The sequence below is a fragment of the Bifidobacterium sp. UTBIF-68 genome (assembly GCF_006408855.1).
In the GTDB taxonomy this organism is placed as follows: Bacteria; Actinomycetota; Actinomycetes; order Actinomycetales; family Bifidobacteriaceae; genus Bifidobacterium; species Bifidobacterium reuteri.
The window spans coordinates 1-57,671 of record NZ_JFAN01000026.1 but is presented as its reverse complement, the minus strand read 5'-3'; the positions used below and the strand labels follow the sequence as shown (position 1 = coordinate 57,671).

General features: G+C 62.7%; 39 protein-coding genes and 3 pseudogenes (1 of these 42 running past the window's edge). 22 read left to right on the top strand and 20 right to left on the bottom strand.

Annotated elements, in window-relative coordinates:
- Together BW14_RS08050 and BW14_RS08045 are read left to right on the top strand one after the other, a co-directional pair.
- On the top strand, positions 1–601 hold the 3' portion of the coding sequence (locus BW14_RS08050; protein WP_140490063.1) for a glutamyl-Q tRNA(Asp) synthetase. The gene continues 515 nt to the left of window position 1, outside the view; only the last 601 of its 1,116 coding nucleotides appear in the window; its start codon lies beyond the left edge, outside the window; the stop codon is at positions 599–601.
- A gap of 124 nt (positions 602–725) precedes the next feature.
- On the top strand, positions 726–1,835 hold the full coding sequence (locus tag BW14_RS08045) for a glycerophosphodiester phosphodiesterase family protein (protein WP_140490061.1): 1,110 nt from the start codon (positions 726–728) through the stop codon (positions 1,833–1,835).
- 234 nt (positions 1,836–2,069) lie between these two features.
- On the opposite strand, the gene rlmH is transcribed toward BW14_RS08045, so the two are convergent.
- Together rlmH and upp are read right to left on the bottom strand one after the other, a co-directional pair.
- Positions 2,070–2,549: a 23S rRNA (pseudouridine(1915)-N(3))-methyltransferase RlmH gene (rlmH, locus tag BW14_RS08040; protein WP_140490059.1), complete on the bottom strand. Its 480-nt coding sequence runs from the start codon at positions 2,547–2,549 to the stop codon at positions 2,070–2,072.
- Between the two features lie 215 nt (positions 2,550–2,764).
- Positions 2,765–3,406, bottom strand: coding sequence for a uracil phosphoribosyltransferase (upp, locus tag BW14_RS08035; protein WP_140462962.1), 642 nt, complete (start codon positions 3,404–3,406; stop codon positions 2,765–2,767).
- A gap of 313 nt (positions 3,407–3,719) precedes the next feature.
- Between upp and BW14_RS08030 the strand changes: the two genes are divergently transcribed.
- The gene (locus tag BW14_RS08030; protein ID WP_140490057.1) at positions 3,720–5,453 is read left to right on the top strand and encodes a phosphatase PAP2 family protein; all 1,734 of its coding nucleotides are present in this window, start codon (positions 3,720–3,722) and stop codon (positions 5,451–5,453) included.
- Positions 5,454–5,816: 363 nt separating this feature from the next.
- Here the strand turns inward: BW14_RS08030 and BW14_RS08025 are convergent, their stop codons facing one another.
- The 6 genes from BW14_RS08025 to BW14_RS08000 all read right to left on the bottom strand — a co-directional run bounded on the left by BW14_RS08025 (position 5,817) and on the right by BW14_RS08000 (position 16,007).
- Entirely contained in the window at positions 5,817–7,370 is a 1,554-nt protein-coding gene (locus tag BW14_RS08025) for a hypothetical protein (protein WP_140490055.1), read from the bottom strand.
- A 333-nt stretch (positions 7,371–7,703) separates the two neighbouring features.
- The gene (locus BW14_RS08020) at positions 7,704–8,642 is read right to left on the bottom strand and encodes an FAD:protein FMN transferase (RefSeq protein WP_140490053.1); all 939 of its coding nucleotides are present in this window, start codon (positions 8,640–8,642) and stop codon (positions 7,704–7,706) included.
- 56 nt (positions 8,643–8,698) lie between these two features.
- The gene (locus BW14_RS08015) at positions 8,699–9,283 is read right to left on the bottom strand and encodes an FMN-binding protein (protein ID WP_140490051.1); all 585 of its coding nucleotides are present in this window, start codon (positions 9,281–9,283) and stop codon (positions 8,699–8,701) included.
- A 2,322-nt stretch (positions 9,284–11,605) separates the two neighbouring features.
- On the bottom strand, positions 11,606–12,421 hold the full coding sequence (locus BW14_RS08010) for a hypothetical protein (protein ID WP_140490049.1): 816 nt from the start codon (positions 12,419–12,421) through the stop codon (positions 11,606–11,608).
- Positions 12,411–13,574 (bottom strand): NUDIX hydrolase, encoded by a 1,164-nt coding sequence (locus BW14_RS08005; RefSeq protein ID WP_140490047.1) that lies wholly within the window; start codon positions 13,572–13,574, stop codon positions 12,411–12,413. The genes BW14_RS08010 and BW14_RS08005 overlap by 11 nt, the downstream gene beginning before the upstream one ends.
- Before the next feature lie 195 nt (positions 13,575–13,769).
- Positions 13,770–16,007 (bottom strand): RNA degradosome polyphosphate kinase, encoded by a 2,238-nt coding sequence (locus BW14_RS08000; RefSeq protein ID WP_140490045.1) that lies wholly within the window; start codon positions 16,005–16,007, stop codon positions 13,770–13,772.
- Between the two features lie 785 nt (positions 16,008–16,792).
- Here BW14_RS08000 and BW14_RS07995 point away from each other — a divergent pair.
- Positions 16,793–18,106 carry a metallophosphoesterase gene (locus BW14_RS07995; RefSeq protein ID WP_140490043.1) on the top strand — a complete coding sequence of 438 codons (1,314 nt, stop codon included), beginning with the start codon at positions 16,793–16,795 and terminating at the stop codon, positions 18,104–18,106.
- Positions 18,107–18,110: 4 nt separating this feature from the next.
- On the opposite strand, the gene BW14_RS07990 is transcribed toward BW14_RS07995, so the two are convergent.
- Positions 18,111–18,929 carry an IclR family transcriptional regulator gene (locus tag BW14_RS07990; RefSeq protein ID WP_181162341.1) on the bottom strand — a complete coding sequence of 273 codons (819 nt, stop codon included), beginning with the start codon at positions 18,927–18,929 and terminating at the stop codon, positions 18,111–18,113.
- Positions 18,930–19,345: 416 nt separating this feature from the next.
- Here BW14_RS07990 and leuC point away from each other — a divergent pair, with 416 nt between their 5' ends.
- The 3 genes from leuC to BW14_RS07975 all read left to right on the top strand — a co-directional run bounded on the left by leuC (position 19,346) and on the right by BW14_RS07975 (position 22,442).
- Positions 19,346–20,749, top strand: coding sequence for a 3-isopropylmalate dehydratase large subunit (gene leuC / locus BW14_RS07985; protein WP_140490039.1), 1,404 nt, complete (start codon positions 19,346–19,348; stop codon positions 20,747–20,749).
- An 84-nt stretch (positions 20,750–20,833) separates the two neighbouring features.
- Positions 20,834–21,526 (top strand): 3-isopropylmalate dehydratase small subunit, encoded by a 693-nt coding sequence (leuD, locus tag BW14_RS07980; RefSeq protein WP_140490037.1) that lies wholly within the window; start codon positions 20,834–20,836, stop codon positions 21,524–21,526.
- 679 nt (positions 21,527–22,205) lie between these two features.
- The gene (locus tag BW14_RS07975; RefSeq protein ID WP_181162340.1) at positions 22,206–22,442 is read left to right on the top strand and encodes an LPXTG cell wall anchor domain-containing protein; all 237 of its coding nucleotides are present in this window, start codon (positions 22,206–22,208) and stop codon (positions 22,440–22,442) included.
- Positions 22,443–22,478: 36 nt separating this feature from the next.
- Here the strand turns inward: BW14_RS07975 and BW14_RS07970 are convergent, their stop codons facing one another.
- Entirely contained in the window at positions 22,479–24,422 is a 1,944-nt protein-coding gene (locus BW14_RS07970; RefSeq protein ID WP_140490033.1) for a PH domain-containing protein, read from the bottom strand.
- A pseudogene (locus BW14_RS12550) lies at positions 24,422–24,690 on the bottom strand (PH domain-containing protein). The gene BW14_RS07970 and the pseudogene BW14_RS12550 overlap by 1 nt, the downstream one beginning before the upstream one ends.
- A 1,054-nt stretch (positions 24,691–25,744) precedes the next feature.
- On the opposite strand from BW14_RS12550, the gene BW14_RS07960 reads away from it, so the two are divergent.
- Both BW14_RS07960 and BW14_RS07955 read left to right on the top strand, forming a co-directional pair.
- Entirely contained in the window at positions 25,745–26,872 is a 1,128-nt protein-coding gene (locus tag BW14_RS07960; RefSeq protein WP_181162339.1) for a CPBP family intramembrane glutamic endopeptidase, read from the top strand.
- 28 nt (positions 26,873–26,900) lie between these two features.
- On the top strand, positions 26,901–28,010 hold the full coding sequence (locus tag BW14_RS07955) for a diguanylate cyclase (protein ID WP_140490029.1): 1,110 nt from the start codon (positions 26,901–26,903) through the stop codon (positions 28,008–28,010).
- Positions 28,011–28,150: 140 nt separating this feature from the next.
- Here BW14_RS07955 and BW14_RS07950 read toward each other — a convergent pair whose 3' ends face one another.
- Positions 28,151–29,500 carry an FAD/NAD(P)-binding oxidoreductase gene (locus BW14_RS07950; RefSeq protein ID WP_140490027.1) on the bottom strand — a complete coding sequence of 450 codons (1,350 nt, stop codon included), beginning with the start codon at positions 29,498–29,500 and terminating at the stop codon, positions 28,151–28,153.
- A gap of 317 nt (positions 29,501–29,817) precedes the next feature.
- Here BW14_RS07950 and murA point away from each other — a divergent pair, with 317 nt between their 5' ends.
- A complete protein-coding gene (murA, locus tag BW14_RS07945; RefSeq protein ID WP_140490026.1) occupies positions 29,818–31,143 on the top strand; it encodes a UDP-N-acetylglucosamine 1-carboxyvinyltransferase in 1,326 nt (441 codons plus the stop codon).
- 73 nt (positions 31,144–31,216) lie between these two features.
- On the opposite strand, the gene BW14_RS07940 is transcribed toward murA, so the two are convergent.
- Both BW14_RS07940 and BW14_RS07935 read right to left on the bottom strand, forming a co-directional pair.
- Positions 31,217–32,500 (bottom strand): MFS transporter, encoded by a 1,284-nt coding sequence (locus BW14_RS07940; protein ID WP_140490024.1) that lies wholly within the window; start codon positions 32,498–32,500, stop codon positions 31,217–31,219.
- Positions 32,501–32,707: 207 nt separating this feature from the next.
- The gene (locus tag BW14_RS07935) at positions 32,708–33,355 is read right to left on the bottom strand and encodes a TetR/AcrR family transcriptional regulator (RefSeq protein ID WP_140490022.1); all 648 of its coding nucleotides are present in this window, start codon (positions 33,353–33,355) and stop codon (positions 32,708–32,710) included.
- A 128-nt stretch (positions 33,356–33,483) separates the two neighbouring features.
- On the opposite strand from BW14_RS07935, the gene argS reads away from it, so the two are divergent.
- The 6 genes from argS to BW14_RS07905 all read left to right on the top strand — a co-directional run bounded on the left by argS (position 33,484) and on the right by BW14_RS07905 (position 40,884).
- Positions 33,484–35,337: an arginine--tRNA ligase gene (argS, locus tag BW14_RS07930; protein ID WP_140490020.1), complete on the top strand. Its 1,854-nt coding sequence runs from the start codon at positions 33,484–33,486 to the stop codon at positions 35,335–35,337.
- Positions 35,338–35,568: 231 nt separating this feature from the next.
- Positions 35,569–35,865 (top strand): type II toxin-antitoxin system RelB/DinJ family antitoxin, encoded by a 297-nt coding sequence (locus tag BW14_RS07925; protein ID WP_044089893.1) that lies wholly within the window; start codon positions 35,569–35,571, stop codon positions 35,863–35,865.
- A 2-nt stretch (positions 35,866–35,867) separates the two neighbouring features.
- On the top strand, positions 35,868–36,158 hold the full coding sequence (locus BW14_RS07920; protein ID WP_044089894.1) for a type II toxin-antitoxin system YafQ family toxin: 291 nt from the start codon (positions 35,868–35,870) through the stop codon (positions 36,156–36,158).
- A gap of 310 nt (positions 36,159–36,468) precedes the next feature.
- Entirely contained in the window at positions 36,469–38,109 is a 1,641-nt protein-coding gene (locus BW14_RS07915; protein WP_044089895.1) for a diaminopimelate decarboxylase, read from the top strand.
- Between the two features lie 108 nt (positions 38,110–38,217).
- Complete coding sequence (locus tag BW14_RS07910; protein ID WP_044089896.1) at positions 38,218–39,534, top strand: homoserine dehydrogenase; 1,317 nt, start codon at positions 38,218–38,220, stop codon at positions 39,532–39,534.
- A gap of 252 nt (positions 39,535–39,786) precedes the next feature.
- Positions 39,787–40,884, top strand: coding sequence for a homoserine kinase (locus BW14_RS07905; protein WP_044089898.1), 1,098 nt, complete (start codon positions 39,787–39,789; stop codon positions 40,882–40,884).
- Between the two features lie 590 nt (positions 40,885–41,474).
- On the opposite strand, the gene BW14_RS07900 is transcribed toward BW14_RS07905, so the two are convergent.
- The 5 genes from BW14_RS07900 to BW14_RS07880 all read right to left on the bottom strand — a co-directional run bounded on the left by BW14_RS07900 (position 41,475) and on the right by BW14_RS07880 (position 47,740).
- Positions 41,475–43,154, bottom strand: coding sequence for a hypothetical protein (locus BW14_RS07900; protein WP_140490018.1), 1,680 nt, complete (start codon positions 43,152–43,154; stop codon positions 41,475–41,477).
- Positions 43,155–43,247: 93 nt separating this feature from the next.
- A complete protein-coding gene (locus tag BW14_RS07895) occupies positions 43,248–44,567 on the bottom strand; it encodes an ABC transporter permease (RefSeq protein ID WP_140490016.1) in 1,320 nt (439 codons plus the stop codon).
- Position 44,568: 1 nt separating this feature from the next.
- Positions 44,569–45,489, bottom strand: coding sequence for an ABC transporter ATP-binding protein (locus BW14_RS07890; protein WP_140490014.1), 921 nt, complete (start codon positions 45,487–45,489; stop codon positions 44,569–44,571).
- A 249-nt stretch (positions 45,490–45,738) separates the two neighbouring features.
- Positions 45,739–46,971, bottom strand: a complete 1,233-nt coding sequence (locus BW14_RS07885; RefSeq protein WP_140490012.1) for a hypothetical protein — start codon at positions 46,969–46,971, stop codon at positions 45,739–45,741.
- Complete coding sequence (locus BW14_RS07880) at positions 46,955–47,740, bottom strand: RNA polymerase sigma factor (RefSeq protein ID WP_140490010.1); 786 nt, start codon at positions 47,738–47,740, stop codon at positions 46,955–46,957. Before BW14_RS07880 ends, BW14_RS07885 begins: the two co-directional genes overlap by 17 nt.
- A 162-nt stretch (positions 47,741–47,902) precedes the next feature.
- Between BW14_RS07880 and BW14_RS12545 the strand changes: the two are divergent.
- Both BW14_RS12545 and BW14_RS07875 read left to right on the top strand, forming a co-directional pair.
- Positions 47,903–48,200, top strand: a pseudogene (locus BW14_RS12545) (Maf family protein); the annotation flags it as partial.
- A 113-nt stretch (positions 48,201–48,313) separates the two neighbouring features.
- Positions 48,314–49,426, top strand: a pseudogene (locus BW14_RS07875) (Maf family protein); the annotation flags it as partial.
- Between the two features lie 323 nt (positions 49,427–49,749).
- On the opposite strand, the gene BW14_RS07870 reads toward BW14_RS07875, so the two are convergent.
- Positions 49,750–50,694: an AEC family transporter gene (locus BW14_RS07870; protein ID WP_140490007.1), complete on the bottom strand. Its 945-nt coding sequence runs from the start codon at positions 50,692–50,694 to the stop codon at positions 49,750–49,752.
- Positions 50,695–50,878: 184 nt separating this feature from the next.
- Here BW14_RS07870 and dapE point away from each other — a divergent pair, with 184 nt between their 5' ends.
- The 4 genes from dapE to rpmA all read left to right on the top strand — a co-directional run bounded on the left by dapE (position 50,879) and on the right by rpmA (position 56,261).
- Entirely contained in the window at positions 50,879–52,087 is a 1,209-nt protein-coding gene (dapE, locus tag BW14_RS07865; protein WP_140490005.1) for a succinyl-diaminopimelate desuccinylase, read from the top strand.
- A 279-nt stretch (positions 52,088–52,366) separates the two neighbouring features.
- Entirely contained in the window at positions 52,367–55,366 is a 3,000-nt protein-coding gene (locus tag BW14_RS07860) for an Rne/Rng family ribonuclease (RefSeq protein ID WP_044089905.1), read from the top strand.
- Between the two features lie 312 nt (positions 55,367–55,678).
- The gene (rplU, locus tag BW14_RS07855) at positions 55,679–55,987 is read left to right on the top strand and encodes a 50S ribosomal protein L21 (protein ID WP_044089906.1); all 309 of its coding nucleotides are present in this window, start codon (positions 55,679–55,681) and stop codon (positions 55,985–55,987) included.
- Between the two features lie 22 nt (positions 55,988–56,009).
- Positions 56,010–56,261: a 50S ribosomal protein L27 gene (gene rpmA, locus BW14_RS07850; protein WP_044089908.1), complete on the top strand. Its 252-nt coding sequence runs from the start codon at positions 56,010–56,012 to the stop codon at positions 56,259–56,261.
- Positions 56,262–57,671 lie beyond the last annotated feature (1,410 nt).

Here is a 57,671-nt window from a genome sequence, read left to right as displayed (position 1 = left end):
GGACGGGGGCGATGCCAGCGCCGTCCATGAAACCGTCCATGAAGGAATCCGTGGTGGAGCGGCGTCGTTCGATGACCGCATATACGGACCGCAACACTACGATCTGGCCCGCGAGGTCGGAGATTCGGTGATTCGCCGGGCGGATGGGCTGTTCGGCTACCAGCTTGTCGTGGTCGTGGACGACTTGGACATGGGTGTCGATGACATCGTGCGCGGGCGCGACCTGCTGCGCTCCACGGCATTGCAGATGTGGATCCGCAGATGCCTGCTCGCCGGCGGATTCCAGCCGGAATGCAGGTTTCTTGCCAATCCCGCGTACGCGCACTTGCCGCTGATTGACAACGCGGCCGGCCGTCGTCTCGCCAAACGCGAGCGTTCGCTCGACATGGGTGCCCTGCGCGCGCGTGGCGTCGCGCCCGAACAGATCATCGGCTACTGCGCTTGGTTGCTGCGCGTCCGCCCGACCCCCGAACCCTGCACGGCTGCCGAGCTGATCCCCGAATTCAGCTGGTCGCCATTGCGCGCCAATCATCCCGACCTCGCCCTCGACCCGAGCGACCCCCTCACCCCGTCATGGCTCGCCGACGCACTATCGGCGTAACCAGTCGTTCGTGCGCCTTTCGCAAGACGTTCATGGGAGACTGTTCATGGGACACTGGCCTATGCCGGCGTCCGTTGGGCGGTAATCTGATAGCACTGCAACGGAAGGATACGGAAGGATTCCAATGTCTGCAAAATTGCTGAGAAATGTGGTACTGGCCGGCGCTGCGGCCGCCGGTGCCGCCGCATGGGCCGTGGCCCCTCGTTCATTCAACGACAAGCGCCGCAACTTCGTGCCGTCCATTCCTGAGGTCTGGTATGCGCACCGCGGCCTGCATGACGCCGGCTCGGGCCTCGTGAACCCCGCCGATACGCCCGAGTACTCCGGCGACGACCCGGTCAGCGCCCAAGCGGACACCACCAACACGGCGATGTCCGAAAACGCCGATTACGTGGCGCTCGCCCGCCGCATGGCCATGAAGGCAGGCTACGGCAGTCCGGAGGTCACCGGCCCCATCGCCCCCGAGAACTCGTTGGCCGCGTTCGCCGCCGCCTGCGAAGCCGGCTACGGCATAGAACTCGACCTCCAGCTCACGCTCGACGGGCAGGTGGTCGTGGTGCATGACGCCGACTTGCTGCGTGTGGCCGGCGATCCGCGTCGCGTCGAGGACCTCACCTACGACGAGCTCACCCGTATTCCGCTGTTCCCCGGCACCAAGCCCGGCGATCTCAAGGCCAAGCCGCTGCCCGGTGCTGATGCGAATCCGCCGCTCGTGGTCACGCCATCCGCCGCGCCGGAAGGCTACTATCAGCACGTGCCGCTGTTCTCCGACGTGCTCAAGGTGGTGGCCGGCCGCGCCCCGCTGATTGTGGAATACAAGTTCAGCGACAACAGCGCCTGGGATGCGCGCACCGAGGAATTGATGGAGAAGGGCCACGCGTTGCTTGCGGACTACCGCGGGCCGTATGTCATCGAGTCCTTCCATCCGGGTGCGGTGAACTGGTACAAGCAGCATCACCCCGAGGTGTGCCGCGGTCAGTTGAGCTGGCCGGCGAAGCTGCAGAAGGACGGCCCGCTGGAATGGGGTGCCGGACTGCTGGCGTTCGATTGGCTGTCGCGTCCTGATTTCGTGGCCTATGACTGGACCGGTGGCGCATCGCCGCAGGTGCGACTTGCCCGTGCGATGGGTGCCACGGCTGTGTCCTGGACCGTGCGTAGCAGCGACGAGCTGGCCCAGTGCGACCAGTACTTCGACCGCCACATCTTCGAGGCGTTCGTCCCCGACGCACGGTAGCGCCGTGCCGCGGTGTAGGCGGGATATGCCCATCGTGTAGGGAACTGCCCACCATGTAGGGAACTGCCCACCATGTAGGGATTTCCCCACCATGTAGGGATGCGGAATGGCGGAATTCCGCGGAATCGTAAAAACTACTCCCTACACGGTGGAATAATCCCTACACCGTGGGTATCTTCCTGGGCCGGGCGGGCGGCTTGGGCGGGCGCCCGGCCCAGAAAGATGCTTGGCCGGCTACTTGTGGTACGGCTCGCCCGCGTTGATCTTGTACGCCCGATAGATCTGCTCGAGCAGGATCACACGCATGAGCTGATGCGGGAACGTCATCTTCGAGAAGCTGAGTTTGAAGTTCGCGCGGCGTAGTATCGCGTCATCAAGGCCGATTGATCCGCCGATTACGAGCTGGATATGACTGACGCCGTGCAGTCCCCAATCCTCGATCCTCGCCGCGAACTCCTCGCTGGAGAGCTGTTTGCCGTCGATGGCCAGCGCGATGAGAAACGCGCCGTCACGAAGATGCTTGGCGATGCGTTCGCCTTCCTTGGCTTTGATCTGCCGTTCGACGCCTTCCGAGGCATGTTCCGGCGTCTTCTCGTCCGCGACTTCGATGATGCTGAGTTTGCAGTACCGCGAGAGTCGTTTGGAATACTCGTCGATGGCGTCGCGCAGATACTGTTCTTTCACGCGGCCCGGCGCAATGATGTCGATTTGCATACTACTCACGTAACAACAATGGATAATGCTCGTCCATCTCACCAAACGTGCATTGAATGACCGTGATGACCGTGAGCGTACGTTCGATGAGAAAAGGGGTGCTCACACCTCGGCAAACGTACGCTAAGAGGCTCGATATACGTTCGACGAGATATTGGCGGGATTGACGGGATGTGTCGTCCGACACATCCCGCTGAGCTGTCGGCCGACGCAGGTCAGTCGATCACGCCGTACAGGCGATCGCCGGCGTCGCCCAGACCCGGCACGATGTAGCACTTCTCGTTGAGCCTCTCGTCGACCGCGCACACCACGACCTTGAAGTCGATGGACGGGTCGATGTGCTCCTCGACGTACTTGATGCCTTCGGGGGCGGCGATGATGTTGATGGCGGTCACGTCCTTGGCGCCGCGCTCCGCCAGATAATGCGTGGCGGCGACCAGCGTGCCGCCGGTGGCCAGCATCGGGTCGATGAGGAAGCACTGACGGCCGGACAGGTCTTCCGGCAGACGGTTCGCATAGGTGATCTGCTGGGTGGGATGGTCCTCGTCTCGCTTCATGCCCAGGAATCCGACCTCGGCGGTGGGCAGCAGACGGGTCATGCCGTCGAGCATGCCGAGACCTGCGCGCAGCACCGGCACGATGATCGGGCGCGGTTCGGCCAGCTTCTTGCCGGTCATCGGGGCGACCGGCGTCTCGATCGGCACGGATACGACGCTCAGGTCGCGGGTGGCTTCGTAGGCCTCCAGCATGACCAGCTCGGAGACGAGCTCGCGGAAGGTGGAGGAGGGGGTGTTCTTGTCTCGCAGCACGGTGAGCTTGTGCTCGACCAGCGGATGATTCAAAACATGCAATTCCATAGCTCCCAGACTACCCGTTGCCGCCGGGGAAACGGAAATTCGCGGCGTGCAGGTCGGGGAGGCGGAGTAAGGAAAGCTCAGTGAGCTGCTGAGAGGCATGACCGCTCCTATGGCTACATTGCTGACTTTTGTTGTTCAATTACCGGTCATCCGGCATTCGCGGTTCACGTCCATTCGGGACATGTCGCCTTCCTAGCCTTGTGCATAAGAGCATTCGCATCGTCGCCAGCCAATGCCGAGGACGAATGCTTGCGTCTGTTGATGCGGCGAATAAGAGCATCAGAGCAGACTGACATTGATTGAGGGAGGGACAATGTCCGTATTCACCCAGTACAAGCGCGCGATCGCCGGTCTTGCCGCCGTCGCCACGCTCGCCGCGAGCTTCGCGGCCGCAGTACCGGCGATGGCTGACGACCAGCCGGCCACCTACCCGTCCGACAGCACCAAGGCCGATCCTCAGGTGCTGCTCAAGGAGTTCAACAACTACTGGACTCCGGTGGACAACCCGAACAATGACGAAACCACCGTGTTCCGTGGCGATGTCACCGATGCCGGCGCCTCCATCCTCAAGCAGAATGATGATCTGACCGTGGCCATCAACAACAAGGCCGCAGATGATGACGCCGCAGGCACGAAGGTCGACGACCATTACAGCCAGCTGCAGAAGGCGCTCATCGACGGCGATCAGAACAACCGCGAGACCTATTGGGACGCCTTCGGCCCGATCATGGGCGAATGGTTCTGGGATGGCATGGTCGTCGATCCGACCACCAAGACCCGCGCCCTGCAGAAGACCTACGACCTGCTCAACGGCATGGTCGGCTACATTCCCGTGACCGGCGCCAAGTACAGCTTCAACTATCCGCGCCCCTCGCTGAACAGGACCACCGGCGGTGACCTGTTCGACCGCAGCGCGAACGGCAAGAACGACATGAAGGGATTGGCCGCCGAGCTGCCGCTCAAGCGCGCCGCCGACTGGGACAACCCGTGGCAGGATTCCTACCGCAACCTGCCTCACGGTGCCGGCTACTCCGGTCTCGCTGGTTCGCTGGATGACAGCGGCAAGTACAAGAACAACCCTTCGCAGTCCTTCCCCTCCGGCCACACGATGGCGTTCTACACCTCTGGTCTGGTGCTCGCCGCGATGATGCCGGAATTCGCACCGCAGATTGCGGCCCGTGCCGCCGAGGGCGGCAACAACCGCATCGTGCTCGGCGTCCACTACCCGCTGGACATCATCGGTGGCCGCATCGTCGGCGAGGCTTCTGCCGCCGGTCGTCTGAACGACGACGTGTACTTCGAACAGGTCGTCAAGCCCGCCCAGCAGGAGCTGCGCGACTACCTGACCAAGCGCGGACAGGAAGCCGGATACGGCAACACCTTGGATGAGATCATCGCCAAGACGAACGCCACCACGACCAACGGCTACAAGAACCTCAACACGGACGCCGTGGCCACCGAGCCGGTCACCGACGTCAAGTCCGCTGTCGACGTGTATACCCAGCGCCTCACCTACGGTTTCGCTCCAGTCTCCGCCACTGACCAGCCAGCACGCGTGCCCGCCGGTGCCGAGGGCCTGCTGCGCACCGTGTTCCCGACCCTGACCGCCGACCAGCGCCGTGAGGTGCTCGCCCGCACCGAAATCCAGTCCGGCTACCCGCTCGACTCCACCTCCGACGGTTGGCAGCGTCTGAACCTCGCCGCGGCCTTCAGCTCCAAGGTCACCCTCGACGCCAACGGCAACGTGGTGAACGTCGAGCCCGGCCAGAAGGCCGAGGTCGTCAAGCAGGAAGTGCCGGACAACGGCAACAACAACGGTAACAATAACAACGGTTCCAACAACCAGAACAACAACGGCGGCAACCAGAACAACAACGGTTCCGTCAACAAGCCCCAGAACGGCAAGGACAACGGCAAGAACAACGCTTCCGGCAAGAACGGCAAGCTGACCGACACCGGCGCTGACGTCAGCGTCTTCGCCGGCATCACCGTGCTGCTCCTCGCCGCCGGTGCCGCGCTCGCCATCGCCCGCCGCGTGCGTCGTTGATCTTGGCCGATGAGTCCCAGTGGTCACCAGTTGATTCCCGGCGAATAGTCCTCTGCAGGTAAATTGGTGCCTCGTACGAACCGCTGCAGGTAATTTGTGTCTCTGTATGGCCTCGATATGGCCGTACGCAGACACAAATCACCTGCAGTAGTCGCATATATACCTGTTTTACCTGCAGAAACGAGTCCTATATAGGCACAAATCACCTGCAAACTTCCACGCGATACACTCCGCGACCGCCTGCAGGTTCGTAATAAGCACTGTTTTACCTGCAGTCCTGTTCCAGACTTCTGCCGAGGAGCAGGACTGCAGGTATTTTGTGTATTCCAGCGCTGTCGTTTATGTCTATGTCTGCTGCCCGACTCACATCGCAAACGGCTCGTAGTAGATATCGTCGGCGGCCACCCCGTGCTTGAACAGGATTGCGCGCACGGCTTCCATCATCGGCTGCGGACCGGCGATCAGATACACGGCGCCTGGGCGAATCATCGGCGCGATTGTGGCCTCATCGGCGCGTCCGGCCTGCAGCCGCACGCGCGTGGCCGGCGTCGTGCGGCCGAACTGTTCCAGCTGGTCGCGATAGATGAAGTCGCGCTCCGACCGAACGGTGTAGAGGAAGTCGACCTGCCGTTCGCCGTCCGCGTACGCGGTGAGGACGCCAAGCAGCGGTGTGATGCCGATGCCGCCGCCAATTAGCGCCAATGGCGTGCGCTGCTGCGTGCCGGTGCCGCCAGCCGTGCGCCCCTGCTGCACGGCGGCTTGGTCAGCCTTGGTGGTGGCGCGACGGTCGTGCTCGTCGATGAATTCGGCATAGCGTCCATACGGCGGCACGATGCGCACCGCGTCGCCAGGGCGCAAGGCGGCGATGCCGGTGGTGAAGTCGCCGTCCGCGCGAATCGCGAACGCCATGGTCGGCGCATCCGGATGCGGCATCGTAATGGTGGTGCCATCAGCCGACGTGGTGCGTACCTCGGTGTTCGAGGCGGCCGCGCCCACCGCGAACGAGGCGGCCCCCGGTGCCGGATACGAATTCGTCAGCGAGAACGGATGGAATTCGCCCATGCCGCGCTTGCCAGGGAATGCTATGAATGCGAAATCGCCCGGATTCCAGCGGATTGTGCCGCCGCCTAAGCCCGTGCCGCCGCCTAAGCCCGTGCCGCGCGCGTTGCTTCCCGCGTCGGCGGCATTGCGCGGCCGTGAAACACCGCGCGAGCCGTTCGCATCCTCAATCGCCACCGTCAGTTCGGTCACGCGATCGGCCAGCGGTCGAACGGAGACCACACGTCCACGCAACGCGAATGCCTCACGGTTCACCGAACTCCAGATGTAGTACGCGAACACGATGATCGTCGTCGCGTCGAACAGGAAAATGAACGGTTTTATGGACGCGATGTAGTCAATCACATGCACATGGATCACGATCAGCGCGATGGCCACCAGATTCAACCGATGCAGCCAGACGCTCATCTCATGCCGGAAGATCCGCTCCAGCGCGCGCTTGATCCGCGCCAGAACCGGCACGCGAGCAGTCAGCCATCCGGCCATGAACACCAGCGACCACACCGCCACGGCCATGAACAGGTACAGTCCCAGATGCCCGGTCAGGCCGATGAGTTCGCCGGCGCCCGGCAGTAGCGACTGATGCAGGAAGGCGAGCACGATGGCCAGAATCGCCAGCACTCCGTGAATCATATACATATGCGGCAGGCCGACCGTTCGGTCCACCCAGCGCGGGCGACATGCGAGGTACACGGCCGCGAGCATCCACACATAGGCGATGACGCCGAGTTCCGCGCCGAACATCGAACTGCTGTACAGGGCGGGGAAGCCGGCGACGAGCGTCGCCAGAAACGGCAGCGGGATGATGAACAGCACCACCGCCCAAGCCAGGGCGATGTGCGAGGAGATGTGTTTCATGGATTGATCCTTATGGTATGTGGGCTTTTGTATGGGCTCTTGTGTGGGCTCTTGTGCGGGTTCTGCGGTGGCGAGAGCCGGGCTGGTGAACGGGGTAGAGCGTGTGCGGCTTCCGTATGCGCGACGGGTGGCATTCCTGCCGTGGGTTCGTTCGGGCGGTGCTGGGCGGTGTTGTGCTGGGCGGTGTTGTTACCGCGCAGCACAACACAGCACGGCTGTATTCGCTCCGCTCGTATTTGCCCGGTTTGTATTCGCTTGGTTAGTATTCGCGCCGCCCGCAAGGTTGGTTACTGTGATTGTCGATTTCCATGGTTCTACGATTCCAGTGGCCTATTATGCTCCTGTTCGGGGCACGGCGTCGGCCGCGGTTTTGCCCGGCGCGAACTGCGTGATGCTGCCGTCCGCGCGGACCAGCACCGCATGGAGACTGGCCTGAGCGACCGGATTCTGGGTGATGATGTTGCGGAACGTGCGCTCGCCGGCGCTGATGGCGGCGGTGGCCCACATGTCCGCGAACGCGAGATGGTCGTCGACGATGGTGGCCTGTGCCAGGTCGTGCGCGCTGCGGGTGATGTGTTCGCCGCGTTTGCTGGTGCCGGAGGTGGCGACCGCGCCGTTGCGCAGGGTGATGGTCCGTAGGGTGGCGTTGGGGTTGGCGGGGTCCTGTACGCCGATGCGCCATACGAAATCGCTGGTATCGGCTACTGCGGTCTGGATGTCTCCGCCGCCTCCCAGCGCGGCGGCGTCGCATTGTCCGGACTTGATCAACGGCATGAGGAACCGTTCGTGCGCTCGTTCGATGGCCCAGCCTTTGACGATGCCGGTCGGGTCGTATTGGCCGGCGTGCATCGGATCGAAATGACCGCATGTGAGCTGCTTGGCCTGCTCGGCCAGCGCGTAGATTTGCGCGAATTCGGACTGGGGTACCGACTGTGATTCGGGCCGGGATTCGGATTGGGAATAGCGGGACTGAGCTGGGGCAGCGTGTCGGCTGTACGACGTCGACGCTGCGTAGTGGATACCGGACTGTGCCGAGGATGCTTTGCTTGTGGCGAGCATGGCCGACCAGTCGCCTCGTCGGGCTGCGGCAACCTGCGAATCGGCGCGGAACGGGGAGAACGTGGCATCCACGTGCCGCAGGAACGCGTCGATCTGCGGCGTGATCTCGTCGATGCATGTGGCGAGATAGGCGGCATCGCGGCTGTCGCTCGCCAGCTGGATGGTGAACGGGATGGTCATCGCGTGGATGACTCGGGCTTGGATGGTGGTCATGATCGGTGCTGTCCGTATGGGCTGTTGACTGTTGTTGGTTGTTGCTGGCTATTGGCTTATTCGGCGGCGTTCAGCGACTGGTTGATGGCGTCCTGCAGCGAATTGACGAAGGCAGTGGAGGTCTCGGTCGCTCCGGAGACGAACTGGATATCCGCGCTCTGCGCGCTGATCGCGCGTTCGGTGAGCATCGGGAGCGCCTGGGCGTTCACGGACTGTGAGCGGCCATGGGTCGGGGCTTTCACCGTGGTGATAGTGGTGATTTTCCCGCCCGCGACCGTGACCTGCAATTGGATTTCGCCATAGGCATTCGGACTGGCCACGCTGGTGTAGGTGCCGTCCTTCAGGGTGTTGGAGTCTGTGGATTTGGAGTCGGCGGAATCGGCGGAATCTGTGCCGGTGTCGCTGGAGTCAGTAGAATCGTTTGAATCAGCGCTGTTTGCGCTGTCGGAGCCGGTGGAGGACTCAGATTGGGCGTTGGCGCTGCTGCCGTTTCCGCTGGATGTCGTGCCGTTTGAGGCCAGGGCAGATCCTGTGGTTCCCGCCTGCTGTGCGAGGTGAGGCTTGATGAACAGCAGAAAAGCGTCGCCAATGATTGCCAGGCCGGCGAGCACGGCGATGGCGGTGCGTGTTACGGTTTTCATGGATGCTCCTCATGTGTTGTTCTCTTGCCCAGCGTTTCGACGGCGGTTCGGTCACGTATCCCACGGCTCCCCGGCCTACCGAGTCGGCTTGTGCGGCAGGCTCGAGGGGTGACGTTTTGGCTGCGTACTGCTGCGAAAGCACTGGTACTGACTGTCGGTGTTGTGCGCGTAATGCGCCGCGCTCGAATACCACAACCTCGATGACGCGTTGGAATTCCCCACATCGAAAATAACAAGCCGATGCTGGCGACGTCGTAAACGCATCCTGAGAATTCGCTGAAATACAGCCGTTTTGTGATGTAGCTCTCATCGCGCGGTTCCTGCCGCCCAACGCTCACCGCGCAGCTGAAGGGGGCGGCTGAACACGCAGCTGAAGGGGTGGGCGAGACGATTCTCTTGAATGCCGGTTCGCTGGCCGGGGCAGGATTGGCGGCGAAAAGGCAATGTCACTCCGGAGTTGTATTGCTTTTCCTCGGTTTCCCTGTCAGGACAGTACCGTAAGGCAAACAGCGGAACTGTCTGTAGGTGCTGTGCGAGCCGACAGGCTGCGCGTGTAGAGCGCGTCCGTGACTGCGGGACGGGCTGTCAGCGAAGCTGACTGGGGGGAGAGACGGAAGCCGGATCCCTCGGTTATTGGTGAGACGGACCAATAGGTTTGGTGCCGAACGGGTGAATCGATTGCATGGATCATCCGTATCCTCGGTCGATTGCTTGGCTGATCTGTCCCGATACGTGAAAACAGCCTCGAATATGGTCTCAGGGACAGATTCTCTTGTCCTTGAAATGCAATTCTGCGATATTCGGTCTTCAGGGACGGATTCTCTTGTCCCTGAAGCGGGATTCTGCGGCTCTTCGGGCTTCAGGGACGGGTTTCCGTGTCCCTGAAATGCGATTCAGCCATATTCGGGCTTTAGGGACGGTTTTTCGTGTCCCGGAAGCGTGATTATGCGGTATTTGAGTTTCCGGGACAGGTTTTGTGTGCCTGTGCCTGTGACGTGTGTGCGGCGGTGGCTGGGAATCCTTGGAATTCTGCCATTCTTTCTGGATGGTGATTGATGTGGTGCGGGAGGATCTGTCCCGGAACGACGAAACGGGTTGAATTGCTCTTCCGGGACAGGTTTTCGTGTCCCTGAAGCGCGATTATGCGGTATTCGGGTTTTCAGGGACAGGTTTTCGTGTCCCTGAAACGCGATTATGCGGTATTCGGGTTTTCAGGGACAGTCTCTCGTGTCCTTGAATCACGATTCTGCCGTTTTCGGGCTACAGAGACAGATTCTCGTGTCCCTGAGACGCGTTTACGTCGTATTTGAGTTTCCGGGACAGGTTTTGTGTGCCTGTACCCATGATGTGCGTGTGGTATGAACTGGAAATCCTTGGAATTCCGCCATTCTTTCTGAACGGTGCTTGGCGTGGCGTTGGAGGATCTGTCCCGGAACGGCGAAACGGGTTGAATTGCTCTTCCGGGACAGGTTTTCGTGTCCCTGAAGCGCGATTCAGCCGTATTCGGGCTTCCGGGACAGGTTTTCGTGTCCCTGAAGCGTGATTATTCGGTATTCAAGCTTCCGGGACGGATTCTTTTGTCTCTGAAGAGCGGTTCAGACGTTTTCGGGCTTCAGGGACAGGTTCTCTTGTCCTTGAAACGCGATTCTGCCGTTTTCAGGTTTTCAGGGACAGTCTCTCGTGTCCCTGAAGCGGAATTCTGCCGTATTCGGGCTTCCGGGGGCCGGTTTTGTGCGTTTGTGCCGCGCCTATGCCGCAAGTGGTGCATGGGATGCTGTCATGCGCAGGTGCCATGTGCCACACCAGCGCAATATCGCATTTGCAGCGCTGCGGCACAAGGTGCAACGCAAGCATCCACCATGTCGTCGCACTTAACGTACGTTAGCGTCCATCAGCGTACGTTTAGCGAGAAAAGACCTGAAGAAGAAGTGTGGGGCGTCGAACCGCGAAAGCGCCTGTCGGCGCAAGGGCCGCTCGCGGCGGCAAAAAATGGAGCCCGGGGCTTAAGCACGGCCCGACGCGGGTATCAGTATAGTTTGCGATGAACTGGGGCACGCCGGAACAGGCGGATATCAGCTGATGGCTGATGCCGAAGTGGTGGATTGGGTCTCTCCCTCAGTCGCGGGCCAAGCCCGTGACAGCTCCCTCATCAGAGGGAGCTCCGTTGCGGAGCTTTCGGTCATTTCCCTCGGCTTGACTGTCATTAAGCCCTCGCTTAGAAGCGCTCCCAGCATTTCTTTCAAAGCTCAGCACGTCAGAGGGCTGGTCTTTCCCTCAGCCGCGGTCCAAGTCCCTCGTCGGAGGGGAGAGATAAGCGAGCCGCTACTCCAGCCTGCCGCGACGCCAGAGGTGCGCGCCGTGCTCGAACGTGCGTGCGGTACTCATCAGGTTCGCACCGGTGTGCAGGAGCTTGGCCGCCTGTGCGCGTGCGGCCTGTTCGGCTTCGGGGGCGCTGCCGCCATTCGCTGTCGCGCGCTGCACACGCCGTCGCGCCTCGACACGCAAGCCCAGCGCCACTACATCGGTGAACGCCGCCGCGCGCTCCAGTGCCACGGCGAAATCGCCCACAAATGCACCAGAGAGAATCGAATCCGCCAATCGCACGATGTCATCCTCAGTGGGTGCCTGATCCACGCCGGCGATGGCGGAAGCCGTGGTGGCCACCGGCTCGCCGAGCCGCCAGAGCCGGGCAATGGAATCGCGGTTCGCGCGCATCCATGTGCGCAGCATGTACAGCCGCCAGAGCACGCCGGGCAGTGAATCAGGCTCGGCGTCGCTCCACAGCTCGGCGATCTCGTCCACGCCGACCGTCTCCACCAATGTCAGCACGCGATGCACCACTTCCGGATCCTCGCTGTGGCGCACACGGTCGAGCAGCGCCGCCGCGGAGAGATGGCTCATTTCGCTGATGGCCTGCGGATCCATGCCGCCTGCCAGTCCGTCGGCCACCGCCGGGTCAAGCTGTGCCGGGCGCGAGGGGCGTGAAGCACCCATCCGCACTGGTCCGAATGCGGCACCGGCTGCACGCAACGATCCGAATCCCGGGCCAAGTCCGGAGCCGCCATGTGCCGAAGCGTGAGCGGCGGCAGCGGCAGCGGACGAGTTCGAGGAATCGGGGTAAGCGGGTCTAGTAGACAAGCGGTTGCACCTTCTGAATATCGATGATGACCGGGCCATCCGGAGTACTGATCACGAACAATGCTATCGCGGTGCCGGTGGGCATGTATGGTGATTTCGCGATGAGCCGTCTGCCCAGCGCGGCCGGCCGGCACAGTTCGCGCAGATGCTGGAACATACCGCCGATGACCGGGCGATGCATGCAAATCGCCGTGCCTTGCTTACGCTCAAGCGCGAAATCGATCTCACTGAGCATGGACTCCCACGCGGCATCGGGATTGATGGCGAATGCGTCTTCCGTCATCTCGTCCAGTTTGACCATGTCGCTCTTGGTTTCCCACGCGAAATGCTCCAATGTCTGCTGGCAGCGCAGCCAAGGCGAAGTGGCGATGCGAATCGGATTGAAGCAGGCGAGCTCGGCGTTGAGCGCGAAGGCGGCCGCCGCGCCACGCGGTGTGATCGGGCGATTGGCGTCCGTGCCTTTCCATAGTTTGCGGGTCTCTGCCTTGCCATGTCGCACGATGATCACCGGCTGGGAGTCGAGTGCGCCCTCCTGCACGCGGTCGACGAACAAGGCCAGAATGTCCTTATCCGTCGAATGCGTCAGACGTTTGCGCGCTTCGACCGGCGTCAGCCAGAGCATCTGGTCGATTTCGCCCTCATCGGCACGGTGGACCGGCCCGAAGGCGTGCGTGCGTCGCAGATTATCCACCGGGCTGATGACCTTGGCCATCCAGAACATCACATGTTTGCCGGTACCGGACAGATTCCTGGTATGCCGCTGGACGCATCCCTCTTCGGACTGTGGATAGGTGATATCGCCCAGATACGGGCCAAGCGCCACTGGCAGGCCGGTTTCCTCGCCCATCTCGCGCACGGCGGCGTGGCGGTGGGATTCGTTCGGATCGAGCTTGCCCTTGGGCCAGCTCCAGTCGTCATACTTCGGCCGGTGCACGACGCACAGTTCGATATGGCCAAGTACGTTGTGCGAAGCATCCGAAAGGATTTGCGGGTCTATGGCTTCGCGGGTGTCGTGGGTCGTCCTCGGCTCCGGTCGCCCCTGTGTGTGTTCTGGAGTATTGTGCGTTGCTGTATCGGAATTCTCGGCGGTCTTCCACCGGTAGATGATGCCACCGGCGGCTTCTACGACATGCCTCATGCTGTTGCTACCCATCACTGGTCATTGTAGGGCAAAAACAGCTGCCGCTACGTAGTTTGTGCTGGCGATACGACGATGCCCGGTTCCCACATCGTATGGGAACCGGGCATCGTCATATCACCTGTGTCGCAATCCACTGTACCAGTGTTTTGCGTGAGCGTTCACAAGCGCGCTGTCTGCATCCGTATCAGCGTGCACGATTGTTCGCAATCAGCTGTGCGCGCCGCGGCTGCGGGAATGCTTGCGGATCAGGTACTCCTGGCTGTCCACCAGCGGACGGCCTTCGTCGTCCTTGGTGTGCAGCACATAGGTGCCATCCGGCTGCATGTGCCAGCTGACCGTGGAATCGGCCATCTGCAGATCCACGTACTTGATGAGCTCGTCGATCTGCTCCGGGGCGGTGATGCGCACCAGAGCCTCCACGCGACGGTCGAGGTTGCGATGCATCAGATCGGCGGAGCCGATGTACACCTCGGGGCCGGAAGCCGGGCCTTCGCCGATCTGCGGGCCGTCAGCGTTGCAGAAGGCGTAGATGCGGGAGTGCTCAAGGAAGCGGCCGAGGATCGAACGCACGCGGATGTTCTCGGACAGGCCGGGAACGCCGGGCTTCAGGGCGCAGATGCCGCGCTCGACGATGTCGATCTTCACGCCGGCCTGAGAGGCGCGGTACAGGGCATCGATGGTCTTCTCGTCCACGATGGAGTTGACCTTGATCTTGATCCAGGCTTCCTTGCCGGCGCGGGCGGCATCCTCCTCGCGGCGGATGCGCTGGATGAGACCGGTGCGGATGGTGCGCGGGGCGACCAGCAGACGGTGGAAGCTGGACTTCGGCGCGTAGCCGGACAGCTGGTTGAACAGGCGGGTTAGGTCCTGGCCGACCACCGGATCGCAGGTCAGCAGACCGAAATCGGTGTAGATACGTGCGGTCTTCGGGTTGTAGTTACCGGTGCCCACGTGGCAGTAGCGACGCAGGCCGTCGGCCTCCTGACGCACCACTTCGATGAGCTTGCAGTGGGTCTTGAGGCCCACGATGCCATACACCACGTGCACGCCGGCGCGTTCGAGCTTGCGGGCCCACGCGATGTTGGCATCCTCGTCGAAGCGAGCCTTGATCTCGACCAGGGCCAGCACCTGCTTGCCGGCGTGTGCGGCGTCGATCAGTGCGTCGATGATCGGTGAGTTGGAGCTGGTCCGGTAGAGCGTCTGCTTGATAGCCAGGACCTTAGGATCTGCAGCAGCCTGTGCCAGAAAGGCCTGCACAGAGGTGGAGAAGGAGTCGTAGGGGTGATGCAGCAGGATGTCACGCTCGCGGATGGCGGCGAAGATGTCCTGTGCGCGGGACGACTCGACTTCTGCGATCTGGCGGTTCGTGGTCGGCACGAACGGGCGGTTCTTCAGGTCGGGGCGATCGACGCCACCGAGCTCGAAGAGCACGGTCAGATCCAGAGGGCTGGGCAGACGGTACACCTCGTCCTGGCTCACGCCGAGCTGGTCGGCGAGCAGCTGGGAGAGGAACGGGCTGGTGTCGTCGGTGATCTCGAGGCGGATCGGCGGTCCGAAGCGACGGCGCAGCAGTTCCTTCTCCATGGCGTTGAGCAGGTTCTCGGCGTCATCCTCTTCCACGTCGATGTCCTCGTTGCGGGTCACGCGGAAGGAGCGGGCCTCCTTGATGATCATGCCCGGAAACAGGGATTCGAGGTGGGCGGCGATGAGCTTCTCCATGGTGATGAAGCCGTAGCGCTCGTCCTTGGACTCCTCGTCGGTCATGTCGTCGACCGGCACGAGGCGCGGCAGGTTGCCCGGGATCTTGACGCGGGCGAAGTGGGACTTGCCGGATGACGGGTTCTCCACGATTACAGCAAGGTTGATGGAGCCGCCGGAGATGTAGGGGAACGGGTGGGCAGGGTCCACCGCGAGCGGGGTCAGCACGGGGAAGACCTGCTGACGGTAGTAGCGGGAAAGGCGCTCCTGCTCGGAGGGGGTGAGCTTGTCCCAGCTCAGCAGGACGATGTGCTCTTTCTCCAGCTCGGGCAGGATCGTGTCGATGGTGTAGTGCGCATGCTCGTTCTGGAGACGATGCGCGGTTTCGCTGATGGCGCGCAGCAGCTGGCGCGGGCTCAGGCCGGCTGCGGACGGCACTGCGATGCCGGAGTCGATGCGGCGCTTCAGGCCGGCCACGCGAACCATGAAGAACTCGTCAAGGTTCGAGGCGAAGATGGCGGAAAAGTTGGCGCGTTCGAGCAGCGGCACATCTTCATCTTCTGCTAGCTCGAGCACGCGCTGGTTGAACTTGAGCCAGCTCAGTTCGCGGTCGAAGAAGCGATCCTCGGGCAGCGGGGCTTCGCCTTCCTTATCGACGCGGCGGTCATTCTTGTCAGTCTCGGCAATGTGCTCTGCGATTTGGCTTCGCAGAATTGCCTTTGAGGGTGCGTCAAATATTTGTGCCATAGCTTATATCGTAGGCTTTGGCGTGGCCGTATACGGGGGTTACTCGCGAGAGTTCAGACTCCGTTCATATTGGTGTCGCAGACGCGGGCGCCGGATGGGTGCTGGGCGGCTGTTTGTGGTCGGTCGATTGCCGGCAGTTGGTTAAGGTTCATTAGTGGTCAGTTTGCAGTTCGTGGACGGTTTGCGAACGGTTGGTTGGAAGGTTTATGGACGGTTGGTTGGCGGTTTATGGGTGATTGGATGGTTGGAAGACGGCGGTCGGGCGATATGTCTTGCCGGTGGTTGGGCGACACGCCGACGGCGGCTCTGGAAGGAACGAAAGCGAACATTGTACGGGTTCGAACCGCACTCAACCATTCGTTTGCCGGCGTTGAGCCTGTGCGAATGAACAGTTGTGATAAAAATCGAACATCCGCGATGCGCGGCTTGCGGCATCGGTGATGCGCGAATACATTATGAGGTACAAGGAAAACAGAACAGAGCAGAGCCCACAAATAGTGTATGGTCACGAGGACTGTTACGTTGGACGGGCATTGGAAAGACTTACCGTTGCAACGATGATGTTGTGCAGAGATTCTGCTCTACGCTGTGGAACTTGTAGAAAAGGCCCGCTCCGGCGGGCCTTTTTCTTTGCCTGCCTTGTACGGGGGATGGGGCCCTTCCTCGGTGTGTTGGCGGTATCGCGCTGGGTGACCGTCAATGATGGGAATTCTCGCGCAATGGATAATCTTGGGACCCGAGAAACCACGGGCCCGGTATTGGGCGTGCATGTGTACAGTGGAGGCATGACGGAAACACAGCGAACGCCTGAAGGTTTCAAACCTCGTATCAAACCGGCCGATGCCGATGATGGCCGTCCGGTTTCCATTTCCGCGCGTCTGGGCAGACTGCAGTTCCATACATCCGGCAAATTCCGCGTTCTGCAGGTGGCGGATATCCAGGATGGGGCGAAAATCGCCAAAGACACGGTATCGTTGCTGGCGGCGAGCGTCGACGCCACGCGACCTGACCTGGTGGTGTTCTCGGGCAACCAGATCGCCGGATTCGGCCCGGACTTCGCGGGGTCGTTCAAGAAGCGGCGCTGGAGTAAGGAGCCCATCAGCCGTAGTGCGATGGACAAGACGCGCAAGCTGGTGCGCGGCGCGATTGCACAGTTCGTCGCGCCGCTCGAGGAGCGCAAGGTGCCGTGGGTGGTGACCTACGGCAACCATGATTTCCAATGCGGCCTCGACAATGAGGAATTGGAGGCGATCTACCGCGAATTCCCCGGCTGCGTGAACGCGGCCGATACATTGCTGCCTGACCAGACCATATATACATGTGAACCCGGTACCTTGGCGCTGCCGGTGCGAGATGTGTCCGATACCCGCAATGTGCTGGGTTTGGTGATTGTGAATTCCGGTGATTATGCCCGTGGCGGTGGCTTTGGCGCACCGTCCGCCCGGGCGTTGGACTTTCTGCGGCGGGTGCCATCATTGTTGAGTGATGGCGGCGGCGAGGCGGCTGCCGGGTCGCCATCATCGGCGCCGGGCGCGTCCGCGAATGCGCCGGTGCGGTCGATGGTGTTCCAGCACATGCCGCTGCCGGAGTACTACCACGTGCTCAAGCCGGTGCCGTCGAACACGGCATACGCCATGCAGGGGTATCGCGATCATGCTGATACCTATTACATCCTCGACGAGCAGTGCACTCAGCCCGGCGGATATCTGGGGGAGGGCATCTCCTGCCCGGACCGGTCGGAGGAGTTCGCGGTTCTGCGGCAGAACGATGGCTACTTCGCGGTGGCCGCGGGCCATGACCATCGCAATGGGTTCGTGGGCGACTATCAGGGACTGATGCTGATCGCCACGCCCACCTGCGGATTCAACACCTACGGTCCCGCGCCCGGCAAGCGCGCCACGAGACTGATTGAATTCGATGTGCGTCACCCCTATGAGCCGCGTACGCAGTTGCTGGAATTCGAGGAGCTGGTGGGCAAGCCCAGCTCCAAGCGGGCGTACACCTATGCGCTGAACCAATCGGCTCCAGGTGAGGGCGAAGGCGACGATCTGCTACGCAAGCCGTCGCTCTGGATCCGCCTGATTGGTTTGTTCAACTAGTGGTCTATCGGACTGCTTTGACCAGCGCTTCGGTGAGGTACTTGCCGGCGGCCATCACCAGCGGGGCGTAACGGCGACCCGGCGCGGCACCCATACGGCCAGTAGGCCCGGAGATGGAAATCGCGGCGATGACCTGGCCGGAGGCGTTGCGGATCGGGGCGGAGATTGAGCACACGCCCTCCTCTCGTTCGTTCACCGATTCGGACCATCCGCGCTTGCGCACGGCGGCGAGCTTCGTGGCGGTGAACTTGGCATGGCGCAGGCCTTGGTGGAGGCGTTCGGAATCCTCCCACGCGAGCAGGATCTGGGCTGCGGAGCCGGCCTCCATCGAAAGCATGGCGCCCACCGGGATGGAGTCGCGCAGACCGGACATGCGTTCCACTGCGGCGATGCAGACGCGCTGATCGCCCTGACGACGATAGATCTGAGCGGATTCACCGGTGCGGTCGAGCAGCGTCTGCAGAATCGGGCCTGCCGCGGTGAGCAGACGATCCTCGCCTGCCGCTGCGGCGAGCTCGGCAAAACGGGAACCCAGTACGAAACGTCCATGCTGGTCACGCAGTACGAAACGATGGCGTTCGAGCGCGATAGCCAGACGATGCGCGGTCGGGCGGGCCAATCCAGTGGCGGCCACGAGCTGGCCGAGCGTGGACGGTCCGGATTCGAGCGCGTCGAGAATCTTCACGGTTTTGTCAAGTACCCCGACGCCGGAGTGGATTTCTCCGTCATCCGATGCGGATGGGGTGGCGACTGCCGGAGCGCTGTCAAGTGTTTCGGTCACGGCAGGGTCGGTTGCTAATGGTTCTTCTTGGGAATCAGTCATAATATACGCGATTATGCCATCTCACATTGTGAAATGGCAAATCAAGGAAGTGTCTCACGAGGTGATCACCGGTGAAGCGGGCATCCGTGGATGGGGAATCGTTGTGCGCGCTCACAATCAAGTCATCGCCCGAGCCGTCTCCGACGCAACTCAGAATGGCCTTGGACATGCCGCCGCATAGATGCTGGCTGGCACCGTGTCGATGGCTCGCGCGCCGCGAGATTGCCGCGGTATTGCCCCGGTATTGCCGCAACATGATGGTGCAATCACCGTCTGACTGCCGGAGCGCCATCTGCGAGGCGTCGCTATCTCAGTATCCGGCCTGAGTGAAGCCGCGCCTCACCTGACCACATAGGCTTATACCACGAACAAGGCGCGAATACAATACCTCGCGCGGAATTTTTTGGAGGAACACTATGGGAACGACACTGGCCGAGAAGGTCTGGGCCGATCATCTGGTGCGCAAGGGCGGCGACGGCGCTCCCGATCTGCTGTACATCGATTTGATGCTCATGCACGAAGTCACCAGCCCGCAGGCGTTTGAAGGCTTGCGTCTGGCCGGCCGTAAGCCGCGTCACGTCGATCAGCTCATCGCCACCGAGGATCACAACACCCCAACCGTTGACATTGATCGCCCGAATCCGGACAAGACGAGCGCCCTGCAGCTGAGCACGTTGGAGAAGAACTGCAAGGAATTCGGCGTGCGACTGCATCCGCTGGGCGACGCCGATCAGGGCATCGTGCACGCGTTCGCGCCGATCCTGGGCTTGACCCAGCCGGGCATGACCATCGTGTGCGGTGACTCGCACACCTCCACCCATGGCGCATTCGGTGCATTGGCGTTCGGCATCGGCACGTCCGAGGTGGAACATGTGATGGCCACGCAGACCTTGAGCCTGAAGCCGTTCAAGACCATGGCCATCAACGTCAACGGCAAGCTGCCGGCCGACGCCACCGCCAAGGACATCATCCTGGCCATCATCGCCAAGATCGGCACCGGCGGCGGCCAGGGCTACGTGATCGAATACCGTGGTGAGGCGATTCGCGACCTCACGATGGATGAGCGCATGACCGTGTGCAACATGTCCATCGAGGCTGGTGCCCGCGCCGGCATGATCGCCCCCGACGAGACCACGTTCGAATACCTGAAGGGCCGTCCGCACGCGCCCGAAGGCGAGATGTGGGACAAGGCCGTGGCGTATTGGAAGACGCTCAAGACCGATGACGACGCCGTGTTCGACAAGGTGGTGGATATCGACGCCACCAAGCTCGGCCCCTATGTGACGTGGGGTACCAACCCCGGTCAGGGTCTGCCGATCACCGCCGACGTGCCGGACCCCGCCACAATCGCGGATGCCACCGAGCGTTCCGCCGCCGAGCGCGCGATCAAATACATGGGACTCAAGCCCGGCATGCCAATCAAGGACATCGCCGTGGACACTGTGTTCATCGGTTCGTGCACGAACGGCCGCATCGACGACCTGCGTCAGGCCGCCGCGATCATGAAGGGCCATCACAAGGCGAAGAACATCCACCGCGTGCTCGTGGTGCCGGCGTCCTCCCGCGTCCGCCTTGAGGCGGAGAAGGAAGGTCTTGACAAGGTGTTCAAGGACTTCGGCGCCGAATGGCGCAACGCCGGATGCTCGATGTGCCTCGGTATGAACCCGGACAAGCTGGTGCCGGACGAACGCTCGATTTCGACGTCGAACCGCAACTTCGAAGGTCGTCAGGGCAAGGGTTCGCGCACGCATCTGGCCTCTCCGGCCGTGGCCGCAGCCACTGCCATCCGCGGTACGATCTCCTCTCCCGCCGATCTCTGATTCATCAACTATTACGTATTGGCTCCCTCTGCGAAGGGGGCTCCCGGCAACGCCGGGTGGGGGAGAGACCCCGAAAGGACAATTATGGAAAAACTCACTACGTTGACCGGCGTAGGCGTGCCGCTGCGCCGCTCCAATGTGGACACCGACCAGATCATTCCGGCCGTGTTCCTCAAGCGCGTGACCAAGTCCGGTTTCGAGGATGCGCTGTTCTACGCATGGCGTCGCGATCCGAACTTCGTGCTCAATAAGCCGGAGTACGCCGGCAAAGGGCAGATTCTGGTGGCCGGTCCTGAATTCGGCATCGGCTCCTCCCGTGAGCACGCGGTGTGGGCGCTGCATGATTATGGGTTCCGCGTGGTGATTGCGCCGAGCTTCGCCGATATTTTCTATGGCAACACCGCCAAAAACGGCGTGCTGGCAGCAATCATGCCGCAGGAATCCGTCGAGCTGCTGTGGAAGCTCCTCGAGGAGGAGCCCGGCCGTGAAATGACCGTTTCGCTGGAGACCCGTACCGTGACCTGCGGCGACGTGACCCTCCCGTTTGAGGTGAACGACTACACCCGCTGGCGTCTGATGAACGGCTACGACGACATCGATCTGACGCTGCAGCACGAGGACGACATCGCCGCCTATGAGAAGATGCGCGCCGAAAAGTTCCCCTTCAAGCCCAAGACCATCCCCGCCAAGCACTGGCCCGAAGAGCAGATTCAATCCGCCCGCGAGCCCGAAGAGGATAATTGGGCAGGCCCGTTGGCTGATCGAGGCATTATCTGAGCCGAGCCGTTAAGCGGACAGTCCGGTGGACTGTCCGTAGGCGAGGCCTGAGCGAGACGATAGTCGAACGAAGGTAGGCTTGCGTCTCGCGTAAGCGAGTCTGTTATTGCTGTTGGCGATCAGCCTGCTGAGAGTCCGGTGGGCTCTCAGCAGGGCCTGCGCCGAGCTGTGGCAGCAGCTCGGCCAATACTGAGTCTCGCCGTAGGCGAGTCATTAATTGCCGGACCAGGCCCGTTGGCTGATCGCGGCATCATTTAGCCGCGATTTCTTTGGGCTCCCCTTGTCAGGGGAGCTGTCGGTGAAACCGACTGAGGGGTAGTCTGCGAGCAGATGTTCTAGTTTGTTGATGAAGACTACCCCTCAGGCCTGCTTTGCAGGCCAGCTCCCCTGACAAGGGGAGCCTGCGCATATCGTGTTGAATGCACGTTGTCTGCAAGCATCTTTTCCGTTGGCTGATCGAGGCGTTTTTGCCTCGATCAGTCTGCTTCTTAAGCCTCTCCGCCTACGTAGCCTCTGCGCAATGCCCCCTTGCAATAACACGCATGGGGGCTTTATTGTGTTTTTCCCCTCCCCCCCCCTATACTGGATATCTGTTATACGCAATTGTGCGTGACGGGCGATGATGCTTGGTGCGACACATGGAACATGGGGGTATGAGGTGAGGAAGCCGATACGTGGGTTGACCAAAATGCTGAGCGCGGTGCTGTCCGTATTGGCGAGCGTCGTTGCGCTGTTTGGCGCGATGCCGGCCTACGCGGCGGATGGTGCGGTCGCGCAGGCCCCTGTACAACAAGTGCTGGCGGCCACAGGAACGAATATCGCAAGCGTTGTGGTGGTGGTTATCGTTCTGTTGGCGTTGGCGGCACTGTTCTTCATGTTGTCGAAGCGTCAGCGGCCTAGGCAGCGCAAACGATAGAAACGATAATCAATGCCATAGCCGGTGGCTTGACTGTCATCGCCGGTCTTCAAGCCATCCGGCAAGAACGTCGGCGTCCGGTCGATGCATGAACATGAACTGCAGTGTATTGATGCCGTTCATGACGAACAGTGACATCTGCACGCGTTCGATGCCGCGCGGTTCGCGCCATAGTGCGGTGGATCGTGTGATCGATTGGACACGCGCACGACGCGTCACCATAAGATACGTAGTCGATCTGATACTGCCGGTCACCATGATTCTATGGTTCATCGGCATGCCTGTTAGTATGGCGTATCCTTCCTCGCGCGACTTGAGCCATCGCGTCGCAATCCAATACAATCCTGCAGCTGCTGGCACAATTGCAATCCACCAAGGCCAGCCAAGTTCAGGCCCTGGGCCCGGGTTATCGCCGAGTTCGAGGCCGACGAACGGCCCGGCTTCGGAACCCAGCCACACCAGTGCCGTCGCGCCTACAGTGGCGGCAATCGGCATGGTGAGATAGTACCGGAGCAAATCGCGCCCGGTATACCGCAGCGGGGCGCTGCCTGGGTTATGGATGCTGCGCGCCTCGCTCGGCAGCTGTGGTACATCCCATTCCGGCAGCATCGCTTGCAATACTTGATAGACGCGGCGGGTGCTGATCACTGGCAGGATACGAGCCGCCGAAATGCCGCTTTCCTCGTTGGCCGAGTTCACCGAGGAGCTCAGCCCGAGCCCGACCGAACACAGGTGGAACGGACGGCGCAACAGCGACTGACGTACCGCCACCGTCTGGATTCGGCTGACCGGAATCGTCGTGGTATGACGTGTGAACAGGCCGCGCACCACCACCAGATCGTCGCCGCGACGCCAGACCTCGAACCCATAGAATCGCAGCAGCGACGTGATGATGCTCACCAGCATGAGCAGTATCACGCAGGCGAGGATCAATAGCAGGATCGCCGTCACCCCGCTGGCAAGCACGGCATCGAACGAATCCATGGCATCGTGCATGAGCTTACGGGGCAATACATCCTGCACGTTCTGCACGAACCCGTACACCACGAATGCGGCGGCGATGAATCCGATGTCGGTAACGGAATAGAGCACGATGTCCCTCACCGAGGCGCGGAACACGGGAGATTGAGCGGACGCTGTCTGAACAGAAGCTCTGCACGATGATGCCGGGGCGGCGGTGTCCCCGTGCATGGTGATTGCTGGCGTGGGCTCGGATGCGGCGGTGGAGTAGCGTTCGGTGACTAAGCCGGAATCCGAGATTGCCTCCGGCGAGGCGGCGGAAGTCGCTGGCGAGGCTTCCGACAGGGCCGCTGGGCTTGATTCTCGCGCGGCCGCCCGCAACCGCTCCAGTTCGAGTTGCAGCGCTGCGGGCACCGCGTCCAAACGAATGTCCGTATCCATGGCACCGGCCGCTGAAACGGTAAGGCTCACGACGCCGAACGGTTGCAGGTACACGGGTGCCGCACTGTTGATGGCGTGAATCGAACCATAGCTGATGGTGCGGTTCTTGCGGAAGAACAGGCCGGATTTGAACGACAGCGCATCGTTCCCGAGCCGGTATCTGGTCGTGAACCAGGCGACGGCGGGCTGGGACAGCGCCACCAAGGTCACGCCGATGATAATCAGCACAATGACCAGCGGTGACAGATGCTCCCTCATGATGATGAGCAGGCCGAGGAACAGGCCCACCACGCCTTTGATGGTTTCCGCCAGTCCCACGATCAGCGCGGCGGGATGCAGCATGCGCCATGCCGCATTGGAGCTGGGTTGGTTATCGGGGCCGGTGCCTGAATCGGGATTGGCGCTGGGACCGGGACGGGAATCAGACGTTGGATTGGTGTCAGAGGGCGTGGCGGTGCCGGAGGACGTGGCGGTGGCGTCGCTCGCGGTGCTATCGGAACCATCGGCAGTTGGAGGGACATCAGCCATCAGAGAGTCATCGGTTGTCGGGGAGACGCGGACGTTGCTGGTATCACTCATCACAGGTCGTCCTTTGCTGCGGCCACACGTTCGGTGATGAGCGCCACGATGCGCTCGGCCTCGGCGGTATCCAGTGCGGCTATTTCGTGCTCGTCGGCGGCGGTGTGCACCACCACTGTGGTGAGTCCGAAATGACGTTGGACCGGGTCTGTTTGGTGTCCACGTGCTGCACGCGGGTGTATGGCGTGGTGGTGGAGGTGCGGAACAGCCAGCCTTTGCGGGTGGCCAGATCGCGCTCGCCGATACGGAAGCGCGTGAAGGCGTACATATATTTGGTCTGCAACGGCTGCGAGACGAGTTCCAGCACCGCATAGACGACGGCTACCCCGATAATGAGCCGTTGCCAGAATCCCCACCAGCCGTTCGCGAGGCAGATGGCCGCAATCACGCCGCATACCGCCAGCCAGATCGCGCACTGGAACGCCTCGGTGATGAGCCACACGGTACGCACTCGCGGAGGCAATGGTCGCCAGCCCTCGGGACAGGAGATGGCCGGGGTGACGTCCATCGGTGCCGGCTCGATATGCGCCATGGCGGGTTCGGCTATATCGGATTGCGTCGCGTCGGCTTGAATTGTATCGGTTGGTGTTGCATCCGATGGCGTCGTGTCGGTTTGCGCGGTGCGATCCTGTTGATGATTGTCCATCATGTCCCCCTACGTCGGCGGGCGCACTAGTGCTCCCTGTCGTCATCCACTGTATCGGATATGGCTCGTTCTCCGCAGAGTCCCGCCAGCGCATTCATTGGTAATTGTGGACATCGTCACAAATCATTCAGCAACAGCGGTTAGGTTGAACGGTATGACTATGAACGAACCGAATCCGTTGCAGGAGCCGTCACCGTCGACGCAACCTGTGCAACCCAGGCAGAACGAGGCTCCTCAGCAGGATACGCAGACTCAGCATACGCAACCGCAGATTAGTGCTGTGCAACCGCAAGTCCAGACGCCTACGCCGGCGTACCGGCCGGTATCGCAACCGGTGACGCCGCAACCGTACCCCGCGTACCCCGCGCAGCCGCAGCTGCAGTCGCAGCAACCAATGCCGCATTCTTCACAGTCGTACCCTGTGCAACCGCAGCCTCAGCAGTATGGTCAGCCGGCTCAGCAGATGCCGCAACAGTACCCATTGCAGTATCCTCCACAGCCGCAGCCATATGCAGTGCCGCAGCCGCAACTATCGCCGCAGCCTCAACCTGCACCGCAGTCACAGTCGTATGACTCTGCACAGTACCAAACGCAACAGCCGGCATATGTTGCGCAGCCGCAGCCGCAACCGTACCCCGTACAACCGCAACAGTATCCTGCCCAGCCGCAGCGGCACATGCCGCAAACCGCACAGTATCAGCCGTATTCCGCAGCGCAGCCTCAGCCGGCGTACCCCGTGCAGCCGCAGCCCCAACTGCAGCCGCCGTACCGCACGCAATACCAGCCCCCGCAGCCCCAGCAGCCGCCGGTCATTGCCATCGACCCGCGCCAGGCGTGGCGTACATGGCGCAGGCGCGTGGTCAATCGTGCGATGGGCCTCACATTCATCTATGAAGCCATGATGTACGTAGGCAGCATCATCGCGATGATTGCGCTTGGAGTAATCGCACCCAGCCTGGTGGAAGGCGACTCCACCAAAGGCGACGGCATCATAAGCCTCGCTTCGCTGGTCTTCGCCATGGGATTCCTGCTCATCATGCGTCACCGTGACATCGTCACCCGGGAATTCTGGCTCGGCGGTTCGCATAGGGACACTTATGGCGAGCCGAACCAGATCGGTCGTGTTAGCCAGTATGGCGGTGGACGCATGCGTCCACAATGGTTCCTGATCTTCGTGCTGCTCGGCATGGGCACGCAAAGCGCGGTCAGTCTGGTGCAGCTGGTGCTCTCGTCGTTCGGCGCGGCGATCTCCTCGCCGACGTCGGAAAGCCTCGACCAGTCCGCGAACACCGTGACCATGTGGCTCTATATCGGCCTGTTCGGGCCGATCTGCGAAGAGGTGATGTTCCGCGGCGTGCTGATGAAGGAGCTGAAGCCGCTGGGCAGGAACTTCGCCATCGTGACCTCTGCGCTGGCGTTCGGCCTGTTCCACGGAGACTTCGTACAAGGGGCGTTCGCGTTCCTGTTCGGCTTGATTCTGGGCTTTGTGGCGATGGAATACTCGCTGGTCTGGTCGATCGCGCTGCACATTTTCAACAACGCGGTGCTCTCCGGATTGATCGACACTTGGTTCGCCGGGCAGCTCAATGATAGCCAATACGGCGTGTATGTGATCGTGTTGACGGCGGTCGGTGCGATTGGCGCGGTGGTGGCGCTCGTGGCATACGGTCGTGGACTGAAACAGTACCGGCTGCAGAACCGCAGTATTCCGGACACGTATGCCGGATGGACGTCGCCGGTGTTCATTGTGTTCATCGTGGCGAATGTGGCGCAGGCAGCGCTGTCACTCGCCGGCGTGATGTGACGTTCGCGGCATGGCTTATCGTTGGAATATGAGTGATTTCGAGCCGTTTTATGACGTGAATCGCACGTACGAAGACAACTACGAGTATGGCCCGTTCGGCGCGTTCGCGCAGGCGCTGAAGGCCGATGCCGATGACGAACCGATTGCTGGGAAGCAGCAGGGCGAAACCTTCCTAGGGCAGCCGGTGAACCTGGCGTTCGGCATTCCCGCGGGACCGCTGCTCAACAGCCGCTTCACCACTGCCGCCTTCCGCATGGGCTTCGATCTGGCCACCTACAAGACCGTGCGTTCGCGCGCATGGGGCTGCAACCCATTCCCGAACGTGCTGGCCGTGCACCCCAAGTCCGCGGACGGCTCGCTGACGCCCGGCAGCGCCGAGCTGGACGAAGGTGTGTTGGCGGACACCAATTATGAGCTGCCGATCTCCATCTCCAACAGCTTTGGCGTGCCGTCCAAGGATCCGGAGTATTGGCAGCCGGACATGCGTGCCGCCATTGCCGCAGCCGGTCCGGGACAGGTCTTGGTGCCAAGCTTCCAGGGATCGCGCGTCGAGGGCATGAGCGAGGCGGAATACATCGCCGACCATGCCACCACGGCCCGTTTGGTCAAGGAGACCGGCGCGAAGCTCATGGTGATGAACACCAGCTGTCCGAACGAGGGGCACAACAGGCTGCTGTGCCATGACCCGCTGCTGGTGGGACGTATCACCGAAGCCGTGAAGAACGAGATCGGCGATACGCCGCTGATGATCAAGCTGGCGTACATCCCCAGCGACGACGACCTCGAACTCATGGTGCGCTCCTCGGCCGCGCGCGGCACCGTGCAGGGGTTCAGCACCATCAATACGATTTCCGCCCGTCTGGTGGACGTGCATGGCAATCAGGCGCTGCCCGGTGCAGGCCGTGACCGTTCCGGTGTGTGCGGCAACGCCATTCGTGGTGCGGGGCTCGACATGGTGCGGCGCCTGGCCGCCATCCGCGAGCGTCTGGGGCTTGATTTTGCGATCAACGGCGTCGGTGGTGTGGTGTCTCCGGCCGATTATGCGGCGTACAAGGCCGCCGGCGCAGATTCCGTCATGTCCGCCACCGGAGCCATGTGGGATGCCGAGCTGGCCCGCAAGATCAAAGAAGCTCGGTGATCGCTGCGGGATATCGGGAATCGGCCCCTCGTAACGCAGTTATGCAGTGACGAAGGGCCGATTCGGAGAGATTACGGATTCGGATTACGGGGTGTCCCAGCGCAGTCCCAGAGCAACCTCAGGGCGTCCGGACTCTCAGCTCAGGCCTCGGCGGTGGCCTTCATGGCGACCGCGCCCACGTAGTAGACGGGCTTGTCGAAGTTCGGTTGGAACAGGAAGTCCACGTTGGCCAGCTGGTCGATGGTGAATCCGGCCTGGATGGCCATCGAGATCACATTCGCGGCGCCGGAGATGTCGGCCTTGGAGCAGAACTGGCCGCCCTTGACCTTGCGGGTCTCGGGGTCCCAGGTCAGGATCGAGGTGACCGGCGTGGTGGTGAGCATGAAGTCCGGACGGTAGTCGTCGACCAGCGAGGTCTCGCGCACGGTGAGCCCGCGCCGCTCGGCGCCAGCCTGCGTCAGGCCGGAAGCGGCCAGAGAGAGGTCATACAGCTGCACGGCCGAGGTGGCCTGTGTGCCCATGTATTTCACGGTCGGCTTCTCGATATTGCGTCCCACCAGCAGGCCCTGGCGCACGGCGTTGGTGGCCAGCGGAATGTAGTCGTGCTTGCCGGTCGGGTTGTAGAACACGGTGGCCGAGTCGCCGGCGGCGTACACGTCCGGCACGGAGGCCTGCATGTAGTCGTCCACGATGATTGCGCCGTTGGGCAGCATGTCCACCTTGCCCTTGAGCAGGTCGGTGTTCGGCAGGAAGCCGACGGCGAGGATCGCCATTTCGGCCGTGTATTCGCCCTTTTCGGTGACCACGGTGACTGTATCGTCGTCATTGTCGCGGAACTCCACCACCTTCTGGCCGAGCGCCAGTGTCACGCCGTGCTCCTCGAACGCGGCGGCCACCTGATCGGTGATGGTCTTGTCGAAGTTGTTGGCCAGCGGGCGGTCAAGGCCGTCCACCAGCGTGGTCGTGACGCCGGTCAGGCTGAACTGCTCGGCGATTTCCGCGCCGATGTACCCGGAGCCGATCACCACCGCCGACTTGGCGGACTTCGCCTTCTCCTTGATGGCGATAGCATGGTCCCAGTTCTTGCACAGCAGCACATGCGGGCTGTCGATGCCCGGAATCGGCGGAATCACCGGGCGTGAGCCGGTGGTCACGACCAGTTTGTCGAAGGCGAGCGTCTCCTCGGACGCCGAATCGCCGCTTTCGAGCGAGCGGTAGGTGAGCGTCTTGCCCACCGGGTCTACACTGGTCACATCGGTGCGCATGTGCATGGTCGCGCCCGCCTGAGCAAGTGCCTCGGGGGAGGAATAGAACATCTTCTTCGGATCGGATACGTGGTCGCCGACCCATAGTGCGATGCCGCAGGACAGGAAGGACAGGGTGCCGTTGCGCTCGAATACGTGGACGGTCCAATCCGGGTGCTCGGCGAGGATCGAGGTGGCGGCGAATGTGCCGGCGTGTGTGCAGCCGATGACGGCGACGGTGGTCATAATGCTCCTTTGCTAGTGGCCTAGGCGTCTATTGCCCTGCACTGAATCGTATCGTAAGGGGATGGAGAATGTGCGATAGAAAATGTGAGCCAGGTAACATTATCGGAACATGATGGTGTGTTGGCGTCAGGCGGGTTGCCAGGTGTAGGTGCCGGGTGGGTGCCGATCGGCAAGGTCCCGCGGGGCGCGGGAATGGCGCACGGAATCCGCGGCGCGGCGGCGTTCGGCTCCAAGCGCATTTCACCGAGTGCGCACATGGGTTATGGCAAACTGGACGATAGCGTTTGAACCGCAGACCGTATATATAGGAGAATGGCGTGGCTGAGAATACGAATGATGTGCTGCATGTTGAGGGCGGCAAGCCGCTGAACGGTACCATCAAGGTCCGTGGCGCGAAGAACTTCGTGAGCAAGGCCATGGTGGCCGCGCTGCTCGCTCCGGGCAGGTCGGTGCTCAGGAACGTGCCCGAGATCCGTGACGTGCACGTGGTCTCGGATCTGCTGCGCCTGCATGGCGTGAGCGTGGATGTGGACGGCGCGAACGGTGTGGTGACCATCGACGCCTCGCATGTGCAGCTGGCGGATGTGGCGGACGTGGACACGCTTTCCGGCTCCTCGCGTATCCCGATCCTGTTCTCCGGGCCGTTGGTGCACCGTCTGGGCGAGGCGTTTATCCCGGCGCTCGGCGGCTGCGCGATCGGGGGCCGTCCGATCGACTTCCATCTGGAGACCCTGCGCAAGCTCGGCGCCACGGTGGACAAGGAGCATGAGGACGGCATCCACATCACCGCGCCGGACGGCCTGCATGGCGCGAAGATCCACCTGCCGTACCCGTCCGTGGGCGCCACCGAGCAGACGCTGCTGGCGGCCGTGCTGGCCGAGGGCAAGACCGAGTTGTCCGGCGCGGCCATCGAGCCGGAGATCATGGATCTGGTGGCCGTCCTGCAGAAGATGGGCGCGGTGATCTCGGTGGATGTGGACCGCACGTTCCGCATCGAGGGTGTCAAGGAGCTCAAGGGCTTCACGCACACGTCGCTCACCGACCGCATCGAGGCGGCCTCCTGGGCCGCGGCCGCGCTCGCCACGCATGGCGACATCTTCGTCAAGGGCGCCACGCAGCCGGAGATGATGACCTTCCTCAACGTGTTCCGCAAGGTCGGCGGCGAGTTCGACGTGACCGACACGGGCATCCGTTTCTGGCATCCGGGCGGCGATCTGAAGCCCGTGGCCATCGAGACCGACGTGCATCCGGGCTTCATGACCGACTGGCAGCAGCCGCTGGTCGTGGCGCTGACCCAGGCGAACGGTCTGAGCATCGTGCATGAGACCGTGTACGAGAACCGGTTCGGTTTCACCAAGCCGCTCGTGCAGATGGGCGCGACCATCCAGCTGTACCGCGAGTGCTTGGGCTCCCTGCCCTGCCGTTTCCAGCAGCGCAACTACAAGCATTCCGCCGTGATCTTCGGACCCACCCCGCTGACCGGCCGCGACATCGACGTGCCCGATCTGCGCGGCGGCTTCAGCCACCTGATCGCGGCCCTCGCGGCCAAGGGCCCCTCCAACGTGCAGGGCATCAGCCTGATCGACCGCGGCTACGCCGACTTCCGCGGCAAGCTCGCAGCCCTCGGCGCCGACTTCGACTGACGGTGCCGGCAGGCAGTTCGGGTTTGATTCAAAATAGTCGATGGGCGTCTCAGGCAGCGAGTCTCAGGCCGCGTCAGTCGTCGAATTTCTTGGATAGCGGCACCATCAGCACGATAAGCACGGCTGAGCCGATGGCGGTGGCGGCAAGCACGACAGCCACCGGGATGTGGTCGTAGGCCCATCCGTACGCCATCTGGCCAATTGGTTGGGCGCACATCGAGATGGCGGCGGTCATGGCCATCACCTTGCCGGTCATGGATTCCGGAGTGCTCATCTGGATCGTTGGAATCGCGATGAGATTGGTGAAGCAGCAGGCGATCATCGTGCAGCAGGTGAAGATCACCAGCACGAGCAATCTGGCCCATGCGCTCGCCGGAATCATGAATACCACTGCCTGAGGCACCACGGTCAGCGAAAACAGGAACAACGCCAGCGGGAAATGCCGCATCGTGAGCTTGGCGGCGAACAACCCGGCGGTGAACGCGCCGGCCACGCCGGCGACGCCCACCAGTCCGTCGGCCACGCCATAGACGGTCGCGTCGAAACCGAGCACCGTGCGGATCGTGTAGGGGAAGCCGACCGCGGAGTATCCGATGACGAGGAAGTTCAGCGCTGCGGCGAACAGCAGCAGCTGGAACACGTTCGGCCGGTCCTTGACCAGGAAGCGGATGCCGGCCTTGAAATCCTCTATAGGGGTCGGCAGCGCCTCGTCGCCGCGGTCGGGTGCGGCGAGACGGATGAGGCATTCGAGCGCGGCGGCCGCGGCGAAGCTCACGATGGTGATGATCATCATCAAACGGATGCCGAACATCGCATACAACACACCTCCGAGGAAGCTCGGCAGCAGCGAACCGATTTGCTGCACCTGATTGACCACGGCCATCGCCTGGCGCATGGTGGCCTGACCGTGCTGGCGGAACATCTGGGGGAGCGCGGCCTGCACGGTGGGCGTCTCGAACGCGCCGAGCACAGCGAGCAGCACCTGCATCACGGCGATGGCCGCGATGTTGAACCCGATGGCGGCGAACACTAAGGCGCTCGCCAGCACCAATACGCCGGAAAGCGCATCGAGCGCCACCATGATGGTACGGCGGTTCATGCGGTCGGCCAGAACGCCGCCGAACGGCGAGAGAACGATCATCGGCACGACGGAGACCGCCAGGATCGACCCGAACACCGTGGCCGAGCCGGTTTCGTCCAACACCCACATCGACATGGCGAAGCGCAGCATGAGATTGCCGAACAGTGAGATGCCCTGTCCGGTGACGAGCAGGATGAAGTCACGGCTGAGCAGCGGTGGTTGCTGCGGTTGCGGTGATCGCTTCGGTTGTGGTGATTGCGAGGATTGCGATGCCATAAATGATTCCTTACGGTGCCCGAGATGATTCCTCATCGGTGGGATGGGATGAAGTCGGTGATTGTCGGCTGATGGCTATATGTGGCGGATACAGCTGGTGTGACGGATGCATTGGTCGGTTACGGCTGTGGGATTGGGATAGTCGGTTTGCCGCAACGGTTGCGACGGTTGCCACTGCAGCGAAGCCGCCGCCGCAACGGTAGATGATTATTCAATGTCGAACGATGCGTAGAAATCAGTGGTTTGTTCGATCAGCTTGTCGTCGAACACCGGCACGCCTATGGCGCTCATCATCGCGGCGATGCACTGGACGCGATGCCGCAGTGAGGCGGACGATGCAGGATAGAACATGGGCAGTAGCCAGTAATTGGTGAGCAGGGCGATGAGTTCGGCGGCTTCGCGCGGGTATTCGGTGGGAATCGAACCATCCGCAACGCCCTGCTCGATTATGGGCAGCCAATGCTCCGGCAGATCGGCGGTCCAGAAATGCATGTTGTTGGCCAGGCAGACCGGGTCGTTGAGCATCGGCAGCGCTGCTTGATTGAGCTTGTTGTGCTCCGTGTTGCTGACGGCGAGGGTGAACAATGCCCGCAGCTTGTCGAGTCCGGTGAGGTCTTCTCGGGCCATGATTTGGTCGCGGAGTCCCTGGCTGTAATCCCAATCGGCGCTGTTCAGCCGGTCCAGAATCGCTTCCTTGGATTTGAAATGATGGTAGATCGCTCCTTTGGAGAGGTCGCCGAGCCGGTCCACGATGTTCTGGACAGTGGTCTTTTCGTATCCCTTCTCGACGAACAGATCGCGCGCCGCTTCAAGGATGCGGCGCTCGGTCACCTCCGGATGCGCGTTGCGTGCCATGTGTTGCTCCTTTCGGTGTGCTGGCTCGCACTATACATACCGCCGGTCGGTATGTATAGGCGTGCGGCGAGCCCGCGCGCAATAGGCCGAACGCCGCAAACGTCGGTGCGGCCGGTATCCTTGGAAGAATGAGTCCTGAAGCCTTAAGTGAACTGATTTCCAAGATTGCCCACAACCTGGTTGCCGAGGGCAAAGCCGGCCAACTGACCGACGATCTGATCCCGCCGGTCGACAAGCTCGCCGTCATGCGCCCGAAGGATCGCGCGCACGGCGACTGGGCCTCCAACATCGCCATGCAGCTGGCCAAGAAGGCCGGTATGAAGCCGCGCGACCTGGCTGAGCCGTTCGCCGCCGAACTCACCGAGGCGGATGGCGTCAAATCCGTGGAAGTGGCCGGCCCCGGCTTCATCAACATCACCCTTGACTCCGCTTCGGCCGCCGCCGTGGTCGATCAGGTGCTGGCCGCCGTGAAGGACGAACGCGGCATCTCCACGTTCGGTCGCAACGAACACCTTGCCGGCAAGACCCTGAACCTCGAATTCGTCTCCGCCAACCCCACCGGCCCGATCCACATCGGCGGCACCCGCTGGGCAGCCACCGGCGACTCGATGGCCCGCGTGCTCGAAGCCAACGGCGCCAAAGTCGTGCGCGAATACTACTTCAACGACCACGGTGAGCAGATCAACCGCTTCGCCAAGTCGCTGGTGGCCGCATGGGCCCGCGCCAACAACCTCGGCGAGGCCGGCTACCAGACCGAAACCCCGTTCGATGGGTACAAGGGCGCCTATATCGACGAGATCGCCCGCCGCGTACAGGACGAGGCCAAGGCGGACGGCGTGGACCTGACCGCCCTCCAGCATGAGGACCAAGGCCTCAACGCCGACGGCGAGCCGGTCGGCGAATCCGATTCGGAGCTGCGTGAGGAGTTCCGCAAGCGCGCCGTACCGATGATGTTCGACGAGATCTGCAAGTCCATGAAGGACTTCCGCGTGCACTTCGACGTCTGGTTCCACGAGAACAGCCTGTATCAGGATGGCGAGGTGACGCGTGCCATCGAAGAGCTGCGCGAACGCGGCGACATCTACGAGAAGGACGGTGCCACCTGGTTCGAGTCCACCAAGCACGGTGACGACAAGGACCGAGTGATCATCAAGTCCAACGGCGAATTCGCATACTTCGCCGCCGATATCGCCTACTACTGGAACAAGCGCCACCGCGACGGCAAGCCGTCCGCCCCGGCCGACATCGCCATCTACATGCTCGGCGCCGACCACCACGGCTACATCGGCCGCATGATGGCCATGTGCGCGGCCTTCGGCGACAAGCCGGGCGAGAACATGCAGATCCTCATCGGTCAGCTGGTCAATGTGCTCAAGGACGGCAAGGCCGTGCGCATGTCGAAGCGCGCCGGCAACGTCGTCACCATCGACGACCTGGTCGAGGCCATCGGCGTGGACGCATCCCGCTACTCGCTGGCCCGCACCGACTACAACTCGCCGGTGGACATCGACCTCAACCTGCTCGCCTCCCACTCCAACGACAACCCGGTCTACTACGTGCAGTACGCGCACGCCCGCTCCTGCAACGTGGACCGCAACGCCGAGGCCGCCGGCATTTCGTATGACGGTGCCGATCTGTCCCTGCTGGACACCGAGGCGGACGGCGAAGTGCTCGCCGCGCTCGCCCAGTGGCCGGCGCTGCTGACCTTGGCGGGCGACGCGCGCGCCCCGCACCGCGTGGCGCATTACCTTGAGGATCTGGCCGCCGCCTACCACAAGTGGTACAACGTGGAACGCGTGGTGCCGATGCCGTTGACCGACCCGGAGGCCCGTGGCGACGAGGAGACCCGCAAGGCCCTCGAAATCGCCAAGAACCCGGAGCCGGCTCGTGCCGCGGCCCGTCTCAAGCTCAACGACGCCGTCCGCGACGTGATTGCCGCCGGCCTCGACCTGCTCGGCGTTTCTGCGCCGGAAAAGATGTGATGGCCTTCGGCCATCGCTGTGTTCCGCGATGCTCGCGACGTATATGATGAGTGAGGCAGTCCCGATTATGGGGCTGCTTCATGTTTTTCTGCTGCTGTTTACCGATTGCGGTTTGCGGTTTGCTTGCACATCGTTCACCGGTTTGTGCACTACCGTGGTGCTGATGTGGTAATATTAGCCACAACTGTGCACATATGGCTGTATGTTCATTGGAATTTAAGGAGGATTGCCATGACCGCAGTGACGACTTCCCCGAATGCGACGGAATCCAAGGCCATCAGGGCGAGCAAACAGGTGATCGCCCAGGCGTCGGAAGTGGCCGAGGAGTACGGGCTCACCCTCGCCTCCGCTACGCGTGCATTCTGGACGCAGATGGCCCGCACCCGCAGCATTCCACTGACCTTTGAATCGGAGAAGCCGAACGAGGAAAGCCGCGAAGCCATCCGCGAAACGCAGGAGATCATCAAGAACGGCCGGACGCATGATTTCAAGACGGCTGATGATATGTTCGCCAGTTTGGGAATTTGATTATGCTGGAACCTGAATACACGCCTCGATTCAATAGGGATATCAAACGTCTGAGGAAAAAGCGGATTGATACTGCTCCTTTGCGACAGGTGGTCAGGCTCATCCTTGACGACACCGTCGAATCCATCGAGGAGCTGAAACGCCGCCACAACATGCACACGCTGTCCGGAGAGTGGAAGGGCTCCAACGAATGCCATATCGCCAACGCCGGCGACTGGCTGCTTATCTGGTGCACCACCGACGATCTCGCCATCTTCCAGCGCACCGGCTCCCACGACGAACTCTTCAGCTGACGGTTCAGAGTCGCTGGATAATCGGCCGCTGAGCGGCCGGGGCCTGAGGACGGCAGACCTGATGAAAAGCAGACCTGAGGGCAGCAGCGGACCGCGCGTGCTCGGGCCGTCGAGTCGCACACATTGCAGGTCGGATGGTGCCGCACGACCCGCACAATGGAATATCCGGCGGCACTGTGCACACCGATGTGGCACAGTGGTAGCCAGACCAGTCTGAAAACGCTGCTGCAATCAGGGCCATACGCCTCTGCAGACGCCTGTAAGCGCCAGCAGACGTCGAACGACATCAAGGGACATCCAAGGAGACACCATGCCTATCACCCATATCTGGCCCGCCGCTTCGGCCGTGGACCCGGCCACCGGAGCCATTGAATTCCACGGCCGTACGGCCGAATCGCTGCTGGACGAGTTTGGCTCGCCGCTCTATCTCATCGACACCGACGAGGTCAATGAGCGCGCCCGGCACTTTGTGCGCGCCGCGGCCGCCGCATTCAACAACTCCACCACGCACGTGAGCTTCGCCGGTAAGGCGTTCCTCTCCAAGGAGATCGTGCGGCTCGTGCTCGACGCCGGCATGTACGTGGACACCTGCACGATGGGGGAGATGCGCATCGCCCTCGCCGCCGGTGCACCCGGCCGTCGTCTGGTGCTGCACGGCAACAACAAGTCCGACGCCGAAATCGAGCTTGCCATCGAACAGGGCTTCGCCAAGATCGTCGTTGACGAGCCCGGGGAACCCGAGCGTATCGCGGCCATCGCGCGTCGTCTCGGCAAGCGCGCCCGTGTGATGCTGCGCGTCACCGTCGGCGTGCACGCGGGCGGGCATGAATACATCTCCACAGCGCACGAGGACCAGAAGTTCGGCGTACCGCTGCTGCCGGCCAATGCGAATGCCGCCGTACTGGATACCGCGCTCAAGAATCTCGCGGACGTCACTCCGGCAGTAACCAATGCGCGATTCGCCGAAGCGACTGCTGCTGCTGCGGACAGTGCCGCAAGCGCTGCGGACGGCGGTGTGGAAGTTGGACATAAGGGCGAACGTCAGCTGCAATACAATCTTCGCTACCCATACGATTTGAGCCACGAACAGGTTTCAGACAAGGACAAGGCGCTCGCCGAGGCGATGACCGCCATCGCGGACGGTCCGGCCATCGCCGTGCTGAAGACCATCCTCGCCAATCAGGATGTGTTGGAGCTCGTGGGCGCGCACTCGCACATCGGCTCCAACATCCATGATGCGGACGCGTTCATCCAGGCCGGCAAGCGCATGATGCTGCTGCGCAAGACCTTGTACGCCACCGATGCGTTCACCCTGCCGGAGATCGACCTCGGCGGCGGTTACTCCGTAGCCTACACGGATGGCGAGGATTCGATGGACATCGACGTGGAGCTGGGCCGCTTGGCCAAGGCTGTGGGCGAGACCAATCGTGCGCTCGGCATGCCGGCTCCCGCGATTTCGTTCGAGCCGGGGCGTTATATCGTCGCCCCCGCAGGCGTGACTCTGTACCGCGTGGGCACCATCAAGCATGTGCACCTGAGCGGCGACGGCGACCGTGCGCCGAAGGATGCCGAAGGCAACCCGATCAGCGAACGCGTGTATGTGTCGGTTGATGGCGGCATGTCCGACAACATCCGCCCAGCCCTGTACGGCGCCGATTACACCGCGCGACTGGCGAACCGGGCGGGCTCTGCCGAGACGATGCTTGCGCGCGTCTGCGGCATGCACTGCGAGTCCGGCGACATCGTGGTGCATGAGGTGAGGCTGCCCGCCGATTTGCGGCGCGGCGACATCCTTGCCGTGCCGGTCACCGGCGCCTACGGCCGCACGATGGCGAGCAACTACAACCAGGCGCTTATTCCGGCCGTCGTGGCTGTCAGCGAGATCGGGGCGCATGTGATGCTGCGCCGTCAGACGATCGACGACCTGCTGGACCTCGACGTCAGCGAGTGACATCCGCTGATGACGCCGGCGGACGAATGGACAGTCCCCGGTCGCTGTAGGAATCAATCCGTACAATAACAATGGGAAATCAAGCTTGTATTTGGAAGGAATGGTAAAGTGGCAGAACTGAATGGAACCCCGATTCGCGTAGGCCTGTTGGGTGCCGGCACGGTCGGTTCGCAGACCGCCCGTCTGATCGTCGAGCAGAAGGATGAGCTTTCCGCCCGCATCGGCCGCCCGATCGAACTGACCGGCGTGGCCTGCCTGGACCCCAAGGAAACCGAGAAGTTCCCGTGGATCGACCAGTCCATTGTCACCACGGACACCATGAGCGTGGCCACCAACTCGGACATCGTCATCGAGCTCATCGGCGGCACCACCGTGGCCCGCAAGTTCGTGCTCGCCGCCATCGAATCTGGCGCATCCGTCGTGACCGCCAACAAGGCGCTGCTGGCCAAGTACGGCCCGGAGATCTACGCCGCCGCCGAGGCCAAGGGCGTCGACATCTACTTTGAGGCGGCTGTGGGCGGCGCGATCCCGTTCCTGCGCCCGCTGCGCGAGTCCCTCGTGGGCGACAAGGTGACCAGCATGCTCGGCATCGTCAACGGCACCACCAACTACATCCTCGATGAGATGACCACCAAGGGCCTCCAGTTCGAGGATGTGCTCAAGGACGCGCAGGCCAAGGGCTACGCCGAGGCCGACCCGACCGGCGACATCGAGGGCTACGACGCCGCCAACAAGGCCGCCATCATGGCCACCCTCGGCTTCCACACGCCAGTGACCATCGACGACGTGTCCGTCGAGGGCATCACCAAGATCACCGCCGACGACATCGCAGCTGCCACCGCCGAAGGCAAGGTCATCAAGCTGCTCGCGGTCGTCGAAAACGGCGAGGCCGGCGTCTCCGCCCGCGTCTACCCGGCGCTGCTGCCCGAGTCTCATCCGCTCGCCTCTGTGCACGGCTCGTTCAACGCGATCTTCGTCAAGGCCGAGGCCGCCGACGACCTCATGTTCTACGGCCGCGGCGCCGGCGGCGCGCCGACCGCCTCCGCCGTGGTGGGCGACGTGGTCACCGAAGCCCGTCACATCGCCGCAGGCTGCACCGGCCCGTCCATTCCGCTGTACAAGAACCTGCCCAAGGCCCCCGTCAGCGCCTCCAAGGCAGCCTTCGCCGTGCGCTTCCTCATCCACGACAAGCCGGGCGTGCTGGCCGCCATCGCCACCGAGTTCGCCAAGAACGGCGTCTCCATCAACGGCGTGAACCAGGACCTGAAGCCCACGCTGACCGACCCCGGCTACGACGGCGAAATCCAGCAGCTGCGCGTGGTGACCCATCTGACCGACGAGGACACGTTGCGCGCGACCGTCAAGGCCGTGCAGGCCCTCGACTTCGTGACCGGCGAGCCGTCCATCCTGCGCGTGCTGGACTGATCGGTATGAATGCCATCTCCCTCTGATGCATCGATTTGAGGGGCTCCCGCATCAACGGCTTCCTCTGGTGGGGGAGTTGGCTTGGCGGTTTATCGGTTTGAGGAGTATCCGCATCAACGGCTCCCTCTGATGAGGGAGCTGGCGGCGAAGCCGACTGAGGGAGAGAAAAGCATGGTAGGGTGGTCTCTCCCTCAGCCGCGTTCACACTAGACAGCCCCCTCATCAGAGGGAGCCAATCACAGAGGAAGCTATATGAATCCCATTTGCACACAGGTCAAGGTGCGCGTGCCGGCCACGTCCGCCAATCTGGGCTCCGGCTTCGACACCGTCGGCCTCGCGCTCGACTACCACGACGAGCTCACCTTCACGCTCAACCCCGACCCGTCCGACGGCGTGGCCCATGTGTTCATCCACGGCGAGGGCGAGGACACGCTGCCGCGCGACGAGACGCATTTGGTGGTCTCCACCTTCCGTCGAGCCTGCGCCACCTTCGGTCTGGGGCGGCTCGGTTTCACGCTTGAGGCCACCAACAACATCCCGCAGGCGCGCGGCATGGGATCCTCCGCCGAGGCCATCGTGGCCGGCATCGCGGCGGCGGCCGCCTTTGCGCAGCCCGGCGACCTTAATCGTCCGGCCATTTTCGACATGGCCGCCCAGATCGAGGGCCATCCGGACAACGTGGCGCCGGCCGTCTTCGGCGGGCTGACGGTCTCGTGGGACTTCGCCACGGCTGAAGGCGTCGGCTCGGTGGCCATCCCCGGTGGCGAGCCGCTGCACGGCAGCTTCCACACCGTCAACTATCCGGTCGATCCGGCCATCACAGCTGCCGTGTTCGTGCCTGATTATGAGCTGTCCACCGAAAAGGCCCGTCAGGCGCTGCCCAAGGAACTGCCGCACAAGGACGCCGTATACAATGTCTCCCGCGTGGGACTGCTGCCCGCTGCGATGAACCCGGTGGTGCTCGCCCAGGCTGCGGCACAAGGCGGTGCCGATGCGCTCGGCGGTGATGCCGGTGTTGCTGCAGCTGCCGCGAACGCGCCGGTGAGCGCCGCCGCATTCGCCGCCGCGGCCGCTCAGGCTAACGCGCTGCTGTTCACCGCGACGCAGGACCGTCTGCATCAGCCGTACCGTGCGCCGCTCATGCCGCCGTCCACCGAACTCATCGCGCTGTTCCGCTCCAAAGGCTATGCCGCCGCCGTCTCCGGTGCCGGCCCGTGCGTGCTCGTGCTGCACTACGGCGACGCCCGCGAGGCCATCGACCAGGTGGCCGTCAATCAGCTGGCCTCCGGCCACTGGCGTGTGCTTCACCTGCCCATCAACACCGCCGGCGTCGAAATCGAGCGGCGATAGCGGCCAGATTGCATCTCGATCGTTTCTAATGTGCCTGCCGATGTGCCTGCTGTTCCGTTTTGGCGGATGTAGGCACATCGGCAGGCACATTTTGCATGGTCGTTGTCGAGCAACTGGCTGTATGTTCGCGTCTGCACGACACTGCTGCGAACATACAGCCTGTTTGGATGCGAGAAAGGGCTGTAAGTTCGCGAGCCCATGGTTCAGGCGCGAACATACAGCCAGTTGCGGCATTGTCTGTTGGTGTTTCCTCTGATTGTGCGCTCGGCATGGCACTGAACGTCGTCAGCATCAGTAAACTCAGCTCACTACAGTGATCGTCCCAGTGGGTTCTGGGCATATCCCTACCACGAAGCGACCTTCTCAGTGGGTTCTGGGCATATGACTACCACGAGGCTCCCAATTTGACTGTTTTCGTGGTAGGAATATGCCCAGAACCTTGCTTATGACACGTATATGCCCAGAATAACTGGTAGGTATATGCCCAGAATCCTGTCGCTTGCACTGTTGGCGACACGTATATGTCCAGAACTGTTATGCGGAAGTTGTCGAGCTTCCGCGGCTCGATCGGAAATCGGTCGGAAACCTATCTAACGCAGAAGCTCCCGGTGGCGAAGCCGAATCGTGGAGACCACCCACGCCGCCACAGCCAGCGTCAGCGCGGCCAACGGCATCCAGAATTCCAATCCGGGCATGGTCAGGCGGTTCGTCAGCCAGTTGCCCATCAGGAACATGTTCTGGAAGTAGACGAATTGCGCCGGCAGCAGTACCAACGCCAGCAGCGGCACCATGATCAGCAGCATGCGGATGATGGAGCCCGTCGAACGGCACAGCCACGCGCCCGCCATCGTCGTGGCCAGGGCCAGCACCACGATGGTTGCGCCGATGATTGCCAGATACTGTCCGAGCGTCCAATAGGCCCACGGTACGATCGGCACACCGAAGGGCATCTCGAACGAGACTCCGCCCATGCTGACATTCGTGTTGAGATTCAGCACCGGCGTGCCAAGACAATCGCGTAACAACACTGCTAGCGGCAGGCCGAACGCCGTCAACGTCAGCACGCTGACGAGCAGGGAACTCGCCGCCACGGCCACCACGCGCACTCGCCGTCCGGACCGTCCGGAACGCGACGCCCACTGCAGCTGGGTCATGCGCCGTCCGCGATCGCGGACCATCACCGGTATGGTGAGCGCGGCGGAGGCGATCACCATAAAGACCGCAATCGCGAAGGCATACGCCCATGTGTTCTCCACGATGTTGTACGCGATGTAGCTGGATTGTCCGGGATGCGCGGCGTAGCGCGCCAGTCGGTCGGTCACCGATGACGGCATCGTGCCGGGAACCCGATATGACGATGACCCCAGCGAGGCATCGGCCGAATCGCAGCCCTCGCCAAGCTGGGCGTCGCCTGTGCTGCCGGATGAGCCGGTTGTGCCGTTCGCGTCGGCCCCATCCGTCGGGGCGTTTTCCGCACTACCGGTCTCATTGGTCACGGTCTTGCCGGTGACGTCCATGGCCACGCATCCACCGGAAACGGTGTCATCCCAGCCGTTTGCCGCCGCCGTTCGATAGTCCCGCTCAAACTGCTGCTGCAATGGCGTGACCGGATGGTCGGTGTGTGCGGTGGAGCGCAGCATCGCGACCGAATTATCGAGATTGCGTTGCGCATCGGACTGGGTGATGGGGAAGTGCTGCATCAGCAGTGCGATGTTCTGCAGATCCTGGAGCGCTTCGGAACCATTGTGCAGCGTTTGCTCGGCCTCGTACATGGCCGCTTGCTCCGCCTCGGTCATGGTCGCGGTTGGGTCGGTTTTCTTCCTGGCTTCTCTGATGGCGGCGCTCTCGGCAGTGTTCGCGCCGGTCGCCGTGCGGCCCTCCGGAATGGTATTTGGCGCATCGGTAGGGTAGAACGTCTGATCGGCGATTGCGTTATACCAGTGTTTGTAGCCGGCGAAATCAGTGATGCCGAGCGTCTTCGCCTCGGCCGGATGCGCTTGGATGTCGCGTGTGGCCTGTTGCTCCAGACGTGGGATGTCCGCCTTCATCCGGTCGATGGTGTCTTGGTTGGTGAGCGGTCCGTAGCGGGTGACGAGCCGGCGCTCGCTGGTCAGATTGAGCGGCAGGAAGCCCACGCTATGCTCGGTTTCCGTAAAGGCCTGATAGGCGGGCATGATGCCGACGAACGCCCAGAGCGCGCCCATGGCCATGAGCATCAAAACTGGAATCGGGCGCCAGATTTTGCGCATTTCCGCGGCGAACAGTGTCATGATGACTCCTTTGCAAGTATTGCGAGTGTTGTGCATGTGACCTTGTAGGTGATGATGTTCTGTAGGTGATGATGTTCTGTAGGTGATGGCGGTTCAGGCAGCCAGATCCCTGTGGCGGAACGCCCGCCATGCCGCAGTCAATGCGGCCGTGAGATACACGAGCGAGCAGGCGGTCACGCCGGTCTCCCAGAAGGCGGTGGGCGCGTCCAAGCCAAGTTCGGTGAACCATTGTTCGCGCAGCAGCAGCACACCCACCGGGTTGAACCCGCCGATCCACGCGCCCCACGGCAGTCCTGCCGCATGTGCCGCGCCTACAATGCCGATGACCAGTATCACGGCGATGCCCACGCATCCCGCCACCGCGAACGTGTTGCGCATCAGCAGCCCGAGAGTCGCCGTGAACAGCGCGAAGCACAGCGTGATCGCCAGCCCCAGCGCCAGTCGCACGAACAGGTACTGGCCGATGGTCAGATCCCACCATGTGACGAACGGACGCTGCCCGAACACCGTGTTGAACTGGCTCGTCACGCTCGCGCTCCATACGCCGCGTACGTCGAACACCATGAGATACGGTATGACGATCGCCGCCACGAGCAGCAGGTACGCGATTGTCGAGGCGATCAGGCCCGCCGCGATCTTCGGTGCGACCAGTCGCCGTCCGACGCGCGTGGCCATCATGAGTTGCTCGGTGCCCGCCGTACGCTCGTAGCCGAGCGCCAACGCCATGAGCAGCACCGCCAACGTGCACGTCTCGAAGAACAGGTAGCCGGTCATATTCGTCCAATGGTTCAACGTCGGGTCGGTGGCCGAGCCGGCCGCCAGATCCAGCGCCGCGCCGGTGCGCGCCAGATGGGCCACGCGCGCGGCGTAGGCATCGTATTTGCGCTGCATCAGCCATGTGGCGGCCGGGTCGCTGGCAACCTGCGCGAGCGTCGCGTCGCGTGTGGCCGTGGCATCGTAGCCGGCGAGCGTGTTCGTGGCGCCGTGCGTGACCGCGGTCAGCTGCCGGTGCAGTTCGTCTGCGGTCATCGTCGTCTCCTTGGGAATCCGCGCGATGATGACGGGGCTGGTGGTTGGCTTAGCATCGGGGACGGTTTCCGTGTCGGGCGGTGTGGTGCCGCTGGATGATGCAGCGCTGCCGGATGATGTGGCGCCTCTGGATGATGCGGCGCCGCCGGACGGACCGATCAGCGCGAGTGCCCGGTCGAACTCGGGCCCGACTTTGCCGCCGGTGGCCACGGCGACGGCGCTCGCGTAGTTGTACCGCGCGACGGTATTCGCGGGGGTGGCCGCCGCGGCCATCAGCAGATTCACCAGCGAGCACAGGACGATGACCGCCCATACCAGCGGGAGCCGCGCGATCTTGACGAGCTCGCCGCCGGTGAATCGTAGTGGTTGCATGTGGATGGCCATGTCAGCCTCCATAGATGACAAGGAAGGCGTCCTCAAGGTTCGGGGCGACCATGACCGGGGCGGTTGCTGTACCGGCGGCCAACCCGGTCGTGGTCAGGCCAATCGCCGGCGCGTTGGGGGCGGGCGCGTTTGCACCCCCGGAAAGGGGTTCCTCCGAGTAGATGCGCAGTCTGGTCTCGCCTGCGTACTGCACCTCCGAAAGCAGCCGTTGGCCTTCGGCGAGGGGCGTCCCCGCCGCCACCTCGTAGATCCTGCCCTCCAAGGACGAGCAGATGTCGGCGGGCGAGGCATTCGTGTACACCGTGCCGTCGCGCAGCATCACGATGTGGCCTGCAATCGTTTCCAAATCGGAGACGATATGGGTGGAGAGGATCACAATACGATTGGCGGCGAGCGAATGGATGATGTTGCGGAAGCGCACACGCTCCTTGGGGTCGAGTCCGGCGGTAGGCTCGTCGAGAATCAGGATGCGCGGGTCGTGTACGAGCGCCTGTGCGATGCCGACGCGCTGGATCATGCCGCCCGAGAACGTGCGCATCCGCTTGTTGGCGGCCTCGGACAGGCCCACCATGGCCAGCAGCGCATCGATGCGCGCGTCCAATCCATGCCTGGGCATGCCCTGCAACGCGGCGATGTAGCGCAGGAACTGACGAGGCGTGTAGCCGGGGTAGTAGCCGAAATCCTGCGGCAGATACCCGATTTGGCCGCGATAGCGCTCGCCGAGCGCCATGATGTCCTCGCCGTCCAGCCGGATCGAGCCGGAATCGGGGAACAGCAACGTGGTCATGAGCTTCATCAGCGTGGTCTTGCCCGCGCCGTTCGGAGCAAGAAGGCCGTAGACGCCGTGGTCGAACTCGAGATTGATGTCATGCAGGATGGTTTTGCCGGAGAGTTTCTTGGATACGTTGTCAACGGTGAGCATTGCGATTCCTTTCAGAAGACGCGGGACACTAGTGGTCTGTGTCAGAAATAATTGAGGGATTCAGCTTTTTCTCTCCCCCAGTCAGCTTCGCTGCCAGCCCCCTCGTCAGAGGGGGCCATCACCACTCAACCAATTACGAAACGGACCACTAGCGAATCGGCGGGTAACGGGATGGGCTATGGGAATGGGTTGGGGTGTGGGAACGGGGTGGTATGGAATGAGCTGATATGAGAGGAGCGGATTACGGCATCATGCGGCTTCGGCGACGGATGGTGCGAGCCGTACGAATCGGCCCATTGCCGCGAAATATGCCACACCGGTCGCCACAGCGGTGATGAGCGCGACCATTGGCGGCAGTCCGGCCAGCAGCGGTGCCAGTACGTCGTGCCAGGCCAGCAGCGCCACGCACAGCGCTACCCAGAGGGCCGGTATCGCGATCATCGACCACGGCCAGCGGGCGTGCACGTCTGCCACGAGCTGTGCGATGCCGAACACGAACAGCGCGCTGAAGGCCACGCCCAGCAGCGTCAGCAGCGAGAACCGGGCAGCCGATGTGTCTGGGATGACGCCCGACAGGCCGGCCGGACTCCAGACCATGCCAGCATTGGCCGCTCCGCTGCCGAGTCTGATTCCGGTGGCGTCGGGGAAGGAGAGCGCTCCGCCGACACCACTGCCGATGCCGCCTCCGGCACCGCCGCTCGCAAGACCCACCTGCGCGCCCAGCACACTGACGACTGCTGCATAGCCCACGATGAGCGTGGCCGCAGCCGCCCCCATCACCAGCATGCGCAGCGCGCACAGCCGCGTGAACGACCAGCGCATGGTGCGCAGCAAATCGTCGGTATGGCTTTCATGTTCCTTGAATCGCACCAGCAGATGCGTGGCCTCATACAGGAACGGCGCGGTCAGAAACGCCATCGCATAGACGGTGCCGGGATGGGCGAGCGCGTATGCGGCGTTGGTGAACAGACGTATCAGTGGAATCAACCAGACGGTCGCGGTCATCACGAGGGCGACTGCCACACAGTCCCATGCGCCGAAGAACAGGTCACGCAACCGTAGCGAACCGCGCGCTTCGGCCAGCGTGGACCACAGGGTGACACGCTTCGGTACGCCGGCTGCGACTGCGTCAGCAATCGCCTGCTCACGTCGCATGGGCGAGTCGACGATAACTTTGGCGAGTGTGGTATCGGGGGCGATGGCGTCGCCATCGCCCGGATTATGTACGACATTGCCGGGGAGTGGCGCGTCCGCACGTGTCGCCATCGCCCGCATGATGCGCGACTCCATGTCGTCGAGGTTGTTGCCGGCGTTCACTTCGGTGCGCCCGTGGACATGGTCGTTGACGCAGGTGCTTGCCGGGACGCCGACGAAACCGGCGGAACCCGGCATCGCCGCTTCGGTATTGCCGGCAACAGGGCCGTTTGGATCGGATGGGATTGAACGGACAGTTCGATTGGTGCAATCATCTTGCGCGTTCATCGGCGAACTCCTTTCGAATCGCTTGGATCAGTCGGTAATAGCGGGCCTTCACGGCTTCGGTGCGCTCGCCGCGGGCCGCTGCGATTTTCGGAAACGGTAGACCTGCGGCCGTATGCAAATGGAAAATCTCCTGTGTGCCGGCGTCGAACAGTCCTACAAAGGCATCGATGCGGGCGAGCAGATCGGCGTCGGCCTGGATATCGGCCGGGTCGCGGGTACGGTTCGGCCCGCCGCCCGCCACCGTGGCAGTTTCTGATGGGTTGCCGTCGATGCGGGTTTTGCGTACAGTGCCGGTGCCGTCCAGCGTCTCGTCCATCGGCAGCGGTGTGACGGTGACACGATTCGCCCGCCTCGCGTCGATCACCTTGTGAGAGGCAATGGCATACAGCCATGTGCGCAGCGATGCTTTGTCCGGATCGTATCCGGCGAGCGAACGTAACGCCGCGATCATCGTCTCCTGGGTCAGATCGAGCGCGTGTTCCCGGTCCCCGGTCACGCGCCAGACGAAGGCGAGCACGTCATCGAAATGCATGCGCACCAATTGGTCGGCTGCGGTTCGTGAACCGTGCCGCACGATTGCGCGGATGAGTCGGCGTTCGGTTGCGGCGTTTTCGACGGACGGTGTCTGCGCAGCGGAAGTTGCGGAGTCGGCCGGTGAGGTGCTCTTGGCGGACGGCGTTGTGGCGGATGTGCCGTCGCCCCTCGTCCTGCCGCGTCGCGCCGTGAACCAGCCCATCATCGTCTCCTCGTATCCTGTTGTTGCGTTCACAGGTATATACGTGCGCGGGCGGCGAATCGTTGCGGTGAATCCGGCCCGGGCGTGTCGTGCGCGATGCTGATTGTGCGTTGCGCACGTCTTGGTACCGCCCGGTTCCGGGATGCCCGTGCCGATTCATACAATGCTGGTAGTGAACCTACGTCAGGAGGGTGTATGTCCGTTCCCATTCCGCTGATTTTGGCGTCCAAGTCGCGCCCGCGCCGCGATGTGCTGTACTCGGCCGGCATCTGCCCGACCATCCGCGTCTCGCATGTGGACGAGCCCGCCGCGCTCGAAGCCGCCGCGCAGGCCGCCGGCGTCACGGTCGATGAGCTGACCGTGGACCAGCGGGTGATGATCCTTGCCGAAGCCAAGGCGCAAGCCGTGCATCGTGCGTATCGTGACGTGGCCGCCACGGCCGCCGCCGCGACCGGCGAGCGGGTGATCGCCTACCCGCTGCGCGCCCCGGAAGTGCAGGCCAAGGATGCGAAAAAGGCGGAGTCGACTGAGCAGGGCCGCGAATCCGACGGCGTTGCCATGGAGACCAATCAGGGGAAGTCCGCCCAGCCGACTTCCGAAACCGCCGCGCCCATCGACTACTCCAAGGACCGCATCGCCACTACGCGCGACTTCTCCGGTGTGGACATGCCGACCGTCACCGAGCCGATTTCCAACGTCGTGGCCCTGCAGCCGGGCCTGACGCGGTCGAGCATCGGCCCGCTCATCGTCGGCTGCGATTCGATGTTCCTCATGGACGGCGAATGCTATGGCAAGCCGCACAGCCCCGAGGTCGCGCGCGAGCGTCTGCGTCGGATGCGCGGCGCCAGTGGCGAGCTGTGGACCGGGCACTGCGTCATCGATTTCGCCAGCGGGCGCGTGGCGCGCGGTGCCAGTCACGCCGTGGTGAAGTTCGGTGAGTACTCCGATAAGGACATCGAGCGGTACATCGCCACCGGCGAGCCGCTGGAAGTGGCCGGATCGTTTACTTTGGAGGGCTTCGGCGGCGCGTTCATCGACGGTGTCGAGGGCGACCCGCATGGCATCATCGGCATCAGCCTGCCGCTGCTGCGCAAGCTGGTCAAGGAGTTGGGCGTGGATTGGACCGACCTGTGGAATGTGCAGCGCGGCGAGATCGCCCCGGAATCCGCGGATGCGGCCGGCATCGCGGCGGCCGGCAAGGACAATCTGCCCCCGATCGAGAACGTGCACCAACCCGGCGACGGCTGGGTGGACTGCGCGTGCGGGCGCAAGCATTGGGGCACCAACGGCGCTTCGGGCATCCTGCTGGCCCGCCGCGATTCGTCGACCGGCGAGGTGACCCATGTGGTGATGCAGCATCGCGCCGCGTGGAGCGCGGAAGGCGGCACCTGGGGTATCCCAGGCGGTGCCACGGCAGACGGCGAGTCGCCGATCGAGGGCGCGCTGCGTGAGAGCTACGAGGAGGCGAACATCACCCCGGAGGACATCGAGGTGGTCGGCTCCTATCGCGAAGACCACGGCCCGTGGGCGTACACCACCGTGTTCGCGTTCGAGAAGCCGGGCCACGTCGTTGACCCGAGGCCCAATGACGACGAAAGCAAGGAGATCAGCTGGGTGCCGATCGACAAAGTGCCGACGCTCAAGCTCCTGACCGCCATGAAGACCGACTGGCCCCGCTTCGCCGCGCGCCTCGACGAGCTGGCACGAACCGCCGCCTAGCGCCCGCGTCAGCAATTGTTCGAGTGATGATTGGCCCCCTCTGTGGGACCGTTGCCGTGAAGCAAACAGCGGAGCTGTTTGTAGGCGGCGTGCGAGCCGACAGGCGAGGCAGCATGCCGTGCACGCAGTACGTCCTTAATTGCAGGACGGTCTGTCAGCGAAGCTGACCGGGGGCGGAAGTCGAACCCTCAATTATTGGGGAGACGGATCACTGGCCTGTGTCAGAATGCAATGATCGCGATGCCGAGCCGTTAGGCGGACAGTCCGGTGGACTGTCCGTAGGTGAGGGGAGCGGCTGTGCCGCGGCGGTTCATCGCGATTCCTCAGCTCAGCAGGAAAGCAATGATCGCGATGAACACCGGGCTGGTCATCGTGCTCATGAGGATGCCGTCGCGCGCGAATGTGAGGCCCACGTTGTACCGGGCCGCGTAGTTGTACACGTTCTGACCGGTCGGCAGCGCGGCGAGCACCACGCACGCATAGAGTTCCGGCCCACGGAAGCCCATCATGAAGTAGGCGAGCAGGAAGGCGATGATCGGCATCACGATGTTCTTGAGCACCGCCACGGTGAAGATGGCCGGAATGTCGCCCTTCTGCTGCAGCGGCTTGGTGCCGTGCAACGACATGCCGAACGCCATGAGGATCATCGGCACGGCGGATTCGCCGATCATGTTGATGGGGTCGTAGATGAAGTTCGGCACCGGGAACCATCCGAGTTTGGCCGAAACCGCCGAGACCACGATTCCCAGCAGCGAGCCGATGAGCAGCGGCTGATGCAGCGGCTGCTTCAGAATCTCCTTGGCTGAGACCTTGCCCTTGGTGGTCACGTCGAGCACCGTCAGGCCGATAGGCGTGAACAGCGCCTGCTGCATCACCAGAATCGGCGCCACCAGCGCACCGTTGCCCAGAATGTACGTGGCGACCGGCAGACCGATGTTATTGGAATTCAGGTATAGGGAGTTCAGCGCGCCAATGGTGGCGTCCGGTGCCTTCAAATGGAAGAACATCTGATTGAGCGCCAGGAACACCACGCCCACGAGCACGGCGGACAGGAACGCCACGATGATCGAGGGGTGAAAGATGTCGAAGATCGGCTCCTTGGACAGGATCGCGAACATCAGGCACGGGCTGGAGACGAAGAACGAGAACCGGTTGAGCACCATCTGCGCGCTTGGGCCTCCGATGCGCATGCGCGCCGCCACATAGCCCACGAAGATGACGATGCCGATCACGCAGAAACCCTGCATGGCGCTGATCAAACCGGTCATATTGTTCTGAAGCCTCCTCTACCGCACCAAGTGTGGCACAGTCGAGCGCATATGGCGCTCAAATCTCACGTTCCGGGCCGAATGGCGGACGCAAGCCTGTGCCAACATGCATCTCAGCTGCGCCGCGCCGCATCAAGCGAGACAATCCCGAATCCCCAAGCCGGCCTCGCGGTAGGCTGGTGCCATGACGCTTGAATTGAACCGTACCGCATCCAAAGCCGAGCAACTGAGCAGCCTGTTGACCCAAATCATGGAGAACTACTCGGTCTCCGACTCTGAAGGCCCGCTCGCTGACGAGATCGAGGCCTTCCTGAGGCAGTTCCCGCATCTGACCGTCCGCCGTCACGGCGACACCATCGTCGCTTCCACCGATTTCACCGGACCGCAACAGCGTGTCATCCTTGCCGGCCACATCGACACCGTACCGGTCATCGACAACTTCCCGCCGCGTTGGCTTGAGCCCGGCGATCCGCTGATTCGCGAGGACATCGCCAAGGCCCATCCCGACGAGCGCGTGCTCTGGGGCCGCGGGGCCACCGATATGAAGGCCTCCGACTCCGTGATGCTCTATCTCGCCGCGGCCCTCGACGGCAGCAGCTCGGGAAGCACGCCGAAAACCAATCTCACCTATGTCTTCTACGACCACGAGGAGGTCGCCGCGGAGAAGAACGGCCTGCGCAAGGTGGTCGAAGCGCATCCCGATTGGATTCAGGGCGATTTCGCCATCATCGGCGAACCCACCAGCTGCGGCATCGAGGGCGGCTGCAACGGCACCATCCGATTCGATGTGATCACGCATGGTGTCGCCGCGCACTCCGCCCGCGCGTGGATGGGGGAGAACGCCATCCACAAGGCCGCCGACATCCTGAACCGGCTCAACGCCTACGAGCCGGCCACGGTGAACGTGGATGGGCTCGACTACCGAGAGGGCCTCAACGCCACGCTCATCTCCGGCGGCAAGGGCACGAACGTCATCCCGGACGAATGCCGCGTGCATGTGAACTATCGTTTCGCCCCGGACAAGTCGCTGGCCGATGCCAAGGCTCTGATGATGGGCGCGGACGCCGGCGCCGAACTCGGCAATGGCGAACACGTGGCCACGGGCGGCGTGTTTGCGGGCTATGGCATCGAGATGAAGGACGAGTCCCCGTCCGCACGCCCGGGCCTCAACGCGCCGCTCGCCCAGGACCTGGCGCGTCTGGTCCGTGAGCGCACCGGACGCGAGCCGCTGGCCAAGCTCGGCTGGACGGATGTGGCACGGTTCGCGATACTCGGCATTCCGGCGGTGAACCTCGGCGCCGGCGACCCGCTGCTGGCGCATAAGCATGACGAGCAGGTCCCCGAGTCCGATTTGCTGGCGCTCGCCGATCTGCTGCTCGGATGGCTCGTCTGAACCGACTTCGTCTGACCGCGTATTCAACGCGAGCCACGCGAAGCATGCACGTCTGCCAGAAAATGTGGCATACTGAAAGACGGTGGTTCTGCATGACCATCAGCGTGCGAAATGGCGTCGATCCCCTTGCGGCTCTCGAGAAAGAGACAACGCAAGCGCCGGTGTCCGCCGTTCGCAGGACAGACTTGAGACGAAGTTGCCTTTACGCGAAGCGCATGTTCGCGCGGCCACGGTGAGAGCGTGGTGTGAGCGAAGCGTACAGGCCTGGATGGCGTCGTGATGCAGCGCGCCGCAAGGAGCATTGTGCCCACTGTGAACCCTGAGGGTTTCGTCGGTGACGAAACTGATAATTCAACCGTATCCAATACCGATTCCCGAGCAGATGCTCAGGATCGCGCAGCCGCTGGCGCATCCGCCGATGCCGCCGCGTCTTCGCCTGCGCCCGCTCCTGTGACGCGCCGCCGTCGTGGCGGGCGCCGCGTCGTGCGCGGCACCGGTGCTGCCGGCGCATCACTGGAACTTCAGGTGCAGGAGCATCCCGCGCCGCTGTTCGAGGCGCCGGCGCTTTCTGCTGACGACAACACCGCCGGCGCGAACGCGACCGATGCTGGTGATGCCGATAACGCCGATGACCGCAGCGCCGCGTCCGATGACGACCGCCGTCTGGTGCGCCGCCGGTCTCGCACACGCAGGGCTGATGCTGCCGAGGATGATCGTTCGCCGCGCCGTCGCCGTTCTGCAGAGTATGACGATGACGATGACGACGCTCCCCGTCGGGCGGCCCGTTCGCGCATCTCGCGAACCTCCCGCTATGATTTCGATGATGCCGATGAGCGGGACGATGAAGATCGTGGCCGGGAAGACCGCGATAGCCGCGCTGATCGTGGTCGCAGGCGCGATGATGCCGGGCGGGCGGGGCGAGTGGATCGTGCTGACCGCGTGAATCACGCTCAGCCGGATGATCCCGACGAGCGATTGCTGGATGCCGTCGACTCCTTGCCGGAGGGGCACGAAACCGTGCGCCGAGGCAAGCCGATGACCTCTCTGCTGTTCCAGGAGCCGGTATTGCCTGTCACCCGCTACGTCAATCACGCTGATGCCGACGACGCCGACGATGAGGAGGAGCCGCGCACTCGTCGCCGCTCCCGTTCGCGTCGTGCCGATGATGGCGTTGAGATTGAGGATCGGCGTCCGGCCAGGGCCCGTCGTCATGCGGCGGCCGATGCGCAGGATGACGACGACGAAACCGGTTCCAACACCGGTGCCAATACCGGTGCCGACACGGCAACTGATGAGGAGGCTCCACGCTCCCGTCGCTCCCGTCGTTTGAATGCGCAGGAACGGCGCGCAGCCGCGGAAGTCGAACAGATCGAGGAGGACCTCGAGCTGGATGATATCTCCTATGCGCCGATCACCGAGGAAGAGGATGACGAGGAGTCCGACTCCATGCGCACCCGCTCCCGTCGTCGTCGCCGCCGTGGATCGCGTAGCGAAGCGATGCCCGATGAGACCGAGGGCGTGGAGGGCTCCGAAAGCGGAGACGATGCCGTGTCTCACGGCGACTCCCGCGCGGAGCGCGAGGATGATGGCGAACAGACCCTTACGCGTCGTCGCCGTCGCCGCCGTGGCGGCAAAAACGTCGAGGCCGGTGAGGACCAGCAGGATGAGCAGCCGGTCATCCGCCGCTCCCGCAAGCAGCAGTACATCGACGAGATCACGGATGTCGAGGGTTCCACCCGTTTGGAGGCCAAGAAGCAGCGCCGTCGCGACAACCGTCGCGAACGCAGCCGCCAGAGCCAGCTCATGGAGCAGGACTTCCTCGCACGCCGCGAGAACGTGGATCGTCTGATGGTGGTGCGCGAACGCGAGCATCACACCCAGATTTCCGTGGTGGAGGACAACGTGCTCGTGGAGCATTATGTGTCCGACATCCAGGAAGTGCAGACCGTGGGCAACATCTACCTTGGTCGCGTGCAGAACGTGCTGCCGAGCATGGAGGCCGCCTTCGTGGACATCGGCCAGGCGCGCAACGGCGTGCTGTACGCCGGTGAGGTCAATTGGGATGCCGCCCGTCTTGAGGGCCAGCCGCGTCGCATCGAGTTGGCGTTCAAGTCCGGCGATCCGGTGCTCGTGCAGGTCACCAAGGATCCGATCGGTCACAAGGGTGCGCGTCTGACCTCTCAGGTCACCCTCGCCGGCCGCTTCCTGGTCCTGGTGCCTTCCGGCGGCATGACCGGCGTGAGCCGCAAGCTTTCGGAGCGTGAGCGTTCGAGGCTGAAGAACATCGTCTCCAAGATTGCGCCGAAGGATATGGGCGTGATTATCCGTACCGCCGCCGAAGGCGCGTCCGAAGAGGCCATCACCAAGGATTTGGAGGCGCTGACCCGCCAGTGGGAGCGCATCAACGCCAAGCGCGAGGAATTCTGGCACGGCAAGCGCCCGAAGCTGCTGCAGGGCGAGCCGGATGTGGCCATCCGCGTGGTGCGTGACATCTTCAACGACGACTTCAACAAGCTCATCGTCGAAGGTGACAAGGTCTATGACCGGATCGAGGAATACCTTGACACCATGGCCCCCGACCTGAAGGACAAGCTGGAGAAGTGGGACCCGGCCGAGCACGAGGGCAAGGACGTGTTCGACAAGTGGCAGATCGACTCCCAGCTCAGGAAGGGCATGGAGCGTCAGGTCTACCTGCCGTCCGGCGGTTCTATCGTCATCGACCGCACCGAGGCCATGACCACGATCGACGTGAACACCGGCCGGTTCATCGGCCGGGGCAAGTCCCTGGAGGAGACGGTCACCCGATGCAACCTCGAGGCGTCCGAGGAGATCGCTCGCCAGCTGCGTCTGCGCGACATCGGCGGCATGGTGATGATTGACTATGTGGACATGGTCATGCCCGCCAACCGCGATCTGGTGCTGCGCCGACTGATCGAATGCTTGGCCCGCGACCGCACCAAGCATCAGGTGGCCGAGGTCACCTCGCTGGGTCTGGTGCAGATGACGCGCAAGCGCATCGGTCAGGGTCTGGTCGAGGCCTTCTCCGAGGAATGCCCGACCTGCAAGGGCCGCGGCTTCATCCTGCACGATCAGCCGACCGTCTCGGCTGATTATGACGATCCGTACGCGCTTCGCGGTGGTGATCCGTTCGTCAAGACCAACAAGCACGGTCGTGGCACCGCACCCGCGCCTGAGCCGGCAGGCTCCAGCGCAGACGTCAAGGCCAAGCTGGCGCAGATCGCAGCCGCAGCCGTGGCCGCCAACAGCGCCGAGGAGTGAGCTTCCGGCTCTTCATCCTCGGGTGTTCTCGTCGGGGTGGACTCGGAATCGCCGGCATCCTTTTCTGGCTCCCCTCGCTGAGGGGAGCTGGCGGCGAAGCCGTCTGAGGGGAGTCGAAAGACCGTGCAGCCTTTCCGGCTCTTCATCCTCGGTTCATATGCGCGACAGGCCCAAGGGTGTGTCGCGCTTGACACGCGGGCAGAAATCGGTTGATTTCGTCCGCGTGTAGGTGTAGATTCGAAACTCGGTGTCTGACCGCAGGCTCGGTGCGTGTTAGGCAAGGAAGCTTTCCAAAACATAAAAGGAACTATCATGTACGCGATTGTGAAGGCCGGTGGCCATCAGGAAAAGGTCGAGGTTGGCGATACCATCCTCGTGAATCGTCTTAACGCCAAGAAGGGCGAGTCCGTGGAATTCCCGGCTGCCCTCGTTGTTGATGGCGCCAACGTCACGCTGGCTGCCGCTGATCTGGCCAAGGTGTCCGTCAAGGGCGAAGTCGTTGACGACGAAGCCAAGGGCCCGAAGATCAACATCATGAAGTACAAGAACAAGACCGGTGTCGCCCGTCGCAAGGGTCACCGTCAGAAGCTGACCGTCGTCAAGATCACGGCGATCGCCTGAGTCATAGAAAGGACCATGAATCATGGCACATAAGAAGGGTGCGTCCAGCTCTCGTAACGGTCGCGATTCGTCGCCTCAGTACCTCGGCGTGAAGAAGTTCGGCGGCGAGGCTGTCGTGGCCGGCAACATCATCGTTCGCCAGCGTGGCACCAACTTCCACCCGGGCCAGAACGTCGGCATGGGCAAGGACCACACGCTGTTCGCCCTCGCTGACGGCTCCGTGAAGTTCGGCATCCGTCGTGACCGCAAGGTCGTCGACGTCATCGCCGCCTGAGCGATTCGCCGGATTCGTTGGACTGAACACAGCGAACAAACGGATACCGCGAGTATCGCGAATATTCTTCAAACCGCACTGTGCGCATATTGCTGCGCCAGTGCGGTTTTTTTTATTGCTCGATTGCATGATCTTGATTTCAGTTCCCCTGCCAGGACAGCACCGTAAAGCAGCCAGCGGAGCTGTTTGTAGGCGACGTGCGAGCCGGCAGGCGAGCCAGTAGGATGTCGCGCGCAGCGCGTCCCTGATTGCTGGCCCCCTCTGACGAGGGGGGCTGTCAGCGGAGCTGACTGGGGGGAGAGACAGAATCAGGTCGGCTAGCCTTCTGACGACTACCCCTCAGTCGGCTACGCCGACAGCTCCCCTGACAAGGGGAGCCAGCAGACTGCCGCGTGCGGCACGTCCGTACTTGCGGGACGAGCTAGCTTAATATCGGCTCCCCTTGTCAGGGGAGCTGGCCCGCGAAGCGGGACTGAGGGGTAGTCAATTCGTCAACGAATTACTTGCGCAGACTGCGAGGCTGCCACGTGCGACGCGAGCTGGCCAGCATGTGCCCGTCTGGCGTCGCTGTCGGACGCTCAGTGAAGTCAGACGGCCAGCTTTCGTCCAGCGACTTCACTGAGGGCCTGCTCAGTGAAGTCGCCATGACATGTACTGGCCGGCTCCCATCTCCCGAGCCGCTCAGTGAAGCCGTATGGCCACATGTTGCCCGGCTCCCATCACCGAGTCTGCCCATCAAGCTGCTCAGCGAAGTCAGACGGCCACATGCTGCCCAGTTCCCGTCACTCAAGCCGCCCACCAAGCTACATAGCGATGCCAGAAGGCCAACGACTGGCCGGCTCCCGTCAATCAGATTGTTTTCAGTGAAGTCAGGTGGCCAACAACTGGCCACAAGCGTGCTCGGGCATCGCTGGAGTCGGTCGGCGCGTGACTGGTTTGTCGAGAACGGCCGGTGTACGACTGTGGTTGGTTTCATGGCTGGTTTCGTCATGTGGTCTTGGTTGTCTCGTTTTTGCGTCCCCATTACCATGTTTGGTAGGTCCCGAATGGTCGGGGCCGGGTCGCCGGTTCCGGTATGACTTTCCTGCCCTGTCGTCGATGATCCGGGGGGTGTTGTCGCCGGGAGCGGGGACGTTCGCAGACCGCTGATAGGAACCAGGCCGGCCGCATGGACGCTTCGGGGCGCATGGCGCAGGCCTCCCGTAATGTGGGTGCGGCGCGGGCGTCCGGATCCCCTTCTCCGCGGGTTCCACGGCGACCGAGGACACCTTCATGACGGGAGGGACGACGATGACACCGGACGACATCGACGTGTGGGTCGGGCTGGACGTGGGCAAGAGCGCGCATCACGCGCACGCCCTCGACCATGACGGCAACACCTTGTACGACAAGCCGCTCAGACAGGACGAG

Bases quoted from the DNA above. Each gene is read 5' to 3' on its own strand.
- argS (WP_140490020.1), top strand. From the start codon at position 33,484: ATGAGTCCTGAAGCCTTAAGTGAACTGATTTCCAAGATTGCCCACAAC.
- rlmH (WP_140490059.1), bottom strand. From the start codon at position 2,549: ATGCAAATCGACATCATTGCGCCGGGCCGCGTGAAAGAACAGTATCTG.
- BW14_RS07950 (WP_140490027.1), bottom strand. From the start codon at position 29,500: ATGACCACCGTCGCCGTCATCGGCTGCACACACGCCGGCACATTCGCC.
- BW14_RS08020 (WP_140490053.1), bottom strand. From the start codon at position 8,642: ATGACCACCATCCAAGCCCGAGTCATCCACGCGATGACCATCCCGTTC.
- rpmA (WP_044089908.1), top strand. From the start codon at position 56,010: ATGGCACATAAGAAGGGTGCGTCCAGCTCTCGTAACGGTCGCGATTCG.
- BW14_RS07955 (WP_140490029.1), top strand. From the start codon at position 26,901: ATGAGTGATTTCGAGCCGTTTTATGACGTGAATCGCACGTACGAAGAC.
- BW14_RS07895 (WP_140490016.1), bottom strand. From the start codon at position 44,567: ATGGCCATCCACATGCAACCACTACGATTCACCGGCGGCGAGCTCGTC.
- BW14_RS07935 (WP_140490022.1), bottom strand. From the start codon at position 33,355: ATGGCACGCAACGCGCATCCGGAGGTGACCGAGCGCCGCATCCTTGAA.
- leuD (WP_140490037.1), top strand. From the start codon at position 20,834: ATGGAAAAACTCACTACGTTGACCGGCGTAGGCGTGCCGCTGCGCCGC.
- BW14_RS07890 (WP_140490014.1), bottom strand. From the start codon at position 45,489: ATGCTCACCGTTGACAACGTATCCAAGAAACTCTCCGGCAAAACCATC.
- BW14_RS08000 (WP_140490045.1), bottom strand. From the start codon at position 16,007: ATGGCACAAATATTTGACGCACCCTCAAAGGCAATTCTGCGAAGCCAA.
- BW14_RS08045 (WP_140490061.1), top strand. From the start codon at position 726: ATGTCTGCAAAATTGCTGAGAAATGTGGTACTGGCCGGCGCTGCGGCC.
- BW14_RS07940 (WP_140490024.1), bottom strand. From the start codon at position 32,500: ATGGCATCGCAATCCTCGCAATCACCACAACCGAAGCGATCACCGCAA.
- BW14_RS07995 (WP_140490043.1), top strand. From the start codon at position 16,793: ATGACGGAAACACAGCGAACGCCTGAAGGTTTCAAACCTCGTATCAAA.
- leuC (WP_140490039.1), top strand. From the start codon at position 19,346: ATGGGAACGACACTGGCCGAGAAGGTCTGGGCCGATCATCTGGTGCGC.
- BW14_RS07905 (WP_044089898.1), top strand. From the start codon at position 39,787: ATGAATCCCATTTGCACACAGGTCAAGGTGCGCGTGCCGGCCACGTCC.
- BW14_RS08030 (WP_140490057.1), top strand. From the start codon at position 3,720: ATGTCCGTATTCACCCAGTACAAGCGCGCGATCGCCGGTCTTGCCGCC.
- BW14_RS07860 (WP_044089905.1), top strand. From the start codon at position 52,367: ATGCAGCGCGCCGCAAGGAGCATTGTGCCCACTGTGAACCCTGAGGGT.
- BW14_RS07990 (WP_181162341.1), bottom strand. From the start codon at position 18,929: ATGACTGATTCCCAAGAAGAACCATTAGCAACCGACCCTGCCGTGACC.
- BW14_RS07960 (WP_181162339.1), top strand. From the start codon at position 25,745: ATGCCGCAAACCGCACAGTATCAGCCGTATTCCGCAGCGCAGCCTCAG.
- BW14_RS07885 (WP_140490012.1), bottom strand. From the start codon at position 46,971: ATGAACGCGCAAGATGATTGCACCAATCGAACTGTCCGTTCAATCCCA.
- dapE (WP_140490005.1), top strand. From the start codon at position 50,879: ATGACGCTTGAATTGAACCGTACCGCATCCAAAGCCGAGCAACTGAGC.
- BW14_RS07920 (WP_044089894.1), top strand. From the start codon at position 35,868: ATGCTGGAACCTGAATACACGCCTCGATTCAATAGGGATATCAAACGT.
- BW14_RS07915 (WP_044089895.1), top strand. From the start codon at position 36,469: ATGCCTATCACCCATATCTGGCCCGCCGCTTCGGCCGTGGACCCGGCC.
- BW14_RS07900 (WP_140490018.1), bottom strand. From the start codon at position 43,154: ATGACACTGTTCGCCGCGGAAATGCGCAAAATCTGGCGCCCGATTCCA.
- BW14_RS08015 (WP_140490051.1), bottom strand. From the start codon at position 9,283: ATGAAAACCGTAACACGCACCGCCATCGCCGTGCTCGCCGGCCTGGCA.
- BW14_RS07970 (WP_140490033.1), bottom strand. From the start codon at position 24,422: ATGAGTGATACCAGCAACGTCCGCGTCTCCCCGACAACCGATGACTCT.
- BW14_RS07925 (WP_044089893.1), top strand. From the start codon at position 35,569: ATGACCGCAGTGACGACTTCCCCGAATGCGACGGAATCCAAGGCCATC.
- BW14_RS07870 (WP_140490007.1), bottom strand. From the start codon at position 50,694: ATGACCGGTTTGATCAGCGCCATGCAGGGTTTCTGCGTGATCGGCATC.
- BW14_RS08025 (WP_140490055.1), bottom strand. From the start codon at position 7,370: ATGAAACACATCTCCTCGCACATCGCCCTGGCTTGGGCGGTGGTGCTG.
- rplU (WP_044089906.1), top strand. From the start codon at position 55,679: ATGTACGCGATTGTGAAGGCCGGTGGCCATCAGGAAAAGGTCGAGGTT.
- BW14_RS08005 (WP_140490047.1), bottom strand. From the start codon at position 13,574: ATGGGTAGCAACAGCATGAGGCATGTCGTAGAAGCCGCCGGTGGCATC.
- upp (WP_140462962.1), bottom strand. From the start codon at position 3,406: ATGGAATTGCATGTTTTGAATCATCCGCTGGTCGAGCACAAGCTCACC.